The 55483-nt window shown below is 69.3% G+C and carries 53 protein-coding genes (1 of these 53 cut by a window edge); 31 read left to right on the top strand and 22 right to left on the bottom strand.

Features of this window, described 5'->3' with window-relative positions; translation table 11 throughout:
• The 4 genes from QLQ86_RS14885 to QLQ86_RS14870 form a co-directional block, all read left to right on the top strand.
• A protein-coding gene (locus tag QLQ86_RS14885; RefSeq protein WP_282733754.1) for an ABC transporter substrate-binding protein crosses the window boundary here: on the top strand, positions 1–454 show its 3' end. Its footprint begins 611 nt before the window's first position; only the last 454 of its 1065 coding nucleotides appear in the window; its start codon lies beyond the left edge, outside the window; it ends in the stop codon at positions 452–454.
• A gap of 57 nt (positions 455–511) precedes the next feature.
• The gene (locus QLQ86_RS14880) at positions 512–1879 is read left to right on the top strand and encodes a glutamine synthetase family protein (protein ID WP_282817467.1); all 1368 of its coding nucleotides are present in this window, start codon (positions 512–514) and stop codon (positions 1877–1879) included.
• A gap of 54 nt (positions 1880–1933) precedes the next feature.
• Complete coding sequence (locus QLQ86_RS14875; RefSeq protein WP_282817466.1) at positions 1934–3007, top strand: ABC transporter substrate-binding protein; 1074 nt, start codon at positions 1934–1936, stop codon at positions 3005–3007.
• 155 nt (positions 3008–3162) lie between these two features.
• Positions 3163–4455 (top strand): NAD(P)/FAD-dependent oxidoreductase, encoded by a 1293-nt coding sequence (locus tag QLQ86_RS14870; protein ID WP_282817465.1) that lies wholly within the window; start codon positions 3163–3165, stop codon positions 4453–4455.
• 3 nt (positions 4456–4458) lie between these two features.
• On the opposite strand, the gene QLQ86_RS14865 is transcribed toward QLQ86_RS14870, so the two are convergent.
• Positions 4459–6198 carry a formate--tetrahydrofolate ligase gene (locus tag QLQ86_RS14865; protein WP_282817464.1) on the bottom strand — a complete coding sequence of 580 codons (1740 nt, stop codon included), beginning with the start codon at positions 6196–6198 and terminating at the stop codon, positions 4459–4461.
• A gap of 208 nt (positions 6199–6406) precedes the next feature.
• Here QLQ86_RS14865 and QLQ86_RS14860 point away from each other — a divergent pair, with 208 nt between their 5' ends.
• Positions 6407–7432, top strand: coding sequence for a GlxA family transcriptional regulator (locus tag QLQ86_RS14860; protein ID WP_282733759.1), 1026 nt, complete (start codon positions 6407–6409; stop codon positions 7430–7432).
• Between the two features lie 4 nt (positions 7433–7436).
• Here the strand turns inward: QLQ86_RS14860 and QLQ86_RS14855 are convergent, their stop codons facing one another.
• Positions 7437–10004: a GcvT family protein gene (locus QLQ86_RS14855; protein WP_282817463.1), complete on the bottom strand. Its 2568-nt coding sequence runs from the start codon at positions 10002–10004 to the stop codon at positions 7437–7439.
• A gap of 236 nt (positions 10005–10240) precedes the next feature.
• On the opposite strand from QLQ86_RS14855, the gene QLQ86_RS14850 reads away from it, so the two are divergent.
• The 3 genes from QLQ86_RS14850 (at position 10241) to QLQ86_RS14840 (ending at position 13135) form a co-directional block, all read left to right on the top strand.
• A complete protein-coding gene (locus tag QLQ86_RS14850; protein ID WP_282733761.1) occupies positions 10241–11446 on the top strand; it encodes a glycine cleavage T C-terminal barrel domain-containing protein in 1206 nt (401 codons plus the stop codon).
• Between the two features lie 5 nt (positions 11447–11451).
• Entirely contained in the window at positions 11452–12318 is an 867-nt protein-coding gene (locus QLQ86_RS14845; RefSeq protein ID WP_282817462.1) for a methylenetetrahydrofolate reductase, read from the top strand.
• 217 nt (positions 12319–12535) lie between these two features.
• Positions 12536–13135 (top strand): glycine zipper 2TM domain-containing protein, encoded by a 600-nt coding sequence (locus QLQ86_RS14840; RefSeq protein ID WP_282817461.1) that lies wholly within the window; start codon positions 12536–12538, stop codon positions 13133–13135.
• A 111-nt stretch (positions 13136–13246) separates the two neighbouring features.
• On the opposite strand, the gene QLQ86_RS14835 is transcribed toward QLQ86_RS14840, so the two are convergent.
• Together QLQ86_RS14835 and QLQ86_RS14830 are read right to left on the bottom strand one after the other, a co-directional pair.
• On the bottom strand, positions 13247–14734 hold the full coding sequence (locus tag QLQ86_RS14835; protein WP_282817460.1) for a Na+/H+ antiporter NhaC family protein: 1488 nt from the start codon (positions 14732–14734) through the stop codon (positions 13247–13249).
• 45 nt (positions 14735–14779) lie between these two features.
• Positions 14780–16069, bottom strand: coding sequence for an NAD(P)/FAD-dependent oxidoreductase (locus QLQ86_RS14830; RefSeq protein ID WP_282733765.1), 1290 nt, complete (start codon positions 16067–16069; stop codon positions 14780–14782).
• A 146-nt stretch (positions 16070–16215) separates the two neighbouring features.
• Here QLQ86_RS14830 and QLQ86_RS14825 point away from each other — a divergent pair, with 146 nt between their 5' ends.
• Entirely contained in the window at positions 16216–16869 is a 654-nt protein-coding gene (locus tag QLQ86_RS14825) for a GntR family transcriptional regulator (RefSeq protein WP_282733766.1), read from the top strand.
• A 79-nt stretch (positions 16870–16948) separates the two neighbouring features.
• On the opposite strand, the gene QLQ86_RS14820 is transcribed toward QLQ86_RS14825, so the two are convergent.
• Positions 16949–18322 (bottom strand): glutamine synthetase family protein, encoded by a 1374-nt coding sequence (locus QLQ86_RS14820; RefSeq protein ID WP_282817459.1) that lies wholly within the window; start codon positions 18320–18322, stop codon positions 16949–16951.
• A 257-nt stretch (positions 18323–18579) separates the two neighbouring features.
• Between QLQ86_RS14820 and QLQ86_RS14815 the strand changes: the two genes are divergently transcribed.
• The 4 genes from QLQ86_RS14815 (at position 18580) to QLQ86_RS14800 (ending at position 22605) form a co-directional block, all read left to right on the top strand.
• Positions 18580–19347 carry a gamma-glutamyl-gamma-aminobutyrate hydrolase family protein gene (locus tag QLQ86_RS14815; protein ID WP_282817458.1) on the top strand — a complete coding sequence of 256 codons (768 nt, stop codon included), beginning with the start codon at positions 18580–18582 and terminating at the stop codon, positions 19345–19347.
• 28 nt (positions 19348–19375) lie between these two features.
• Positions 19376–20779: an aspartate aminotransferase family protein gene (locus QLQ86_RS14810; protein WP_282733769.1), complete on the top strand. Its 1404-nt coding sequence runs from the start codon at positions 19376–19378 to the stop codon at positions 20777–20779.
• Entirely contained in the window at positions 20776–22284 is a 1509-nt protein-coding gene (locus QLQ86_RS14805) for an aldehyde dehydrogenase (protein ID WP_282817457.1), read from the top strand. Before QLQ86_RS14810 ends, QLQ86_RS14805 begins: the two co-directional genes overlap by 4 nt.
• A 150-nt stretch (positions 22285–22434) precedes the next feature.
• Positions 22435–22605 carry a DUF6435 family protein gene (locus QLQ86_RS14800; protein ID WP_133635937.1) on the top strand — a complete coding sequence of 57 codons (171 nt, stop codon included), beginning with the start codon at positions 22435–22437 and terminating at the stop codon, positions 22603–22605.
• An 8-nt stretch (positions 22606–22613) separates the two neighbouring features.
• On the opposite strand, the gene QLQ86_RS14795 is transcribed toward QLQ86_RS14800, so the two are convergent.
• Genes QLQ86_RS14795 through gatC form a run of 4 tightly spaced genes read right to left on the bottom strand, consistent with a single transcriptional unit; the run spans position 22614 to position 26445 of the window.
• Entirely contained in the window at positions 22614–23165 is a 552-nt protein-coding gene (locus tag QLQ86_RS14795; RefSeq protein WP_282733772.1) for a cupin domain-containing protein, read from the bottom strand.
• Positions 23166–23191: 26 nt separating this feature from the next.
• Positions 23192–24646 carry an Asp-tRNA(Asn)/Glu-tRNA(Gln) amidotransferase subunit GatB gene (gene gatB, locus QLQ86_RS14790; protein WP_282817456.1) on the bottom strand — a complete coding sequence of 485 codons (1455 nt, stop codon included), beginning with the start codon at positions 24644–24646 and terminating at the stop codon, positions 23192–23194.
• Complete coding sequence (gene gatA, locus QLQ86_RS14785) at positions 24646–26106, bottom strand: Asp-tRNA(Asn)/Glu-tRNA(Gln) amidotransferase subunit GatA (protein WP_282817455.1); 1461 nt, start codon at positions 26104–26106, stop codon at positions 24646–24648. Before gatA ends, gatB begins: the two co-directional genes overlap by 1 nt.
• 51 nt (positions 26107–26157) lie before the next feature.
• A complete protein-coding gene (gene gatC, locus QLQ86_RS14780) occupies positions 26158–26445 on the bottom strand; it encodes an Asp-tRNA(Asn)/Glu-tRNA(Gln) amidotransferase subunit GatC (protein ID WP_282733775.1) in 288 nt (95 codons plus the stop codon).
• A 181-nt stretch (positions 26446–26626) separates the two neighbouring features.
• On the opposite strand from gatC, the gene QLQ86_RS14775 reads away from it, so the two are divergent.
• From QLQ86_RS14775 to tldD, 7 genes are read left to right on the top strand one after another with little or no spacing between them, the layout of a single operon-like run.
• Complete coding sequence (locus tag QLQ86_RS14775) at positions 26627–27664, top strand: rod shape-determining protein (protein WP_089846023.1); 1038 nt, start codon at positions 26627–26629, stop codon at positions 27662–27664.
• Positions 27665–27722: 58 nt separating this feature from the next.
• Positions 27723–28595, top strand: coding sequence for a rod shape-determining protein MreC (mreC, locus tag QLQ86_RS14770; RefSeq protein ID WP_407650106.1), 873 nt, complete (start codon positions 27723–27725; stop codon positions 28593–28595).
• Positions 28595–29083: a rod shape-determining protein MreD gene (gene mreD / locus QLQ86_RS14765; RefSeq protein ID WP_282733776.1), complete on the top strand. Its 489-nt coding sequence runs from the start codon at positions 28595–28597 to the stop codon at positions 29081–29083. The genes mreC and mreD overlap by 1 nt, the downstream gene beginning before the upstream one ends.
• 17 nt (positions 29084–29100) lie before the next feature.
• A complete protein-coding gene (locus QLQ86_RS14760) occupies positions 29101–29706 on the top strand; it encodes a Maf family protein (RefSeq protein WP_282733777.1) in 606 nt (201 codons plus the stop codon).
• Between the two features lie 33 nt (positions 29707–29739).
• A complete protein-coding gene (gene rng, locus QLQ86_RS14755; RefSeq protein WP_282733778.1) occupies positions 29740–31203 on the top strand; it encodes a ribonuclease G in 1464 nt (487 codons plus the stop codon).
• Positions 31204–31207: 4 nt separating this feature from the next.
• Positions 31208–35062 carry a YhdP family phospholipid transporter gene (locus QLQ86_RS14750; protein WP_282817454.1) on the top strand — a complete coding sequence of 1285 codons (3855 nt, stop codon included), beginning with the start codon at positions 31208–31210 and terminating at the stop codon, positions 35060–35062.
• A complete protein-coding gene (gene tldD, locus QLQ86_RS14745) occupies positions 35059–36513 on the top strand; it encodes a metalloprotease TldD (RefSeq protein WP_282817453.1) in 1455 nt (484 codons plus the stop codon). Before QLQ86_RS14750 ends, tldD begins: the two co-directional genes overlap by 4 nt.
• 99 nt (positions 36514–36612) lie before the next feature.
• On the opposite strand, the gene yjgA is transcribed toward tldD, so the two are convergent.
• Positions 36613–37119 carry a ribosome biogenesis factor YjgA gene (gene yjgA, locus QLQ86_RS14740; RefSeq protein WP_282733781.1) on the bottom strand — a complete coding sequence of 169 codons (507 nt, stop codon included), beginning with the start codon at positions 37117–37119 and terminating at the stop codon, positions 36613–36615.
• A gap of 120 nt (positions 37120–37239) precedes the next feature.
• On the opposite strand from yjgA, the gene pmbA reads away from it, so the two are divergent.
• The gene (gene pmbA, locus QLQ86_RS14735; RefSeq protein ID WP_282817452.1) at positions 37240–38580 is read left to right on the top strand and encodes a metalloprotease PmbA; all 1341 of its coding nucleotides are present in this window, start codon (positions 37240–37242) and stop codon (positions 38578–38580) included.
• Positions 38581–38585: 5 nt separating this feature from the next.
• Here pmbA and QLQ86_RS14730 read toward each other — a convergent pair whose 3' ends face one another.
• The 11 genes from QLQ86_RS14730 to QLQ86_RS14680 form a co-directional block, all read right to left on the bottom strand.
• Positions 38586–38855, bottom strand: coding sequence for an HPr family phosphocarrier protein (locus tag QLQ86_RS14730; RefSeq protein ID WP_282733783.1), 270 nt, complete (start codon positions 38853–38855; stop codon positions 38586–38588).
• A gap of 3 nt (positions 38856–38858) precedes the next feature.
• Positions 38859–39779, bottom strand: coding sequence for an RNase adapter RapZ (gene rapZ, locus QLQ86_RS14725; protein ID WP_282733784.1), 921 nt, complete (start codon positions 39777–39779; stop codon positions 38859–38861).
• A gap of 48 nt (positions 39780–39827) precedes the next feature.
• Positions 39828–40301, bottom strand: a complete 474-nt coding sequence (gene ptsN, locus QLQ86_RS14720) for a PTS IIA-like nitrogen regulatory protein PtsN (RefSeq protein WP_282733785.1) — start codon at positions 40299–40301, stop codon at positions 39828–39830.
• 7 nt (positions 40302–40308) lie between these two features.
• Positions 40309–40617, bottom strand: a complete 309-nt coding sequence (gene hpf, locus QLQ86_RS14715) for a ribosome hibernation-promoting factor, HPF/YfiA family (RefSeq protein ID WP_250061520.1) — start codon at positions 40615–40617, stop codon at positions 40309–40311.
• A gap of 171 nt (positions 40618–40788) precedes the next feature.
• Positions 40789–42210: an RNA polymerase factor sigma-54 gene (locus QLQ86_RS14710; RefSeq protein ID WP_282733786.1), complete on the bottom strand. Its 1422-nt coding sequence runs from the start codon at positions 42208–42210 to the stop codon at positions 40789–40791.
• A 142-nt stretch (positions 42211–42352) separates the two neighbouring features.
• A complete protein-coding gene (lptB, locus tag QLQ86_RS14705; protein WP_282733787.1) occupies positions 42353–43078 on the bottom strand; it encodes an LPS export ABC transporter ATP-binding protein in 726 nt (241 codons plus the stop codon).
• Entirely contained in the window at positions 43078–43608 is a 531-nt protein-coding gene (gene lptA, locus QLQ86_RS14700; protein WP_282733788.1) for a lipopolysaccharide transport periplasmic protein LptA, read from the bottom strand. The genes lptB and lptA overlap by 1 nt, the downstream gene beginning before the upstream one ends.
• Positions 43605–44189 (bottom strand): LPS export ABC transporter periplasmic protein LptC, encoded by a 585-nt coding sequence (lptC, locus tag QLQ86_RS14695; RefSeq protein ID WP_282733789.1) that lies wholly within the window; start codon positions 44187–44189, stop codon positions 43605–43607. Before lptC ends, lptA begins: the two co-directional genes overlap by 4 nt.
• A 3-nt stretch (positions 44190–44192) precedes the next feature.
• Entirely contained in the window at positions 44193–44750 is a 558-nt protein-coding gene (locus tag QLQ86_RS14690; RefSeq protein ID WP_282733790.1) for a KdsC family phosphatase, read from the bottom strand.
• Positions 44751–44793: 43 nt separating this feature from the next.
• Complete coding sequence (locus tag QLQ86_RS14685) at positions 44794–45789, bottom strand: KpsF/GutQ family sugar-phosphate isomerase (protein ID WP_282733791.1); 996 nt, start codon at positions 45787–45789, stop codon at positions 44794–44796.
• A gap of 41 nt (positions 45790–45830) precedes the next feature.
• Positions 45831–46781, bottom strand: a complete 951-nt coding sequence (locus QLQ86_RS14680; protein WP_282733792.1) for a calcium/sodium antiporter — start codon at positions 46779–46781, stop codon at positions 45831–45833.
• Positions 46782–46917: 136 nt separating this feature from the next.
• Here QLQ86_RS14680 and QLQ86_RS14675 point away from each other — a divergent pair, with 136 nt between their 5' ends.
• The 9 genes from QLQ86_RS14675 to hisD all read left to right on the top strand — a co-directional run bounded on the left by QLQ86_RS14675 (position 46918) and on the right by hisD (position 53734).
• Positions 46918–47730, top strand: a complete 813-nt coding sequence (locus QLQ86_RS14675) for an ABC transporter ATP-binding protein (RefSeq protein ID WP_282733793.1) — start codon at positions 46918–46920, stop codon at positions 47728–47730.
• Complete coding sequence (gene mlaE, locus QLQ86_RS14670; RefSeq protein WP_282733794.1) at positions 47727–48509, top strand: lipid asymmetry maintenance ABC transporter permease subunit MlaE; 783 nt, start codon at positions 47727–47729, stop codon at positions 48507–48509. The genes QLQ86_RS14675 and mlaE overlap by 4 nt, the downstream gene beginning before the upstream one ends.
• A gap of 16 nt (positions 48510–48525) precedes the next feature.
• The gene (gene mlaD, locus QLQ86_RS14665) at positions 48526–48990 is read left to right on the top strand and encodes an outer membrane lipid asymmetry maintenance protein MlaD (RefSeq protein WP_282733795.1); all 465 of its coding nucleotides are present in this window, start codon (positions 48526–48528) and stop codon (positions 48988–48990) included.
• Between the two features lie 5 nt (positions 48991–48995).
• Positions 48996–49646 carry an MlaC/ttg2D family ABC transporter substrate-binding protein gene (locus QLQ86_RS14660; RefSeq protein WP_282733796.1) on the top strand — a complete coding sequence of 217 codons (651 nt, stop codon included), beginning with the start codon at positions 48996–48998 and terminating at the stop codon, positions 49644–49646.
• On the top strand, positions 49643–49981 hold the full coding sequence (locus QLQ86_RS14655; protein ID WP_282733797.1) for an STAS domain-containing protein: 339 nt from the start codon (positions 49643–49645) through the stop codon (positions 49979–49981). The genes QLQ86_RS14660 and QLQ86_RS14655 overlap by 4 nt, the downstream gene beginning before the upstream one ends.
• 137 nt (positions 49982–50118) lie before the next feature.
• Positions 50119–50373 carry a BolA family protein gene (locus QLQ86_RS14650; RefSeq protein WP_133635911.1) on the top strand — a complete coding sequence of 85 codons (255 nt, stop codon included), beginning with the start codon at positions 50119–50121 and terminating at the stop codon, positions 50371–50373.
• A gap of 13 nt (positions 50374–50386) precedes the next feature.
• Positions 50387–51649, top strand: a complete 1263-nt coding sequence (gene murA / locus QLQ86_RS14645) for a UDP-N-acetylglucosamine 1-carboxyvinyltransferase (RefSeq protein WP_282733799.1) — start codon at positions 50387–50389, stop codon at positions 51647–51649.
• Between the two features lie 20 nt (positions 51650–51669).
• Positions 51670–52332: an ATP phosphoribosyltransferase gene (gene hisG, locus QLQ86_RS14640; protein WP_282733800.1), complete on the top strand. Its 663-nt coding sequence runs from the start codon at positions 51670–51672 to the stop codon at positions 52330–52332.
• Positions 52333–52411: 79 nt separating this feature from the next.
• Complete coding sequence (gene hisD / locus QLQ86_RS14635) at positions 52412–53734, top strand: histidinol dehydrogenase (RefSeq protein ID WP_282817451.1); 1323 nt, start codon at positions 52412–52414, stop codon at positions 53732–53734.
• An 85-nt stretch (positions 53735–53819) separates the two neighbouring features.
• Here hisD and QLQ86_RS14630 read toward each other — a convergent pair whose 3' ends face one another.
• A complete protein-coding gene (locus QLQ86_RS14630; RefSeq protein ID WP_282733802.1) occupies positions 53820–55037 on the bottom strand; it encodes a Do family serine endopeptidase in 1218 nt (405 codons plus the stop codon).
• Between the two features lie 103 nt (positions 55038–55140).
• Here QLQ86_RS14630 and QLQ86_RS14625 point away from each other — a divergent pair.
• Positions 55141–55483, top strand: a 343-nt coding sequence (locus QLQ86_RS14625; RefSeq protein ID WP_282817450.1) for a Nif3-like dinuclear metal center hexameric protein, incomplete at its 3' end; no start/stop codon positions are given.

Here is a 55483-nt window from a genome sequence, read left to right as displayed (position 1 = left end):
GCGCGACACCTTCAGCGGCTTCTCCGACGGCACGCCGGCGCTGCAGCAGCTGGCCCGCGGCGTCACCCACGTGGGGCTCTCCTACAACGGCGACTACCTCTTCTTCAAGGACGAGGACCCGGAAACCTTCGAGACCCTGGACTTCATGATCCCCGACGAGGGCGCCGAGATGTGGGTGGATGCGATGCTGATCCCCTCCGAGGCCCCCAACCCCGACATGGCCCACAAGTTCATCGACTTCATCCTCGATGCCGAGGTCGGCGCCCAGCTCTCCAACTACAACTACTACGCCAGCCCCAATGCGGCCGCCGAGCCCCACCTGGACGCGGTGCTGACCGAGCCGCCCGTCCAGCCCAGCGAGGCGGACATGGAGCGACTGCGTTTCACCCCCAGCCTGGAAGGCGACGCCCTGCAGACCTTCCAGCAGCTCTGGTCCGAGGTCCAGTCTCGCTGAGCGCAGGGCCCCCGGCATCGGGCCGGGGGCTCGCCATCCCGAGCAAGGAAATTCCCCATGAGTAACCGACAGGAGCAGCCGCTCCTCAACGACTGGTTCCAGAATCACGGCATCACCGAGGTCGAGTGCCTGGTCAGCGACCTGACCGGCATCCTCAAGGGCAAGATCATGCCCGCCGGCAAGTACCTCAACGGCGGCCGTCCGCGGCTGCCCGACTCGATCTTCATCCAGACCGTCACCGGCGGCTATCCCGACGACGAGGACATCCGCTTCTGGAATCCCGCCGAACGGGACATGGAGCTGGTGCCCGACGCGAACGCCGTCTACCTGGTGCCCTGGGCCGAGGACCCTACGGCGCAGATCATCCATGACTGCTTCTACCTCACCGGCGAGCCGGTGGAGCTGGCACCGCGCTACGTGCTCAAGCGGGTGCTGGAGCTCTACGCCGCCCGCGGCTGGACACCGGTGATCGCCCCGGAGGTGGAATTCTACCTGGTCAAGACCAATACCGACTCCGACTATCCCCTGGAGCCGCCCATCGGCCGCACCGGCCGCCAGGAGAGCAGCCGCCAGTCGTTCTCCATCGATGCGGTCAACGAGTTCGACCCGCTGTTCGAGGAGATGTACGACTACTGCGAGGCCATGAACCTGGACCTCGACACCCTGATCCACGAGGAGGGCGCCGGCCAGATGGAGGTCAACTTCCAGCACGGCGATCCCCTCTGCCTGGCCGACCAGGTGGTGATGTTCAAGCGCACCCTGCGCGAGACCGCGCTGCGCCACGGCATGTATGCCACCTTCATGGCCAAGCCCATGGCCAACGAGCCGGGCAGCTCGATGCACATCCACCAGAGCCTGCTCGACGCCAAGGACGGCCACAACGTCTTCGCCGACGCGGACGGCCGGCCCAGCAAGCTGTTCCACCACTTCCTCGGTGGCCTGCAGCGCTACCTGCCCTCGGTGATGCTGCTGCTGGCGCCCAACGTCAACTCCTATCGCCGGCTGATGCGCACCGAGACCAGCGGTTCGGCACCGATCAACGTGGAGTGGGGGATGGACAACCGCACCGTGGGGCTGCGTGTGCCGGTCTCTCCCCCCGAAGCGACGCGGGTCGAGAACCGCCTGGCGGGTGCGGATGCCAATCCCTACCTGGTGATGGCGGCGTCGCTGGCCTGCGGCTATCTGGGCCTGATGGGACGCCTCGAGCCGCGACCGCCGATGGTGGGGTCCGCCTGGTCCGGCGGCAACAAGCTGCCCGACGACATCGGCCCGGCCCTGGATCTGCTGCACGACTGCCAGCCTCTGGCCGATATCCTCGGCGAGCGCTTCATCCACAGCTACCTGGCGGTCAAGCGCGCCGAGCATCGCGCCTACTTCCAGGTCATCAGCTCCTGGGAACGCGAGCACCTGCTGTTGCGGGTATAGTGCGCTGAGGGGCACCGGCCCCACACCAACGTTATCCATCAGGGAGGGGACGACATGCTGCTGCGACAGTGGGCCCGGCTGGCGGGCCTGGGCCTGATGGCCGTCAGCCTGGCGGCGACGGCCGAGGAGGGCAAGCTCCGACTGTTCAACTGGTCGGACTACATGGACCCGGCGATCATCGACGACTTCGAGACGGAAACGGGCATCGAGGTGGTGCAGAACTACTACAACTCGAACGCCGAGCTCTTCTCCAAGCTCACCGCCGGGGGGGATGCCCAGTACGACCTGATCGTGCCCTCGGACTACTTCGTGCCGCGGCTGATCGACGCCGGCCTGATCCAGCCGCTGGCCGCCGAGGGCGAGGGGCTCGAGGGGCACGACAATATCCTCGCGGAGTTCCGCGCGCCGAGCTACGACCCCGAGGGTGACTACACCGTGCCCTACCTGTGGGGGGTGACAGGGATGGTCTACAACCGCGAGACCTGGCCGGCGCCCGAGCCCAGCTGGGGGCTGCTCTACGACCCCGAGGTCAACGCCGACTATCCCTTCGCGCTGCTCAAGGGCGATGCCCAGTTCACCTTCGGGACCCTCTGCGCCTTCCAGGGCCAGGGCTTCGACTGCGTCGGCGAGAAACCCTGGGTGGCGGCGGCCCGGGGGGTGATCGAGACCCGCCAGCGGGACAACTTCGTCGGCTTCGTGGATGCCACGGCGGCCATCGAGCAGGTGGCCAACGGGGTGATCCATGCCGGCATCGCCTACAACGGCGACCTGGCCGGCAAGCGTGCCGAGGACCCCGAGACCTACGGCAAGCTGGGCTTCTTCATTCCCGAGGAGGGCTCCCAGCGCTGGGTGGACGTCCTGGCGATCCCGGCACGCGCCCCGAACCCGGATGCCGCCAGGGCCTTCATCGAGTACCTGCTGCGCCCAGAGGTGGCCGCCCGACTGGCCGACTACAACTTCTACACCACTCCCAATGAGGCGGCGCTGCCGCTCGTCGATGATGCCCTGCGCGAACCGCCGGTGATGCCGGATGCCGCCGCCCGAGAGCGGCTGCATTTCACCCCCTCGGTGAGCGGCGAGGAGCTTGAGCTGCTCCAGGAGTTGTGGAGCGAGGCACGCAGTCGCTGATCCCGGCACCCCGTGCCCCGGTGCCGCCGGAGGGGGAACCCCCTCCGGCGGCCTTTTTTTCTGGTGATTATCCCATGGCGGTTCATTGCCATTGTCGGGATACTCCGCCTAACATGGGGTGTTGATGTTGAATAAAATTGCCAACAGGGGGTTCCATGTCTGTTCCATTCGAGCGCGATCACGCCGCGTCCTGGTACGCTGCCACCGCCAACGCCGCGCCCGAGCGTGCCGCCCTCGAGGGCGAGGTGGGCTGTGACATCTGTGTGGTGGGGGCGGGGTTTACCGGCATCTCCGCCGCCCTGCACCTGGCCGAGCGCGGCTTCTCGGTGGTGGTGCTGGAGGCGGTAAGGGTCGGCTATGGCGCCTCGGGTCGCAACGGCGGCCAGATCGTCAACAGCTACAGTCGCGACATGGACGTCATCGAGGAGAAGTACGGCGCCGATACTGCCCGCGCCCTGGGCGACATGGCCTTCGAGGGCAACCGCATCATCCGCGAGCGGGTCGAGCGCTACGCCATCGACTGCGACCTCAAGGACGGCAACCTCTTCGCCGCCTGCAACGCCAGGCAGATGCACGGGCTGCGCGAGCACAAGGCGCTCTGGGAGCGCTACGGCTATCGGGAGCTCGAGCTGCTGGAGGGGGAGGCCGTGAAGCGCGAGGTCAACACCGAGCGCTACACCGGCGCCCTGGTGGACCATGGCGGCGGCCACCTGCACCCGCTCAACCTGGTGTTGGGCCAGGCGGCCGCCATCGAGTCGCTGGGCGGGCGCATCTTCGAGTATTCGCCGGTCACCGGCGTGGAGCACGGCGAACCGGTGGTGGTGCGCACCGCCGGCGGCCGCGTGCGGGCCGATCGGGTGGTGATGGCCGGCAATGCCTACCTCAAGGGCGTGCTGCCCGAGATCGAGGGGAAGTCGATGCCCTGTGGCACCCAGATCGTCACCACCGAGCCGCTGGGCGAGGCGCGGGCCCGCGCCCTCATCCCCAACGGCCTGGCGGTGGAGGACTGCAACTACCTGCTGGACTACTTCCGCCTCACCGCCGACAACCGGCTGCTTTATGGCGGTGGCGTCAACTACGGCGGCAGCGACCCGGCCGACATCGCGGGCGTCATTCGGCCCAAGATGCTCACGACCTTCCCGTCGCTCGACGACGTCAAGGTGGACTATGCCTGGAGCGGCACCTTCCTGATGACGCTCAACCGCCTGCCGCAGTTCGGGGTGGTCAACGACAACGTCTACTATGCCCAGGGCTACTCGGGGCACGGCGTCACCTGTACCCACCTGGCCGGGCGGCTGATCGCCGAGGTGATGACGGGCCGCGAGGAACGCTTCGATGCCTTCGCCGGCTTGCCCCACCTGCCGTTTCCCGGCGGCCGCCTGCTGCGGGTGCCGCTGTCGGCCATCGGCGCCTGGTACTACCAGACCCGAGACCGCCTGGGCATCTGAAAGTCAGTAAAGCCCGACAGTGTTGCCCTCGTCGTCGATATCGAGCCGCGTGGCGGCCGGCGAGGCGCCAAACCCGGGCATTGTGCGGATGTCGCCGGCCAGGGCATAGACGAAGCCGGCGCCGGCGGAGAGGCGCACCTCGCGCACCGGCAGTCGCCAGCCGGTCGGGGCACCGAGCCGGCTGGCATCGTGGGAGAGCGACATGTGCGTCTTGGCGATGCACACCGGAAACGTCCCGTATCCCTGGTGCTGCCAGGTCTCCAGTCGCTCGCGGACCCCCGGGGCGAAGTCGACCCCCTCGGCGCCGTAGAGGCGTGTGGCGATGCGCTCGATCTTCTCCGCCAGCGCCATCTCGGCGGGGTAGAGGAAGCGGAAGCCGCTCCCGGCCTCGTCGGCCTCGTCTATCGTCTCGACCAGGGCCTGTGCCAGGCCCAGGGCGCCCTCGCCGCCGTCGCGCACATGGGTGGAGACCTCGGTGCGCACGCCCACCGAGGCGCATAGCTCGCGGATGGCGGCATGCTCGCTGGCATGGTCTCCGGGGAAGGCGTTGATCGCCACCACGGGCGTGAGGCCGTGGGCACGCACGTTGTCGATCTGCTTGAGCAGGTTGGCCCCGCCTTCCCGGACCTCGTCGGGGGACTCCCCCAGCAGCGAGGCGGGCAGCGGCTGGCCGGGCACCACTCGGTGACGGCCGCTGTGGTACTTCAGGGCGCGTACCGTGACCACCAGCACTGCGGCGTCCGGGACGAGGCCCGAGGCCCGGCACTTGATGTTGAAGAAGCGCTCGGCGCCCATGTCGGCACCGAAGCCCGCCTCGGTGACCAGGAAGTCGCCGGCGTGCAGGCCGATGCGGTCGGCGACGATCGATGAGTTGCCGTGGGCGATGTTGCCGAAGGGGCCGGCATGGATCAGCGCCGGGCCATGTTCCAGGGTCTGCAGCAGGTTGGGCTTGAGCGCCTCCTTGAGCAGCACCGTCATGGCGCCGGCGGCGCCGATCTGCTCGGCGGTGACCGGCTCGCCGTCGCGGTCCAGCCCCACGATCAGCCGGCCCAGGCGTCGGCGCAGGTCGGCCAGGGAGTCGGCCAGCGCCAGCACCGCCATCACCTCGGAGGCGGCGGTGATCTCGAAGCCGCCCTGGCGGGGGATCCCGTCGCCGCGTCCGCCGAGGCCCAGGACCAGGTGCCGCAGGGCGCGGTCGTTGAGATCGATGACGCGCTGCCAGCGCACCTCGCGGGGATCCAACTCGGGCTCCAGGCGATGGTGCAGGTGATTGTCGACCATGGCCGCCAGCAGGTTGTGGGCCGCCCCTACCGCATGGATGTCGCCGGTGAGGTGCAGGTTGATGCGCTCCATGGGCAGCACCTGACTGTAGCCGCCGCCGGTGGCGCCCCCCTTCAGGCCCAGGGTGGGGCCCATGGAGGGCTGGCGCAGGGCCACACTGGCGGTGTGGCCGAGGCGCTGCAGGCCCTGCACCAGGCCAATGGCGGTGGTGGTCTTGCCCTCGCCGGTCGGGGTGGGGGTCATCGAGGTGACCACCACGTACCGCCCCCGCGGGCGCTCGGCCAGGGGCATCATGGCCGCCAGGTCGAGCTTGGCGATGCCACGGCCGTAGGGCTCCACCCCCTCGCCGGGCAGGCCCAGGCGGTGGGCGATTTCCTCGATGGGCCAGAGACGCACCGCGCGGGCGATGCTCAGGTTGTCGGCGGGTCGGGACGGGGCCAGTTCGGTCGCTTGGGGGGCCATCAGCGTCTCTCCTCTTGGACGTTGGCGGGTCATGCGTCGCGTTCCGTTCAGTATCGTGCGCCTAGCGCGACGCTTTTGCCTGCCGACGTCAGCGGCCTTGGGCGCAGCGACACCCGGCCCGCCACTCCGGCCTTGCCGACGGTCGAAGGGATGGGCTATCCCTGATGACAACGTCGCCGCGACCGTGCGCCGGCGAGGGGAAGGAGGCATGATGGAGGTTCCCGTACCGGCGAAGGACCACTATGACATCGGCTTCCTGCTGCTGTCCGGGTTCTCGCAGCTCGCCTTCTCCGCGGCGCTGGAGCCGCTGCGCATGGCCAACCATCTGGCCGACCGTGCCCTCTATACCTGGCACCTGGTGAGCCGCGATGGCGCCGCGGTGAAGGCGAGCAGCGGCCTGCCCACGGCGGTGGATCAGGCGCTGGAGCCCATGCTGCAACTCGACCTGCTGCTGGTGTGCGGCGGGGTGGATGTGCAGGCGCACTGCGATCGCGCGACGCTCACCTGGCTCAGGCGCCTGGCCGAACGGCGCATCCCCCTGGGCGCCGTGTGCACCGGGGGCTATGTGCTGGCCCGGGCGGGGCTACTCGACGGCTATCGCTGCACCCTGCACTGGGAGCATATCGGCAGCCTCCACGAGGCGCGACGCTTCCCCGAGGTGACCTTCACCTCCCAGCTCTTCGTCATGGATCGCGACCGCTACACCTGCTCGGGCGGCATCGCCCCCCTGGACATGATGCTCAACCTGATCGGCCGCCAGCAGGGGCTGGCACTGGCCGAGGCGATCGCCGAGGAGTTCATCCACGAGCGCATCCGCGGCGTGGGCGACCGCCAGCGCAGCCCGCTGAGGGTGCGCCTGGGCCACAGCCATCCCAAGCTGGAGGAGGTGGCCACCCTGATGGAGGCCAACCTCCAGGAGCCCTTGGCCCTTGACGAGCTGGCCAGTTATGCCGGCCTGTCGCGGCGCCAGCTGGAGCGCCTCTTCCAGCGCTACGTGGGCTGTTCGCCGCTCAAGTACTACCTTGAGCTGCGCCTGGCTCGGGCGCGTCTGCTGCTGCAGCAGACACGGATGCCGATCACCGAGGTGGCACTGGCCTGCGGCTTCGTCTCGCCGCCCCACTTCACCAAGTGCTACCACGACCACTTCGGCCACTCGCCGAGCGGCGAGCGCAAGCGCCGGCAGCAGCGTCAGGCCGAGCTGGAAACGCCGGACGACCGGGTGCCGGGGAGCTGAGGCCTCAGCCTCGCGGCCGGGCGTTCTCCGGATCATAGAGGGCCCGATAGCCGACGGCCGCCACCCGCATCGGGAAGTGCTCGGCGAAGTACTCCAGCAGCAGGGGTCGCCCCTCCTCGGCGTAGCCAGCGGGCAGGTAGGCCAGGGCGATGTTGCGCCCGAGCGAGGGGCCATAGGCGATGCTGGTCACGTAGGAGCGCCGGCCCAGGGCGTCCACCGGCACCTCGCCGCTCTCGGGGTCGAGCAGCGGCGACTGGCCGACCGGGAAGCGCGGGGTGCCGGCGGCGTCGTGATGCGACTCCATGACCAGGGTGCAGAGCGTGGCCGGCTGGCGCTCGCGGCCTCGCTGTTCCAGGTAGGCCGCCTTGCCGTGGAACTCCGCGGCCTTGACCCTCGGCCGCGCCAGGCCCGCTTCGACGAGGTTGTAGTCGGTGAGCAGGTCGACGTTCTGCAGCCGCAGGCTCTTCTCCAGGCGGCGGCTGTTGGCGTAGGTCTCGATGCCCACCGGCGTCACCCCGGCGTCATACAGTCGGTCCCAGAGCGCCAGGCCGTAGCTGAAGGGCACATAGAGCTCCCAGCCCTGCTCGCCGACATAGGAGATGCGGAAGGCCCACACCGGCAATCCCTGCACGCGGATCTCGCGGGCGGTGGCGAAGGGGAAGCGGGCGTCGTCCAGGCCCTCGGGGTCGTCGGCCAGGGCCTGCAGGGTGCGCCGGGCGTTGGGGCCCCACAGGCCCAGGGTGGCCAGGGCGTCGCTGCGATCCTCCAGGTGCCAGCGGGTCAGCCCGGCCGCCTCGGCGCGGCGGGTGATCCACATCAGGTCGCGGTGGCCGGTGTCGCCGCCGCAGATCACCCGCCAGGCGTCCGTGGCCAGGCGCACGATGGTGAGATCCGAGTGGATGCCGCCGGCGGCATCGAGGAAGTGGGTATAGACCCCCTTGCCGACGGGGGTGTCGCCGCCCACCCGGGCCACCGAGAGCCACTCCAGCAGCGCCTCGGCATCGCGGCCCGAGATGTCGTAGATGGCGAAGTGGGAGAGGTTGATCATGCCCACGTCGTCGGAGAGCGCCAGGTGCTCGGCATTGGACACCCGCCAGAAGTGGCGGGCGTCCCACTCCGCCGGGCGCTCGGGCACGTGCTCGGCATAGCGCTCCAGCAGTGCCTCGTTGGCGGCGTAGCCGTGGGCGCGCTCCCAGCCGGCGGCCTCCATGAAGAAGCCGCCGAGCTCCTTCTCGCGCGGCCAGAAGGGACCGCGGCGCAGGTCGCGGCCGCTCTCGAAGGGTTCGCGGGGGTGCACCGGCGGGTCGTAGATCTTGCGGGCGATCTCCCGGCAGCGGCCCTGGACGTGATGGGGCGTCTTCTGCACCGGGTAGAAGCGCGCGATGTCGATGCCGCAGGGGTCGGGCTCGGCGCGGCCGTGGGTCAGCCAGTCGGCCAGTAGCTTGCCCATGCCGGGGCCGTCCTTGACCCAGACGGCCTCGCAGAACCACAGGCCGCGGGTCTCGGGCGACTCGCCCACCAGGGAGCCGCCGTCCGAGGTGACCGAGAGCAGGCCGTTGAAGGAGTGTTTCTCGTCCCAGCCCAGCTCGCCGAGAACGGGGGCGAGGTCGATGGCCCGCTCGAAGGCCTCGGCCACCTGGTCCAGCTCCAGGTCGCGCATGGAGGGCGAGAGGCGCGCCCGGTCGCGCTCGAGGATGGCGCGAGGGGCCACCAGCCGCGGTTCGCGGGACTCGTAGTAGCCCCACTCCAGCTGGCCGCCCTCGGTGCTGGTCGGGTCGCCGGTATCGCGCATGTAGGCGGAGTTGCCCTGGTCGCGCAGCAGCGGATAGCCGATCTCCTTGCCGGTGCCGGCGAAGGTGTCGAAGGGGCCGAAGAACAGCAGCGGATGCTCCACCGGCATCAGCGGCAGGGCCGCCCCGCCCATGGCGGCGGGGATCGGGCCCCAGATGCCCGAGGTGACGATCACCCGCGGGGTGGCAACGTAGCCCCTGGGCGTCTCGACGCCGCATACCCGGCCGTCCCGGACGTCGATATCCAGCGCCGGGGTCTCGGCGAAGGCGCGCAGCCGGCCGCCCGTCACGGCGCGTTCGATCAGTTCGCCGGCCACCCGCTGGGAGCGCGGGATCACCAGGCCGGCGTCGGGATCCCACATGCCGCCCAGCACCCGGTCGCGGTCGAGCAGCGGGAAGCGTGCCACCACCTCGTCGGCGTCCACCATGCGCACGTTGGTGCCGAACGCCTTGCCCGAGGCGACCTTGCGCTGGAGCTCGGCCAGCCGCGCCTCGTCGCCGACCCGGGCGATCTCCAGGCCGCCGACCTTGTGGTAGTGGCCGAGCGCCTCGTAGAAGCGCTGGCTATAGGTGGTCGTGTAGCAGGAGAGCCGGTCGTGGGAGATCATGAAGCAGAAGTCGGAGGCGTGAGCAGTGGAGCCGATGTCCGACGGGATGGCGGATTTCTCGAGGCCCACCAGGTTCGTCCAGCCCTGCTCGATCAGGTGATGAGCCACCGAGGCGCCGACGATGCCGCCCAGGCCGATGATCACCGCGTCTGCCTGTGAGGGGAGTGCCGCCATGATCGTCCTCCTCAGTCCGAGGGTTTCCCCGCAGGATAAGGCAGGCCCCGAGAGGCACGCTGTCCCGCGGCGACGCCCCCTTGCCTGGCGGCGACAGGCCGCGGCCGGCCCTGTCGCCCACGCCAAAGAGCTCGACGCCCACAGCGAGATGGGCGGTCGGCCCAGGGGCTAGTGTCGAAGTCAAGGGCGGCCGGCGGGCGTCGGTCCCCGCCACAGCGACACTCGAGGAGGCGGTCATGTCCCAGGCCATCGAGAGCATCCAGAGCACTCAGAACACCCCATCGGCGCCGGAGATCCTGCTCTATCCGCGCATCCGCAAGTCACCGTTCTTCTACGCCTCGCGGCGGCACGGGGTGCGCAAGTACAGCGTCTACAACCACCACTACCATCCACGCCTCTACACCGACCCGGTTGACGAGTACTGGGCCCTGGTGCAGGGCGTGACCCTGTGGGACGTCGGCGTCGAGCGCCAGATCGAGATCAGCGGGCCCGACGCCTTCGCCTTCACCCAGCGGCTGGTCCCCCGCGACATGCGCCACTGCCAGGTGGGGCAGTGCAAGTACGTCTTTGTCACCGCTCCCGACGGCGGCATCCTCAACGACCCGGTGTTGCTGCGCATCGAGGAGAACCGCTTCTGGCTCTCGCTGGCCGACAGCGACATCCTGCTGTGGTGCCGGGGGCTGGCGGTCAATGCCGGGCTCGACGTGACCCTCCAGGAAGTGGACGTGGCGCCGGTGCAGGTCCAGGGACCGAAGGCCAAGGCGGTGATGGTGGACCTGTTCGGCGAGGCGGTGCTGGGCATGCCCTACTACCACCTGATGGAGGCCGAGCTCGACGGCATGTCGGTGGTGATCTCGCGCACCGGCTACTCCGGCGAGATCGGCTACGAGATCTACCTGCGCGAGGCCAGTCGCTTCGGCGAGGCGCTCTGGCAGCGGGTCTTCGAGGCCGGCCGGCCCCACGGCATGCAGGTGATCGGCCCCTGCCACATCCGCCGCATCGAGGGCGGCATCCTCGCCTTCGGCTGCGATATCTGGTACGACACCAACCCCTTCGAGGTGGGCATGGGCTACGACTGGATGGTCGATCTGCGCGGCGACGACGACTTCATCGGCCGTGCCGCCCTGGAGCGCATCAAGGCCGAGGGGGTGACACGCAAGCTGGTGGGGGTGGAGATCGACGGCCCCAGCGTGGGCTACTTCACCGACGGCTCGATGATCGATGTCTTCCCCGTGTTCGATGCAGACGGCGAGCGTATCGGCAAGGTGACCTCAGCCACCCGCTCGCCGCGCCAGGAGCGAAACATCGGCTACGCCATGGTGCCGGTCGAATACGCCGAGTTGGGCACGGCGCTACGCATCGAGGCCAATACCGGCCTGCAGGAAGCCAGGGTGGTGGAGAAGCCCTTTCACGATCCCTCCAAGGAAATTCCCAAGGGGTGAGGACGATGACGGCGACCCGCTACGAGCTGCTACCCATCGCGGGCATGCAGGAGGCGGCCCGGGACCTGCCGCATGGCGCCATGGTCACCGTGACCTGCTCGCCGCGCCACGGCCTCGAGCGCACCCTGGAGGCCAGCGAGTGGCTGGTCGGGATGGGCGTTCGGGTGGTGCCGCACCTCGCCGCCCGGCTGGTGCGCGACCGCGCCCACCTGGAGCAGTTGCTGAGACGTCTCGCAGCGCTGGGCATCGACGATGCCTTCGTGGTGGGCGGGGATGCCGAACGCCCGGTGGGGGCCTATCCCCACGGCCGGGCGCTGCTCGAGGCCATGACCGGGCTTGAGCTGCGGCCGGCGCGTCTCGGCGTGCCCGCCTATCCGGAGGGGCATCACCGCATCGAGGCGACGGCACTGCAGCGCGACCTCGAGGCCAAGGCGGCGCTGGCCGACTACGCCGTCACCCAGCTGTGCTTCGAGGCGACGCCGCTGCTGGCCTGGCGTGAGCGGCAGCAGCGGCTCGGCCTGCCCCTGCCGTTCCATGCCGGCATCCCCGGAGTGATGGAGCCCAGGCGACTGCTGGCCATCGCCCTGCGCCTGGGCCTAGGGCCTTCGGTGCGCGCCCTACGCGGCCAGTCGGGCTGGCTGGCACGACTGCTGAGGCCCTCGTCCTACTGCCCCGATGCCCTGCTGGAGGGGCTTGGACCGGGCCTGGGCGATCCCGCTGCCGGTTTCGCCGGCCTGCACGTCTTTACCTTCAACCGGGTCGCGGCTACCCGCGGCTGGCTGGAGGCGCGTCAGGATCTGATGCCCGAGCGGCCAGCGAGAGATGAAGCGAATGCCCACCTCGTCACCTCCGCCGGCGAGCCCCTGGCCTGACCGCCGCGACTGTCTCCATCAGACGACGCGTAGGGAGAGAATGTGGAAGCCGGCTCCTTCGTCACTCCGACAGGGCGCATCGTCCTATACTGGGCCGCGTGGGATGGCGCCGGACTGCGCTACCCCTCTCATCGCCCCAAGCCGTCATGAGTCACGCACGCCTGGAGTCCGATGGTGTTTCAGCAAGTGGCGTCCCGCGCCCTTCAGGAGGTGAAAGATGAGCAAGTCGATCGTGGTGGGTTCCACCCTGGCCGTGCTGGGGCTGGGCGGTCTGGCCTTCGGGGCCTGGCAGATCCAGGACCAGCAGCGCGGCCCCGAGTACGCCGAGATCACCAACGTCGAGACCCTGACGCGCACCGTGGAGACCCCACGCGAGGTGTGCGAGGACGTGGTCGTGCAGTCGCAGCCGGAGGCACCGTCGGGACAGGGCGCCAGCCGTGATCCCCACCGCGTGGTAGGCACCGCCGCCGGGGCCATCGTCGGCGGCCTGCTCGGCAACCAGGTCGGCGGCGGCAGCGGCAAGAAGATCGCCACGGTGGCCGGTGCCATCGGCGGCGGCCTGGCCGGCCGGGAGGTCCAGGAGCGCGTTGAGGCGCGCCAGCATGCCCAGGCGGCACAGTCCCAGCCGCGCACCACCACCCGCCAGGAGTGCCGTACCGTGGTCGACACCCGTCAGGAGACCGAGGGCTACGAGGTCACCTGGCGCCACGGCGAGATGGTCGAGACCAGCCGCCTGGACAGCCCGCCCGAGGGCGACCGGGTACTGCTCGAGGAGGGGCAGCCGCAGTGGAATGCCGTCTCCTCGCAAGGTGGCTGAGCGAGCTTCATCGCGTCATGAAAGACAGCGCCCCGGCCAGTGATGGCCGGGGCGCTGTCGTTGGGGGCAGGTGTCTCGGACGTGTCGCCGGTCAAGGCGAGACCTCGTCGTTCACAGGTAGCCCAGTACCAGGTAGGCGCCGGCGGCCAGGATGCCCGCCAGTGCCGCATAGGGCAGCTGGGTGAAGGCATGCTGGAAGGGAGTGCACCCGCTGGCCTGGGAGGTCAGCACCGTGGCATCCGAATAGAAGCAGGCGTGGCTGCCGAAGGTGCTGGCCGACAGGGTGGCCCCGATCACCAGCGTCATGTCGGCGCCCAGGTTGTGCCCCAGGGTGGCGACGATGGGCAGGATGATCACGAACACGCCCCAGTTCGAGCCGGTGGCGAAGGAGACGAAGCCCATGATGCTGAAGATGATGAAGGGCAACAGCTCGGCGGAGATCAGCGGTTCCACGGTGGTGATGATGTACTCGTTGAGGCCCAGTGCCGTATTGACCTCATTGAACAGGAAGGCCGCCACCAGCACCGCCAGGGCATCGATCATCGACTTGAAGCCCTCGACGATATTGTCGAAGGTCTCGCTGGCGGACAGCTTCTTCAGGGCGATGAAGGTCACGATCATCCCGGCCAGGGTGATGAAGATGCCCATCAGGAAATCCAGGTCGAACCACCAGGTGAAGAAGGCCAGGGAGGCCATGGGCAGCAGGAAGGACCAGACGCTTCCCTTGTGACTGGCATCCGCCTCGAGGTGGCCAATGTCCTCGTCGATGTGCTCGGCCCCCGCGGGCACGCATTGCCCGTGTCGTTCGGCGCGACGTTCCGCCGTTTTCATCGGCCCGATCAGCGGGATCTTGCCGTAGATGACCAGCGGCACCATGGCCACGGCAATCCACGGGTAGAACATGAAGGGGATGGCCTGGATATAGGTCATCACGCCCTGGCCGTCCGCGGCGACGCCGTTCTTCTCGATCAGGGCGCCGAAGAATACCGCCCAGGTGGAAATGGGGATCAGGACGCTGATCGGTGCCGCGGTGGAGTCGATGACGTAGGCCAGCATCTCGCGCGATGTCTTGAAGTGGTCCGTGATCCTGCGCATCGAGGTGCCCACGGCCAGCGAGTTGAGGTAGTCGTCGACGAACAGCACGATCCCCATGAACCAGCAGCCCATCAGGGCGCGGGGCTTGTCGGTCGTGTAGCGCATCATGGCCCGGGCGAAGGCCTGGGACGAGCCCGATTTCAGCAGCAGGGCGATGATGCTGCCCATCAGGCCGCAGACCATAATGACCCAGGCGACATCCTCGTCAGTCATCACGCTCATCAGGCTCTCGGAGAGGCTGCTCAGCGCATTCGTGGGATCCATCATCAGGGTACCGGCGAAGGCACCGAACACCAGCGGTTCAAGCGCACGCCTGGACAACAGCGCAAGCAGCAGAACGAGTCCCGTCGGGACCAGGATCAACGGCCCGTCGATGGCGTCGGCACCGCTGGTGCCGACCACGGCGCTGACGACGGCGGCCAATGCGATAGCGAGCAATATCATGACCATCCAGCGGTGCCACGGGCGGGCGCCCTGCTTGATCAGCTTGTCGTTGGCTTCCATGGAGACCTCCTCGATCTTGTCATTGTGTGAGGGTGGTAGGGTGGGTCAGCGCAGGCGTTCCAGCAGCTGGTAGTACCACATGCCGGCGGCCAGCAGGGTGTTGCCGAGACGGTCGCTGAACGGGACTCGCCAGTGACGGACATTGGCGAAGGCATCGAACTCCCGCCTGCTGCCATCGACCGCCTCGGCAAGGATCTCGCCGACGAGGTGCGAGGTGGCGATGCCGTGCCCGGAGTAGCCCTGGGCGTAGTAGACGTGGGGGGAGAGCTTGCCGAGCATCGGCACGCGGTTGATCACGATTCCGGCGAGTCCCTGCCACTGGAAGTCGAGCGCCACGCCCTCGAGCTGTGGGAAGGTATGCTCCAGCCGCGGGCGCAGCTCGGCGGCGATGTCGGCTGACGTCCTGCCCGAGTAGTTGGCGCCGCCACCGAAGAGCAGCCGCCGGTCGGCGGTGAGGCGGTAATAGTCCAGCACGAAGCGGGTATCGTAGACGGCCAGGTCCTGGGGGTTGATCGCGATGGCGGTGGCCTCGTCCAGCGGGGCGGTCGTGACGATGCCGAGCGAGGCGGGGAAGAGCCTGCCGCCGAGCCGCCGGCGCTCGAGGTGGTGGTAGGCGTTGCCGGCCAGGATCACGCTATCGGCCTCGACGCGGCCATGCTCGCCGATGACGGCCGGGGATTCACCGTGCACCACCTCCACGACGGGTGACGCTTCGAAGATCCTGGCCCCCAGGCTTGCTGCCGCCCGGGCCTCGCCGAGGCAGAGGTTCAGGGGATGCAGATGCATGTTGTAGTCGTTGCGGAGGGCGCCGTGGTAGAGCCGCGTGCCGAGCACGTCTTCGACCCCTGCCTTGTCCAGCCAATGGACATGTTCGCCGATCCAGTGGGACTGGGAGGCCTCGTAGTCCCGCCGCAGTGCCTTCAGATGGCTTGGCTGGTAGGCCGCCTGGAGATGCCCGTGCTTGAGGTCGCAGGGAATGGCGTATTTCTCGACACGTTCGCGAATGATGCGCTGGCCGCGCCAGCGCAGGTCCCAGACGAAATCGGCAGCCTCATCGCCGAGGGTGCGCCGCATTTGGCGGCGCATGACATCCTCGCCGGACAGGCTGCCGGTGACCTGGCCGCCGTTGCGTCCACTGGCCCCCCAGCCGATCTTGTTCGCCTCGATCACCGCCACCCGATAGCCCCGCTCGCTCAGCTCGACGGCCGTGGCCACGCCCGTGAAGCCGCCACCCACGATGGCGACGTCGACCCGGTGATGGCCCTCGAGGACGGGGTAATCGGACTCCCTGATGACGGACGCGGAGTAGTAGGAAGGGGGGCGCGATTGGGTCATGAAAATGCTCGCTGCAAGATGTGATCACATACGTGTGATCACACTAGCAGGGCCTTGCGAGAGTGGCAACCCGGTGCGGGGCGGAGCCGCAGTGGCGCCAGTTTGGGGTATGCTGGCGGGGTGTATGACGACGACATGGCAAGCCGATGGAGCAACAGACACAGGGCGAAGGGTTCTCGCCGGATACCGCCGCCACCCGGCTGCATCGGGAGCTGCGGACGAGGCTTTGCGAGGGGGATTTTGCGCCGGGAGACCTGATCTCGATACGCCGTATCGCCACCGAGTACGGTACCAGCGCGATGCCCGCCCGTGAGGCCGTGCGCTGGCTGGTGACGGAGGGGGCACTGGTCTTCTCCGACAGCCGCAAGATCCGGGTCCCCGAACTGAACCGCGAGCGCTTTCACGAGGTGCTGTTTGCGCGCAAGAGCCTCGAGACCGAAGTCTCCCGCCAGGCCTTCCCCCGGCTGACCGCCGCGGACCTGGTTGAGCTCGAGGGCATCGATGCCCGGATCAATGCGGCCATCGAGGCCGGCGATATGCAGGCGTACATGCGTGGCAACCATCGCTTCCACTTCCTGATCTATCGACGCAGCCGCTCCCGGGTGCTGCTGCCCCTGGTCGAGCTCCTCTGGCTGCAGTACGGGCCCAGCATGCGACAGATCGGCACTCGCTGGGGCGCATCACGCATCGCCGATGACCATCATCGCGACGTGACCCATGCCCTGTCCCGGGGCGACAGGGAGGGCTTCTGCAACGCCATTGCCGCCGATATCGAACAGGGAATGCGCCTGCTCGAGTAGGCCTGCCGCGTCGCGCGATCGGTGTCGTGACGGCGCGACAACGCTCTGCCGGCGCCCATGGAGTCCCGGGCGCCCGAGGTCACACGTGGCGCAGGTACCAGTCGTACTCGAGCTTGCTGACGGCCTGCATGGCCTGGTCCCGCTCGGCTCGGCGGTTGGCCAGGAAGACCGCGAGGAAGTCCGCGCCCAGCGCCTCGGCCAGGGGCTCGCTCTGCTCCAGCAGGTCCAGGGCCTGGCACCAGCTGTTGGTCAGGCTGGGCGCGGCCTGGTCATAGGCGTTGCCGGTGATGGCCGGCGGCGGCGTCAGCCGCTGCTGCAGCCCGTGGTCGATGGCGCCGAGCAGGGTCGCCAGCAGCAGGTAGGGGTTGACGTCGGCGCCGGCCACCCGGTGCTCGATGCGCCGCGCCGCGTTGGGTCCCGAGGGGATGCGCAGCGCCACCGAGCGGTTGTCGTAGCCCCAGGTCGGGGCCATCGGCACATAGAGCCCGGGCTGGAAGCGGCGGAAGGAGTTGAGGTTGGGGGCGAAGAGCGCCATGGAGGCCGGCATCAGCTCGAGCAGCCCGGCCACGGCGTGCTGCATCAGCGGCGTGCCGAGCGGGGCGTCGTCCTCGGCCGCGAAGACGTTGTTCCCGGCTTCGTCGAGCAGGCTGATATGGACGTGGGTGCCGTTGCCGGCTTCCTGGCCATAGGGCTTGGCCATGAAGGTGGCCTCGAAACCATGGTGCAGGGCCACGCCCTTGATCAGGCGCTTGAGCAGCACCGCGCTGTCGCAGGCCGCCAGGGCATCATCGCAGTGGATCAGGTTGATCTCGAACTGTCCCGGGGCGCACTCCTTGAGGGCGGTGTCCAGCGGCAGCCGCTGGGTCCGGGCGGCGGCATGGATCTCCTCGAGCAGCTCGGCATACTCGTCGAGCTCGTTGATCGAATAGAGCTGGCTCTGGGCGGCGCGCTCGCCGGTCGCCGGCGAGCAGGGCGGCTGGACCATGCCCAGGGCGTCCCGGCGGCGGTCGACGAGGCTGAACTCCATCTCCACGGCCACCACCGGCGTCAGCCCGTCGCGACGGAAGCGCTCCAGCACCCGGGCGAGCACCTGGCGGGGGTCGGCGAAGAAGGGCGCCCCGTCGGCCTCGGTCATGGTCATCAGCAGCTGCGCCTGGCGGGCCTCGCGTAGCCAGGGGCTCGGCATCAGGCTGCCCGCCACTGGGCGGCAGACCCGGTCGCTGTCGCCGATCGAGAGGCCCAGGCCCGTGGCCTCGATGGTATTGCCCAGGATATCCAGGGCGAAAACCGAGGCCGGCAGGTTGACCCCGTCACGGAAGGCCTTCTCGAGGTTGTCGCGGGGGATGCGCTTGCCGCGCAGCACGCCGTTCAGGTCGCTGATCAGCAGGTCGACGCTGTCCACGTCGGGATGGCGGTCGAGGAAGTCGCGGGCTTCATCGGCAGGGGAGGACATGGGGCCACCTATCGGCTTGGGGTCATTGTTCGATGGCTGTCATCTTTGAAGCACACACTCATGTTGTCAAATCTTTTACGTATTTCGCCAGGCGTCGGCGACCTTTCGGACGTTTCCATGTCAATTTTATCCTATTATTACAGTCACCTGATGGATATCTATGGTGACGGGGTGTCGATGGGGGTTGGCAAGGTTAATCAACGGATATATGTTGAGCAAAGCATAACAATCATCACGCGTGTTTCGAGGAGACCGCCATGCGCACCCGACCCCTGGTAGGCGTGATCGCCTGCCGGCGCGAGGTGGAAGGCCACCCCGCGCACATGGTCACCGACAAGTACCTCTCCACCCTGCGCGACTATGGCCTGGCGCCGGTGATCCTGCCGGTGTGGGAGGACGCGGTGGAGAGCGAGCTGCTGGCGTCGCTCGACGGCCTTCTGCTCACCGGCAGCTACACCAACGTCGAGCCGCAGCGTTACGGTGCCGAACGGGCCCCGGAGAACACCCGGGATGACCCCCATCGCGATGCCGCGGCGCTGGGCTGGATTCCCGCCGCCCTGGACCTGGGGCTTCCGCTGCTGGGCATCTGCCGCGGCTTCCAGGAGCTCAACGTGGCCTTCGGCGGCACCCTGCACCAGGCGGTGCAGCGGGTGCCGGGTATGCTCGACCACCGTGAGCCGGAAGGCGACCGCGAGGCGAAGTATGCCCCGAGCCACGACATCTCGCTGGTGCCCGGCGGGCGGCTCGCCGCGCTCCATCCCGAGCCGGCGTCCCGGGTCAACTCCCTGCACCAGCAGGGCATCGCCGAGCTGGGGCCGGGGCTCGTCGCCGAGGCCCTGGCCCAGGACGGGCTCGTCGAGGCGATCTCGGTCGCGGGTGCACCGGGTTTCACCCTGGCGGTGCAGTGGCACCCCGAATGGAAGCCCCGCGAGCACCCGCTCTATGACGCCCTGTTCCGGGCCTTCGCCGCGGCCTGCCAGGCCCATCGCGGTGCCCGCATCCCGTCACCCGCCGTCGACGCCTGAGGCCATCGCCTCGACCCGGAGAGCCATCATGTCCCATTCGCTTCAGGCACTGGACCGTGCCCACCACCTGCACCCCTTCACCGACTTCAAGGCATTGGGCGAGGAGGGCAGCCGCATCATCGAACGCGCCGAGGGGGTCTACATCCACGACGCCGAGGGCAATCGGCTCCTCGACGGCATGGCGGGCCTGTGGTGCGTCAACCTGGGCTACGGGCGCGTGGAGTTGGTGACGGCCGCCACCGAGCAGATGCGCCGGCTGCCCTACTACAACAACTTCTTCAAGACCACGCACCCACCGGCGGTGAGGCTCGCCGAGAAGCTCTGCGCCCTGGCGCCGGCACACCTCAACCACGTCTTCTTCACCGGCTCCGGCTCCGAGGCCAACGACACCGTGCTGCGCATGGTGCGCCGCTACTGGACACTCAAGGGCAAGCCGGAGAAGCATTGGGTGATCGGCCGCGAGAACGGCTACCACGGCTCCACCGTCGCCGGCATGAGCCTGGGTGGCATGGCGCCGATGCACGACCAGGGCGGCCCCTGCGTGCCGGGCATCACCCATGTGCGTCAGCCCTACTGGTTTGGAGAGGGGCGGTTCGGCGATGTGCGCGATCAGGATCCCGAGGCCTTCGGTCGCCAGTGCGCCGCGGCCATCGAGGAGAAGATCCTGGAGCTCGGCGAGGAGACCGTCGCGGCCTTCATCGCCGAGCCGGTGCAGGGCGCCGGCGGCGCCATCATGCCGCCGGCGAGTTACTGGCCGGCGGTCAAGGAGGTTCTCTCGCGCTACGACATCCTGCTGGTGGTGGACGAGGTGATCTGCGGCTTCGGCCGCCTGGGCGAGTGGTTCGGCAGCGTTCACTATGATCTCGCCCCCGACCTGATGCCCATCGCCAAGGGGCTCTCCTCCGGCTACCTGCCCATCGGCGGGGTGCTGGTCGGCGATCGGGTCGCCGACACCCTGATCCAGGAGGGTGGCGAGTTCTTCCACGGCTTCACCTACTCCGGCCACCCGGTGTGCGCCGCGGTGGCGCTGAAGAACCTGGAGCTCATGGAGGCCGAAGGCGTGGTCGAGCGGGTCCGCGACGAGCTGGGGCCCTACCTGGCGCGCCGCTGGGCCACGCTCGCCGACCATCCCCTCGTCGGCGAGGCCCGCTCGCTGGGGCTGATGGGGGCCCTGGAGCTCATCGACCCGGCCAGCGGCGAGCGCTTCGACAAGGCCCTCGCCGCTGGCAACCTGTGCCGCGACATCAGCTTCCGCCGTGGCCTGGTGATGCGCTCGGTGGGTGATACGATGATCATCGCCCCGCCCCTGGTGATCACCCGCGAGCAGATCGATGACCTGGTGACCCTGGCCCGCGAGGCGCTGGACGAGACCGCCCGGTGCCTGGTGCCGAGGGCCGCCGACGAACCGCAACCCGAGGAGAGACCCGCATGAGCCGTCCCGTACCCCCCAAGACGCTGGCAGACTGGCAGGCCCTGGCCGATGCCGTGACGCCGGGCCTGGAGGCCCGCGCCTTTATCGACGACACCTTCGTCGAGGCCGTCAGCGGCGAGACCTTCGAGACCCTCAATCCCGCCACCGGCGAGCGCCTGGCCCGGGTCGCCAGCTGCGACGCCGCCGACGCCGAGCTGGCCGTGGGCCATGCCCGGGCGGCCTTCGACGGCGGCGCTTGGTCGCGCCTGGCGCCGGGGCGGCGCAAGAAGGTGCTGCTGCGCCTGGCCGACCTGATGGAGGCCAACAAGCACGAGCTGGCGCTGCTCGACACCCTGGACATGGGCAAGCCGGTGGGCAGCTCGCTGGGCGACATGGCCGGGGCCATCGGCTGCATCCGCTACCAGGCGGAGTGCATCGACAAGCTCTACGGCGAGGTGGCCCCTACCGGGGAGGAGACCCTGGCGCTGGTACTGCGCGAGCCGCTGGGCGTGGTGGCCTCCATCGTGCCCTGGAACTTCCCGCTGATGATGACCGCCTGGAAGATCGCCCCGGCGCTGGCCGCCGGCAACAGTGTCATCTTGAAGCCCTCGGAGAAGTCACCGCTCTCGGCGCTGCGCCTGGCCCAGCTGGCCCGTGAGGCGGGGCTGCCCCGCGGCGTCTTCCAGGTGCTGCCGGGCTTCGGCCACACCGTCGGCAAGGCGCTGGCGCTCTCCATGCAGGTCGACTGCCTGGCCTTCACCGGCTCCACCGGGGTGGGCAAGCAGCTGATGCAGTATGCCGGCCAGTCCAACCTCAAGCGCCTCTACCTGGAGTGCGGCGGCAAGAGCCCCAATCTGGTCTTCGCCGACTGCAGGGACCTGGACAGGGTCGCCCGTCATGCCGCCGAGGCGATCTTCCACAACCAGGGCGAGGTGTGCATCGCCGGTTCCCGCCTGCTGGTGGAGAACTCGATCCGCGAGGCCTTCGTCGAGAAGGTGCTGGCCGCCGCCGAGACGATGCAGCCCGGCGACCCGCTCGACCCCGAGAGCTTCATGGGGGCGATCGTCGACGAGGCCCAGTACCGCCGGATCCTCGACTACATCCGCCGCGGAGTGGAGGAGGGCGCCCGGTTGCGTACCGGGGGCCAGGCGCTGGAGGGCAAGGGGCTGTTCATCCCTCCCACGGTGTTCGACGGCGTGACCCCGGCGATGGCCATCGGCCGCGAGGAGGTCTTCGGCCCGGTGCTCTCGGTGTTCGGCTTCGACAGCGAGGAGGAGGCCATCGCCCTGGCCAACGACAGCGACTTCGGCCTGGCCGCGGGCCTGTGGAGCCAGGATATCGACCGCATCATGCGTGTGACGCGTCGGCTGGCCTCGGGCCAGGTGTTCGTCAACAACTGGGCCGGCGGGGACCAGACCATGCCCTTCGGCGGGGTCAAGCAGTCCGGCAACGGCCGCGACAAGTCCCACCACTCCCTGGAGGAGTACTCCGACCTCAAGAGCGTCTGGATGTCGCTCGCCACCTGACCCGCGCTCCACTGTATGAAAGCGTAGAGGCCGGCACCCGAGTGCCGGCCTTGTCTTTGTACTGATAATAATAACTGTACAGCTTGTGCATAGCCTTTTACCTCCGGGGCGAGTAGCCTGTAAGGACATTCCCCGGCAGGAGACAGCGCCATGTTCGGACTCTTCAAGAGCGACCCGTCGAAGAAGCTGCAGAAGGCCTACGAGCAGAAGCTCGAGCAGGCCATGCTGGCCGCCCGCAACGGCGACATGCGCGCCAACGCCTCCCTGACCGAGGAGGCGGAGGCATTGCGCGAGGAGATCGAGAAGCTCAAGTCGTCCTGAGGGACGGGTCAGAAGGTCCGCGCCGGGGTCGCGCAGCTGACCAGGCGGCAGGGCTCGCGGCCGGGGTTGCGGAAGCGGTGGGGGACGTTGGTCTCGAAGTAGTAGGCCTCGCCGGGGCCCAGCACCCGGGCGTCGGCGCCGATGGTGATCTCGATCTCGCCCTCCAGCACCACGCCGGCCTCCTCGCCCTGGTGGGCGATCATCTCGCGGCCGGTGTCGGCCCCGGGCGGATAGGTCTCGATCATGAAGGCCAGGGCGCGATCGCGGCGGTCGGCCCCCACCAGCTTGTAGATGACGTCGCCGGAGCCCACGTCGGCCAGCTCCTCGGCCGAGTAGAACACCCGTCGGCCGTTCTCCAGGTCCATGGTGAAGAAGTCCCCGACGCTCATGGGAATGGCGTCGAGGATCTTCTTCAGCGAACTGACCGAGGGGCTCACCTTGCCCTGCTCGATCAGCGACAGGCTGGAGTGGGTGACCCCGCAGCGCTTGGCCAGCTCGCGCTGGGAAATGCCCTTCAGGGTGCGCAGGGCGCGCAGTCGTGCACCGACATCATCCGACATCCGGTTCTCCTTCCCTCAGCGCGGGATCAGCACAGCGCGTCGAGCTTCTCTTTCAGCAGGGCATTCACCTGCTGGGGGTTGGCGGTGCCCCGCGAGGCCTTCATCACCTGGCCGACGAAGTAGCCGATCATCTTGCCGCGCTTGTCGGGCTCGGCATCCCGGTATTGCGCCACCTGGGCGGGGCTGTCCGCGATCACCTGGTCGATCATCGCCTCGATGGCGCCGGTATCGGTGACCTGCTTGAGCCCCTTGGCCTCGATCACCTCGTCGGCACTGTCGCCCTCGCCGTTCCACAGTGCCTGGAAGACCTGTTTTGCGGCCTTGCCGTTGATGGTGTCATCCATCACCCGACTGACCAGCTCGCCGAGCTGGATCGCCGAGACCGGGCTGTCCTGGATCGGCAGGCCCTCGCGGTTCAGGGCGCCGGAGAGCTCGCCCTGTACCCAGTTGGCGGCCAGCTTGGCATCGCCACACACCTCCTTGACCGCCTCGAAGTACTCGGCCATCTCGCGGCTCGCCGAGAGCACCCCGGCGTCGTAGGCGGAGAGGCCCAGCGCCTCCTGGAAGCGGGCGCGCTTGTCGGCGGGCAGCTCCGGCAGGTTGTCGCGCAGGTGGTCGACGTAGGCCCGGTCGAGCTCCACCGGCAGCAGGTCGGGGCAGGGAAAGTAGCGGTAGTCGTTGGCCTGCTCCTTGGTGCGCATGCTGCGGGTCTCGTCACGCTCGGGGTCGAACAGGCGGGTCTCCTGGACCACCTCGCCGCCGTCCTCGAGCAGCTCGATCTGGCGCTCCACCTCGAAGGCGATGGCGCGCTCGACGAAGCGGAAGGAGTTGACGTTCTTGATCTCGGCGCGGGTGCCGAAGCTCGCCTGCCCCCTGGGACGCACCGAGACGTTGACGTCGCAGCGCATCGAGCCCTCGGCCATGTTGCCGTCTGAGATCCCGAGATACGTCACGATGGAGTGGATGGCCTTGAGGTAGGCCGCGGCCTCCTTGGCCGAGCGCATGTCCGGCTCGGAGACGATTTCCAGCAGCGGGGTACCGGCGCGGTTGAGGTCGATGCCGGTCATGCCGTGGAAGTCCTCGTGCAGCGACTTGCCGGCATCCTCCTCCAGGTGCGCATGGTGCACGCGGATGCGCTTGGTCTCGCCGTCCTCCAGGGTGATCTCCACCTCGCCTGGGCCGACGATAGGATGATACATCTGGCTGGTCTGGTAGCCCTTGGGCAAGTCGGGGTAGAAGTAGTTCTTGCGGTCGAACACCGAGACCTCGGGAATCTCGGCGTGGATCCCCAGCCCGAACTGCACGGCCATGGCCACCGCGGCCTCGTTGAGCACCGGCAGCACGCCGGGGAGCCCAAGGTCCACGGCGCACGCCTGGCTGTTGGGCTCGGCGCCGAAGGCGGTGGAGGCGCCGGAGAAGATCTTCGACTTGGTGGCGAGCTGGACGTGGACCTCCAGCCCGATCACGGTTTCCCATTGCATCAGAGGGTCTCCTCGGCAAGCGCGGGGCGACGCAGGTGCCAGTCGGTGGCCTGCTGGAACTGGTGGGCGACGTTGAGCAGTCGCGCCTCGGCGAAGTGGGTGCCCAGTATCTGCAGGCCTACCGGGCGATGGCCCACGAAGCCGGCCGGCACGCTGATGCCGGGGATGCCCGCCAGGTTGATGGCGATGGTGTAGATGTCCTGCAGGTACATCGAGACCGGGTCCTTCCTGGCGCCCAGGTCGAAGGCCGGGGTCGGCGAGGCAGGCCCCATCAGCACATCGACCTCGTCGAAGGCGTCGAGAAAGTCCTGGCGGATCAGCCGGCGCACCTGCTGTGCCTTCTTGTAATAGGCATCGAAGAAGCCCTCGGAGAGGGTGTGGGTGCCCATCAGGATGCGTCGCTTGACCTCCTCGCCGAAGCCCTCGGCTCGCGAGCGCTTGTAGAGGTCGGTGAGGTCGGCGGGGGCGTCGCAGCGGTGGCCGAAGCGCACCCCGTCGTAGCGCGACAGGTTGGAGGAGGCCTCCGCCGGGGCGATGACGTAGTAGGCCGGGATGGCGTAGTGGGTGTGCGGCAGACTGACCTCGCGCACCGTGGCGCCCAGCGACTCGTAAACGCGGATCGCCTCGCGCACGGCCCCCTCCACCTCGGGGTCGAGCCCGTCTCCGAAGTACTCCCGAGGCAGGCCGATCTTCAGCCCCGCCAGGGGGGCGTCGAGCTCCTCGGTGTAGTCGGGCACCCCGCGGGCCACGCTGGTGGAGTCGCGCAGGTCATGGCCGGCGATGGCGCCGAGCAGTCGGGCGCAGTCCTCGGCGGTGCGGGCCATGGGGCCGGCCTGGTCGAGGCTCGAGGCGTAGGCGATGATGCCGTAGCGCGAGACCCGCCCATAGGTGGGCTTCAAGCCGGTGATGCCGCAGAAGGCGGCCGGCTGGCGGATCGAGCCGCCGGTGTCGGTGCCCATGGCGGCGGGCACCAGGCCGGCGGCCACGGCGGCGGCGCTGCCGCCGGAGCTGCCGCCCGGCACGGCGTCCCGGTCCCAGGGGTTCCGCACCGGGCCGAAGAAGCTGTTCTCGTTGGAGGAGCCCATGGCGAACTCGTCCATGTTGGTCTTGCCCAGGCTCACGGTGCCGGCGGCCCTGAGCTTCTCGACCACGGTGGCGTCATAGGGGGCGATGAAGTTGTCGAGCATCCGTGAGCCGGCACTGGTCTTGACGCCCTGGGTGCAGAAGATGTCCTTGAGCGCCAGGGGCACGCCGGTCAGCGGGCCCGCGTCGCCGGCGGCGCGCGTGGCATCGGCCCGGTCGGCGGCGGCCAGGGCCTGCTCGGCGGTCACCGAAATGAAGCTGTTGAGGTCGCCGTCGAGGCGGTCGATGCGCGCGAGCAGTGCCTGGGTGAGCTCGCGGCTGGAGAACTCGCCGGCGGCGAGGCCGGCGGCGAGTTCCGTCAGAGTCTTGTCATGCATGGGCCCTGGGCTCCGTGATGGCTTGCCGGAAACGGATGGGAGTGGCGCGGGTCATTCGACGACCCGCGGGACCAGGTAGAGGCCCTGTTCCACCGCCGGGGCACAGCGCTGGAAGCGGTCGCGCTGGTCGGTCTCGGTGACCTCGTCGGCGCGCAGCCGCTGGGTGGTCTCCAGGGGGTGAGCCAGCGGGTCGACCCCCTCGGTGTCCAGGGTCTGGAGCTGGTCGACCATCGCCAGGATGCGTCCCAGGTCGTCCAGGTAGTGGGCGGCCTCGTCGTCGTCCAGGCCGAGCCGGGCCAGGTGGGCGGCCCTGAGAACGTCTGCGTGTTCAAGCGCCATGATCGGATGTCCTCGACAGGCAGTGGGGTCTGGGAAATGACCGCAGAAGGTACCACATCCGCCGCCTCGCTGGCAGGTCCGGGAATGCCGCGCGCCGCGGGACTTTGCTTGCTGCCGGTAGGCCGCGGTGATACCGTTTGCGTCCGCACAGGGTTCCCGGACTGCACTAGGTAACGACTCCATGTTCAAACGCTTGAGGGGGCTGTTTTCCAGCGATCTATCGATCGATCTGGGGACGGCCAATACGCTGATTTATGTCCGCGGTCGCGGCATCGTGCTCGATGAGCCATCGGTCGTGGCGATTCGCCAGTCCGGCAACATGCGCAGCGTGGCCGCGGTGGGGGCCGACGCCAAGCGCATGCTGGGTCGGACCCCCGGCAACATCACCGCCATCCGCCCGATGAAGGATGGCGTGATCGCCGACTTCACCGTCACCGAGCAGATGCTGCAGTACTTCATCCGCAAGGTGCACCAGAGCACTTTCCTGACGCCGAGCCCCCGCGTGCTGGTCTGCGTGCCCTGCATGTCGACCCAGGTCGAGCGCCGGGCCATCAAGGAGTCCGCCGAGGGCGCCGGGGCCCGCGAGGTGTTCCTGATCGAGGAGCCCATGGCGGCCGCCATCGGTGCCGGCTTGCCGGTGGAGGAGGCCCAGGGCTCGATGGTCGTCGACATCGGTGGCGGCACCAGCGAGATCGCCATCATCTCGCTCAACGGCGTGGTCTACTCGGAATCCATCCGCGTCGGCGGTGACCGCTTCGACGAGGCGATCATCGCCTACGTGCGCCGCCACTACGGCAGCCTGATCGGCGAGGCCACCGCCGAGCGCATCAAGGAGGAGATCGGCTGCGCCTATCCGGGCGGCGAGCTGCGCGAGATCGACGTGCGCGGCCGCAACCTGGCCGAGGGCATCCCGCGCAGCTTCACCCTCAACTCCCACGAGATCCTCGACGCCCTCCAGGAGACCCTCGGCTCCATCGTCGCCGCGGTGAAGAGCGCCCTCGAGCAGTCGCCGCCCGAGCTCGCCTCGGACATCGCCGAGCGCGGCCTGGTGCTGACCGGCGGCGGGGCGCTGCTGCGCGACCTCGACAAGCTGATCGCCGAGGAGACCGGGCTACCGGTGATCGTCGCCGAGGACCCACTGACCTGCGTGGCCCGCGGCGGTGGCAAGGCCCTGGAGATGATCGACCAGCACACCTTCGAGCTGCTGTCCAGCGACTGACTCGGGGGGACGCCCTATCAAGCCGCTGTTCTCGCATGGACCGCTGCCGGGCTATCGCATGCTGCTGTGCGTGATCCTGGCCTCGGCGCTGATGTTCGCCGATACGCGCTTCACCCGCATGGAGCCCGTGCGGGCCCAGCTCTCCACCCTGGTGGCGCCCATCCAGTGGCTGGTCAGCCTGCCCAGTGACGTCCTCAACTGGGCCTCGCTGGCACTCTCCGACCAGCGGGCCCTGGTGGACGAGAATCGTCGCCTGCGCGAGCAGATCCTGACGCTGTCCCACCGCGTGCAGCGCATGGCGAGCCTGACCGCCGAGAACGTGAGGCTGCGGGAACTGCTCGCGGCCACCCGCCAGCGTGACATGCCCTACATCACCGCCGAGCTGCTGTCGCTGGACCCCGATCCCTTCACCCACCAGATGGTGATCGACCGCGGTCGCCGGGATGGCGTCTACGTCGGCCAGCCGGTGCTGGATGCCTCGGGACTGGTCGGCCAGATCACCGCCACCTCGGCCTATTCCAGTCGGGTGCTGCTGCTGGCCGATGCGAGCCATGCCCTGCCGGTGCAGGTCAATCGCAACGGGTTGCGCTTCGTCCTCCAGGGGGCGGGCAGCTACGATGCCCTCAACGTCACGCATGTGCCCGACACGGCCGATATCCGCGAGGGCGACCTGCTGACCACCTCGGGGCTGGGCGGGCGCTTCCCGCCGGGCTACCCGGTGGCCAGGGTATCGGAGGTGGTCCACGACCCGGGCCAGCCCTTCGCCCGGGTCACCGCCGCGCCGGTGGCCCAGCTTCAGCGCTCGCGGCACTTCCTGCTGCTGTTTCCGCCCGACCCGCCCGCCGCGCCCCCCGAAGGCGAACTGGCTGCCCCGGCCCTCGAGGCGGCCCGTCGCATCGGCACGGCGGCGTCCGACGAGGAGACGCCCTGATGGCCACATCCCCGCCTGCCAACTTGCTGTGGATCTGGGTGACCCTGCTGCTGGCCCTGTGCCTGCAGGTGATGCCGCTGGCCGATGGCTGGCAGGTGTGGCGTCCCGACTGGCTGGGCCTGATGCTGATCTACTGGTGCATGCGCGAGCCGCTGCGGGTCGGTGTCTTCCACGGCTTCGTGCTGGGCCTGCTGGTGGATCTCATCGAGGGTGCGCCGCTGGGACAGAATGCCCTGCTGCTGTCGCTGCTGGCCTTCCTCTGCGCCCTGGTCTATGCGCGCTTCCGGGCCTATTCGCTGGTCCAGCAGGCGGTGCTGATCTTCGTACTGCTGGGCATGGTCCAGCTGGCCGAGCAGTGGCTAAGAACCCTCTTCGGGCCCGCCTCGATGCACCTCTCCTTCCTGCTCTCCGCGCTGATCGGGGCGGTGCTCTGGCCCTGGCTGACCACCCTGTTCGAGGCGCTGGGACGCCGCCTCGCCCGCGACTGACCCGCCCCGGAGCCGTCATGACCCCTGATCCCGAGCTGTGCCTGGCCTCTGCCTCGCCACGCCGCCGCGACCTGCTCGCCGCGATCGGCGTGGCGGTGGAGGTGCGTCCCGTGGATATCGACGAGACGCCGAGATCCGGCGAGGCGGCGCACGACTATGTGCTCCGCCTGGCCCGCGAGAAGGCGCTGGCCGGTGCCCGCTTATCCGCGCTCCCCGCCCTGGGATCGGATACCGCCGTGGTGTGTGATGGCGCGATCCTCGGCAAACCGGCGGGGCACGAGCAGGCCGCGGCCATGCTGCGAGGGCTTTCCGGTCGTGCCCACGAGGTGCTCACCGGGGTAGCGGTCACGGGCCCCGCCGGGCTGCTGGCGGCCTGCGTGACCACCCGCGTCTTCCTGCGCCCGATCAGCGATGCGGAGCTTGCCGCCTACTGGGCCACCGGGGAACCGGCGGACAAGGCCGGCGGCTATGCCATCCAGGGCCTGGCGGCGGTGTTCGTCGAGCACATCGAGGGCAGCCACTCGGCGGTGGTGGGGCTGCCGCTCTTCGAGACCGCCGAGCTGCTGGCCCGGCAGGGCGTGCCGCTCTGGAACGGGGCGCTGCCGATCGGGCCTATGTCATAATGGCCGCAGACTTTTCTGGACAAGGATTTCCGCATGAGCGGTGAAGTACTCATCAACCTGACGCCGATGGAAACCCGTGTCGCCGTGGTGGAGAACGGCGTGCTGCAGGAGGCCTTCATCGAGCGGGCCCGGCGCCGCGGCATCGTCGGCAACATCTACAAGGGCAAGGTGGTACGCGTGCTGCCGGGCATGCAGGCCGCCTTCGTCGACATCGGCCTCGACCGCGCCGCCTTCATCCACGCCCACGAGGTGATGCCCCCCGGTACGCCGGCCGACGAGCAGGTCTCCATCGCCCAGCTGCTCCACGAGGGCCAGGCCCTGGTGGTGCAGGTGACCAAGGACCCGATCGGTTCCAAGGGGGCGCGGCTGACCACCCACCTCTCGGTGCCCTCGCGCTACCTGGTCTACATGCCCGATTCCCCCCACCACGGGGTCTCACAGCGCATCGAGGACGAGATGGAGCGCGAGCGGCTGCGCGGTCTGGTCGAGGCGGCCGGTGCCGACCAGCAGCTGGAGGTGACCGGCGGCTTCATCGTGCGCACCGCCGCCGAGGGCGTCGGCGTCGAGGAGCTCGCCGCCGACATGCACTTCCTGCTGCGCCTGTGGCGGCGGGTCAGCGAGCGCAAGGTGACCGCGCCGGCCCCCAGCGTGGTCTACGACGACCTGCCGCTGTTCATGCGCACCCTGCGTGACGTGATGCGCGACGACATCGAGAAGGTGCGCATCGACTCCCGGGAAAACTACGTGAAGTTGATCGAGTTTGCCCAGGAGTTCATGCCCGCGGCGGTGGAGCGCATCGAGCACTATGCCGGCGAGCGGCCGATCTTCGATCTGTTCAGCGTCGAGGACGAGATCCAGAAGGCGCTGGGGCGCAAGGTACAGCTCAAGTCGGGCGGGTATCTCGTCATCGATCCCACCGAGGCGATGACCACCATCGACGTCAACACCGGCGGCTACGTGGGCCATCGAAACCTCGAGGAGACGATCTTCAAGACCAACCTCGAGGCCGCCACCGCCATCGCCCGCCAGCTGCGGCTGCGCAACCTCGGCGGCATCATCATCATCGACTTCATCGACATGGACGACCCGGAGCACCAGCGCCAGGTGCTGCGCATGCTCGAGAAGTCGCTGGAACGCGATCACGCCAAGACCAAGTGCACCGGCGTCACCGAACTGGGCCTCGTCCAGCTGACCCGCAAGCGCACCCGGGAGAGCCTGGAGCAGACGCTGTGCGAGCCCTGTCCGACCTGCGCGGGGCGCGGCACCCTCAAGACCCCGGAATCGGTCTGCTACGAGATCTTCCGCGAGATCCTGCGCGAGGACCGGGCCTACAGCGCCGAGACCTATGCCGTGCTGGCCTCCCAGGCGGTGGTGGATCGCCTGCTCGACGAGGAGTCCGCCGCGGTGGCCGACCTGGAGGAGTTCATCGGCAAGCCGATCCGCTTCCAGGTGGAGACCCACTACTCCCAGGAGCAGTACGACATCGTGCTGATGTGAGCCCATGTCCCTGACCCGCCTCGTCGCTCGCTGGCTATTGACCCTGGTGGCGCTGTTGCTGGCGCTGCTGGCGGTGCTGGTCCTGGTGCTGCGCCTGCTGCCGGTGCTGCTCGAGACGCAGGCCCCGCGACTGGAGCGCATGCTCTCAGCGCGCTTCAATGCGGTGGTGGAGCTGGACGAGCTGACGGCCGGCCTGCAACGCTATGACCCGCACCTGGCGATCGACGGCCTGCAGATCCGCTCCCGGGAAGGGCTGGGACATGTCCCGCTGCTCGAGGTGGAGCAGGCACAGTTGCACCTGGACAGCCTCGGCAGCCTGGCCGCCGGCGTGCCCCTGGTGGCCGATGCCCGGGTGCAGGGCGTGACCGTGCACCTCTACCAGGACCAGGCCGGACGCTGGCACTGGCCGGCCCCCGCGGAGCTTCCCCCCGAACTGGTCCCCGAGACCACCTTCGACCTCGAGCGCCTCGACTTCTGGGTCGGCATGCTGCTGCGCCAGAGCGCCTGGGTCGAGGAGGTCAGCCTGGTGCTGCATGGGCGCAAGAAGCGTGCCGTGCTCAAGGCGCCCCGATTGGTGATGACGGGGGATGCGCGCCGTACCCACCTGGAGGGCGAGGTGCTGGTGGAAGGGCAGCGGGAGCAGGCCATCCGGGCGGTGATGGAACTGGTCCCCGGGCCGTCCGGGCTGCGCGACTTCAGCGCGGCCCTGCAGGCCGAGATGCGGCTCGACAGCCTGCTGGGGCTGTCCGAGGTGCTGGGCTATGGCGATGCCCTGCGCCTGGAGGCCGCCAGCGGCGAGGCGCGTCTCTGGGGCCGCTGGCATGCCGGCCGCCTGGCCGACCTGCGCCTCGACGTCGAGGCCCCCCTGCTGGCGCTGGCCCAGCCCGAGTCCACCGACGACGAGGCGTCATCCCCTGCCATCGTGCTCAATCGGGTGTCGGCCCGGGGCCAGTGGCTGCGCGAGGCGTCGGGCTGGCAGGCCTGGCTCGAGGGCGATGCGCGCAGTGCCGACTGGGCCCGTCCCGAGGGGGATGGCGACGCAGCGGCCACGGGGCCGGCCGTGCCTCGCTACTGGCATGCCCGCAGCCGTGACGATGGCTGGTGGCTCAACACCAGCGAGTTCGACCTCGGCGCCCTGGCCGCCTGGCGCGACCGGCTGCCGCTGCCCGAGGCCCTGGCACGGGTGATCGACAGCCTGGACCCGCGCGGACGGGTCAGCGGCCTGGGACTGGGCCGGGAGGGCGGCGACTGGGTCGCTCGGGCGTCTGCCAGCGAGGTGGCGGTGTCCCCCTGGCAGCAAGCTCCCGGGGGCGGCCCCCTGGATGTCTGGGTGACCTCGCGGGACCTCAGGGGCCACGTCGAGTTCGCCGGGCGCGACAGCCAGCTGCACTTTCCGCGAGTGTTCGGCCCACCGATGGCACTCTCCCGCGCCAGCGGCGTGATCGACTGGGCCTACGATGGCCCCCGCAGCTTCGTCAGCGGGCGCGAGCTCGAGGTCGACTGGAACGGGGCCCGGGTCGAGGGAGGCTTCGGGCTCTCGGTGGGGGGTGGCCAGCGCGGCGGCTTCGGTCTCCAGCTCGACCTGCACGACGTGGACGCCATCGAGACCCCCCTTGTCGATTGGCTGCCGGTGGGCGTGCTGGGGCCGGAGCTCACCGACTGGCTGGTCGACGGGGTCGCCGGCCGGGTGCCCGAAGGCTCGCTGCGCCTCCATGTGCCCTTGAGTCGTGAGGGCGTGAAGGTCGAGCCGGTCCTGCAACTGGCCCTGGAGGTGGAGGAGGGGCGCCTCTCCTTCGCGCCCGGCTGGCCGGCCCTCGAGGGGGTCGGCGGTCGGCTGCGGATGGCCGACGGGACCCTGACGGCGGAAGTGGACCGCGCCGAGAGCCTGGGGGTCGAGGCGCGCGGCGGCGAGGTCCGCCTGGCGGACGAGCGGCTCGAGGTGAGCGGCGGGCTCGATGCCTCCGCCGAGGCGCTGCGCCGCTACCTGCTGGCGCTGCCCGTGGAGGGCATGGCGGCAGTGGAGGAGTGGCAGGGCGAGGGCCGGGCGTCCGGTACCCTGGACCTGGCCCTGACCCTGGGCGAGCCCGGCTCCCTGGAACTGGACATCGCCACCGAGGCGGACTTTGCCAGGCTGGTCCATGACCCCCTGGAGCTGACGTTCCGTGACCTCCAGGGGCCCCTCGCCTGGCATCAGCGCGGCGAGGAGGGCGGCCTGGAGGGGCGCCTGGCCGGGCGGCTGCTGGGCGGGCCCGTGAGCAGCGATATCGACACCCTGGCCGGCGGGCTCGACCTGGCCGGCACGGCCGAGGCCCAGGCCATCGCCGAGTGGAGCGGCATGTCGGGCCTCGGCGGCCTGATCGAGGGCCAGCTGCCCTGGCAGGGCCGCCTGGCGATCGGCGACGAGGGCGCCTCGCTGCGCCTCGACAGTGGCCTGGAGGGGCTGGCCATCGCCCTGCCGGACCCGCTGGGCAAGCGCCGCGAGGCACGCCTGCCCCTGCGGCTGACCTTCGACCTGACCGGGGGGCGCCTGGATGGCCGCCTGGGCGATCGGCTGGGTCTGCGCTGGCGCGAGCTCGACGATGGCGCCTCCGGGCAAGGGCAGGCATGGCTGGGGCGGCAGCCGGACGCCTGGCCCCGGGGGCCCGGCTGGCGCGTCGAGGCCTACCAGCCGCGCCTGCCGGTGGCCGACTGGGCCCGGGCCCTGTCGCCGCTGGTCGCCCGGGGCGGCCGCGGTCAGGGAGATAGTGCCGCCCCGGCAGTCCTCTCGTCGCTGGTCTTCGAGACCGATTGCCTGCAAGTGCAGTCACGCTGCCTGGGGTCGCTGGTCGTGGAGGGCGGTGCGCGCAGCGGGGGCTGGGAGCTGGACCTGGACGGTAGCCTGGCCACCGGCCACTTGTCGTATCGACCCGCCCTCGAAGCCCCCCTGGATATCGTGCTGGAGCGATTGTTGCTGGACGCCCTGGTGCCGCCGGACAGCGGCAGTGGCCAGCTGCTGGACGAACTCGATGTGCCGCCCGAGGCGACCCCCTTGCCGGAGGGCCTGGAGGCCGTGCCCGACGGGCGGCTGCGGGTCGCCGAGATCGCCTGGCAGGGTCAGCGCCTCGGCCCCTTCAACGGACGCTGGCGGTCGGCGGCCGACCGGCTGGTGGTCGATCCCCTGGGCCTGACGCTGGGGGAGATCAGCGCCCATGGCAACCTGGTGTGGGAGGCGAGCGGGGCCGGGGACAGCCTGACCCGGGCGCGGCTCGACCTGGACGGCCGGGACCTCGGCACTGCCCTGGCGGTGCTGGGCCAGCCGGTCGCCGTGCGCAGCGCCGAGACCCGGGTGACGAGCCAACTGGCCTGGCCGGGGGCCCCCTGGCAGTTTGCCCTGGCACGCTCCCGCGGCAGTCTCGAGATGGCGCTTCGCGATGGGCGTTTCGTCAACATCGAGTCGCCCTCCGCGCGGGTCGTCGGCCTGCTCAACGTCGACAACCTGCTGCGCCGGCTGAGGCTCGACTTCTCCGATGTCACCGGCCAGGGAACCGCCTTCGATCGTGTCACCGGTGCCGCTACCCTGTATGGTGGAGTGCTGGAAACCCGCGGTCCGGTGGAGATCGAGGGGCCGGCGACCCGCTTCACCCTGGACGGCAGCGTCGACCTGGCGCGTCGGGAACTCGACCAGCGCCTGGCCGTCACAGTGCCGGTGAGCAGCAATCTCCCGCTGGCGGCGGTACTGGCCGGCGCCCCGGTGGTCGGCGGTGCCCTGTTCCTCGCCGACAAGCTGTTCGGAGAAGCCATCGACCGCGTGACCCGAATCCACTACCGCGTGCAGGGCCCCTGGACCTCACCGCGGATCTCTCTGGAAAGTGCCGAATGACATCACAGACTCACGCCATGCTCGACGAGGCCAGCGCTGTCCTGCTGACGCCCGGCGGCCTCGACCTCGCGGCCCTGGATGACGGGCTCGGCCACGCCATGGGCCCGGGCATCGACTATGCCGACCTCTATTTCCAGCGCAGCTGGCACGAGGGCTGGGTGCTCGAGGACGGCGAGGTCAAGGAAGCCAGCTACAACATCGACGGTGGCGTCGGGGTGCGCGCCCTGGCCGGCGAGAAGACCGGCTTTGCCTACTCCAACCAGATCACCGCCGATGCCCTGGCCGAGACCGGACGCACCGCCGCCGGCATCGTGCGCCGCGGCGAGCGGCTGGCGGTGGCGCCGGGCGTGGCCATGGCCAGCCAGGCCCGCTATGCTGGCGTCGACCCGCTCACCGGCCTCTCTGCCGAGGACAAGATCGCCATGCTCAAGCTCGCCGACCGGGTGGCCCGGGCGGCGGACCCCTCGGTATCCCAGGTGAGCGCCTCGCTCACGGGGGTCCACGAGGTCGTGCTGGTGCGTGCCAGCGACGGCACCCTGGCGGCGGACATCCGCCCGCTGGTGCGCTTCAACGTCAGCGTGATCGCGGTGCGCAACGGGCGCCGCGAGCGGGGCAGCGCCGGCGGTGGCGGCCGCTTCGCGATGGTGCGGCTGCGCGACGATAACGTCGCCGAGCGCTATGCCAGGGAAGCGGTGAGGCAGGCACTGGTCAACCTGGAGGCCGTCGAGGCGCCGGCCGGCCAGATGCCGGTGGTACTGGCCCCAGGCTGGCCGGGCATCCTGCTCCACGAAGCGGTGGGCCATGGGTTGGAGGGTGACTTCAATCGCAAGGGCAGCTCGGCCTTCGCCGGGCGAATCGGCCAGCAGGTCGCCTCGCGCGGCGTCACCGTGGTCGACGATGCCACCCTGGTCGACCGGCGCGGCTCGCTCTCCGTCGACGACGAAGGGACCCCGGGCCAGAGCACCACCCTGATCGAGGACGGCATCCTGACCGGCTACATGCAGGACAAGCTCAATGCCCGGCTGATGGGCATGGCGCCGACCGGCAACGCACGGCGCGAGTCCTTCGCCCACCTGCCGATGCCGCGCATGACCAACACCTACATGCGCGCCGGCAGCGACGCCCCCGCGGATATCCTGAAGAGCGTGTCGCGGGGCCTCTATGCGGTGAGCTTCGGCGGCGGCCAGGTGGACATCACCTCCGGCAAGTTTGTCTTCTCGGCCAGCGAAGCCTACCTGATCGAGGACGGCAGGATCACCGCGCCGGTGAAGGGGGCGACCCTGATCGGCAACGGCCCCGAGGCCATGGGCCGAGTCTCGATGATCGGCCACGACATGGAACTCGACACCGGTATCGGCGTCTGCGGCAAGGAGGGGCAGGGCGTGCCGGTGGGCGTGGGCCAGCCCACGCTGAAGCTCGACGAGCTGACCGTGGGCGGCACCCAGTCATAAGCGGGAAGCTTGAAGCCGGAAGCTGGAAGGTTCCAGAGCCGTCAAGGCTCGGTATCTGCCGGCTTCCAGCCGCAAGCAGCGCTCTTCCGGCTTCCGGCTCTAGAGGCCCGCGGTGTCGCGGATCAGCCGGAACAGCCGGCGGGCGTTGGTTGGCGGTTTCCCCTGGTCCCGCTCGCGGCGGGCATTGCGGATCAGCTGGCGCAGGGCCTGGCGGTCGACCGCGGGAAACTCGCTGACGAAGGCCTCCACGGCCTCGTCGCCTTCGGCGACCAGCCGGTCGCGCCACGCCTCCAGGCGGTGGAAGGCATGGTCACGACGCAGCGTCTCGTTCTCGATCTCGTCGAACACCGCCTGGATGCCGTCGAGGTCCTCGCCGCGCATCAGCTTGCCGACGTACTGCATGTGGCGCCGGCGGGCCTCGCGGGCCTTGATGCGCCCCGTCTCCTCGATGGCTCGCAGCAGGTCGTCGGAGAGCGGGAAGCGGGCGCGCTGGGCATCGCTCATGGCGATGATCTGTTCGCCGAGCTGCTGCAGGGCCTGCATCTCGCGCTTGAGCTGGGACTTGCTGGGCCGCTCGTCGGCCGGGGAGAGGTCATCCTGGGTCATGCTGGTTCCACGTCAGTCGGGATCGAATTGCGCACCAGTATATCAGCCCGCGGCACGGGGCTGGACAATGCACCATCGACAGGGCCGGCCCGATGGCCGGCCGAGTGAGGAGAGACGTTCATGACACAGGCTTTCGATGCCGCCGCGCAGCAGACCCTGCTGGAGAGTCGCGCCCGGATGGCCCTGGACCTGGCCCGTGGGCTGGGGGCCGATGCCTGCGAGGTGGGGGCCAGCGTCGACCAGGGCGTCGGCGTCAGTGTCCGCGAGGGCGAGGTGGAGACGGTCGAGCTGTCCCGGGACCAGGGGATCGCCGTGACCGTCTATGTGGGGCAGCGCAAGGGCAGCGCCTCCTCCAGCGACGCCGGCGAGGCCTCGGTGCGTGCCGTGGTCGAGAAGGCCCTGGCGATCGCCCGTCACACCGGCGAGGATCCGGCCTCGGGCCTGGCCGACGCGCGACTGATGGCCACCGAGCTGCCCGACCTCGACGTCCACCATCCCTGGCCGCTCTCCATCGATGAGGCCACCGATCTGGCGCTGCGCTGCGAGTCGGCCGGTCGGGTCATGGCGGGCATCAAGAGCTCCGACGGGGCCAGCCTCTCCAGCGGCGAGGGAGTGCACGCCTACGCCAACAGCCATGGTTTCCTGGGTAGCCAATGCGGCAGCCGCCACTCGCTCTCCTGCATGCTGATTGCCGAGGACGAGAACGGCATGCAGCGGGACTACGACTACACCAGCGCCCGTGCACCCGGTGACCTGGCCGCTGCCGAGGCGGTGGGCGAGAGTGCCGCGCGCCGCACCTTGCGGCGACTCGGTGCCCGGCGACCGGCCACCGGGCGGATGCCGGTGCTCTTCGATCCGACCCTCGCCGCTGGCCTGGTCGGCCACCTGATGGGGGCAATTGCCGGGGGCGCCCTCTATCGAGAGGCCTCCTTTCTGTGCGACCGACTGAACACCCCTCTCTTCCCGGAGTGGTTCAGCCTCGGCGAGCGGCCCATGGAAGTCGGCGCCATGGCGAGCTCGCCGTTCGACGGCGACGGGGTGCAGACCCGCGACAATGTCTTCGTTCGCGACGGTCGCCTGGCCAGCTACATGCTCTCGGCCTACAGTGCCCGGCGGCTGGGCCTCGAGACCACCGGCAATGCCGGGGGCGCGCGCAACCTGCGCATCACCGCGCCGCTGGAGAGCCGCGAGGCACTGCTCGCCCGCATGGGCCGCGGCGTGCTGGTCACCGAGCTGATGGGGCAGGGGGTCAACGGCGTGACCGGCGACTACTCCCGTGGCGCCGCCGGCTTCTGGGTCGAGGACGGCGAGATCCGGCATCCGGTGGAGGAGTTCACCATCGCCGGTAACCTGGAAACGATGTTCCAGGGCCTCGTCGGCGTCGGGGATGATACCGATACCCGTGGCAGCATCCATACCGGCAGCTGGCTGGTCGACGAGTTGATGGTGGCGGGGGGCTGACGGCCTCAGCCGTCCTCGTCGAAGCGGGCCTCGAAGAGCCGCGTGATCGCCTCGAGGGCCGCCTCGGCGTCCTCCCCTTCGGTGCAGACCTCGAGCTCGGTGCCGCAGGGGGCGGCCAGGATCAGCAGCGACATGATGTTGCCGGCGTCGGCCTGCTGGTCACCGCGGCACACGGTGACCCGGGCGTCGAAGGGCTGGCAGCACTGCACCAGCTTGGTAGCGGCGCGGGCATGCAGGCCGCGCCGATTGGTCAGGGTCAGCTTGCGACTCGGCACGCGTCAGGTTCCTTCCTGGGCGGGGTTGTCCTCGGCCATCTCCTGGCCGGCGGGGAGGGTGATCTGCACCCCCAGTTCACGATGGCGTAGCCGCACCCCGTCGTGCCGGTTCGCCAGCCGGTCGGCCAGGCGTTCGGCCAGGTAGACCGAGCGGTGCTGGCCGCCGGTGCAGCCGATGGCCACGGTGAGGTAGCTGCGCTGACTGGCCTGGTAGTGTGGCAGCCAGCGCTCCACCCAGGCGAGGATGTCGTCGAGCATCTCGGCAACGATCGGGTAGCCGTCGAGGAAGGCGATGATGCTGGGATCGCGTCCCGTGGCATCGCGCAGCGCCGGATCCCAGTAGGGGTTGGGCAGGCAGCGGGCATCGAAGACGATGTCCGCGTCCAGTGGCACCCCGCGCTTGAAGCCGAAGGATTCCACGGTCAGGGTCATCCGCTCGGCCCGGTGGCCGGCGACCTGATCGGTGATGCGCCCCCGGAGCTCGTGCACCGAGAGCCGCGTGGTGTCGATCACCAGGTCGGCGAGGTCGCGGATCTCGGAGAGAGACTGCTCCTCGGTATCGATCGCCTCGGCGAGGGTCATGTCGCTGCCGCGGGTCAGGGGGTGTCGGCGGCGGGTATGGGAGTAGCGCTCGAGGAGAATGCGCGCGTCGGTGGTCAGGTAGACCACCTGGCAGTCGACCCGGCGGCCACGCAGTTCCTCGAGCAGCTCGGGAAAGCGCTCGAGGGCGGCGGGCAGGTTGCGGGCATCGATGCTGACGGCGATCGAGGAGCGCAGCGAGCGGTCATCCTGCAGTTCATCGACGAGCGCACCGAGCAGCATGGCCGGCAGGTTGTCGATGGCGTAGTAGCCCAGGTCTTCCAGCGCCTGCAGCGCGATCGACTTGCCGGAGCCTGACCGGCCACTGATGATCACAAGCTGCATGCGGGTCTCCTGGTCGTGGGATGGCCGGGCAGGCCCGAGGGGGAAGGATCAGCCGGCCGGGGCCTGTCGTCGGATCGCCTCCGTGAGGCGCTCATGGAGTTCGCGCTGGCTGGTGCTGTGACGCAGCCGGGCACGGGTATCGGCATCGTTCATCACCCCGGCGACCTGGCCGAGCAGGGCCAGATGAGCCTCGTCGGCTTCCTCCGGCACCAGCAGCACGAACACCAGGTCGACCGGCTCGCCGTCGATGGCGTCGAAGTCCACCGGCTCCGCCAGCTTGAGGAAACCGGCGATGGGGGCCTTGCAGTGAGGGTTGCGGGCATGGGGAATGGCGACCCCGTTGCCGATACCGGTACTGCCCAGTCGCTCGCGCCCGATCAGACGGCTGAAGACCTCCTGACTGTCGAGACTCGGGGTGTTCTGGGCGATGAAGGTGCTGAAGAACTCCAGCACCCGTTTCTTGCTCCCCCCCGGCACATCGAAGAGGGTGCGCTCGGGGGGCAGGATGGCGTCCAGTGTCATGACGAAATCAGCGGGCGCCAGCGCCCTGGGCGCGGGCCTGGGCCTTTTCCTTGTGCTTGACCAGCTGGCGGTCGAGCTTGTCGGCCAGGGCATCTATGGCGGCATACATGTCGTTCTCCATGGCCTCGGCATGGAGATCGGCACCGGCAGCATGCAGGGTGCAGGCCGCCTGCTGGCGCTCCTTCTCCACGGAGAGGGTGACCTGCACGTTGGTGATGTTGTCGTAGTGGCGCTCCACGCGGGCGAGCTTTTCTTGCACATAGTCACGCAGGGCGTCGGTCAGTTCCACATGATGGCCGGTGATGTTGACTTGCATGACACGCTCCTTGCTCTGTCGGGTTATGGGTCGATTGTAACCCTTTTTGCTGTCCTGCATACCCCCTCGGACGAGGGGATTCGAGAGGCGCATGACCGGCGTCATTTCAACCGCTTGCGTCCGTGTGGGAGGAAGAAGTCCGGGGGCCGCGGGAGCGCCAGCGAGAGGCCTTCAACGCAGCCGCTTGCGTTCGCTGGAGGAGGGGATGCCCATCGCTTCGCGGTACTTCGCGACGGTGCGTCGCGCGACGCTGATGCCGGCCTCATCGAGCAGGGTGACCAACTTGCTGTCGGAGAGGGGCTTGCGAGGGGGCTCGTCCTGGATCAGCTTGCGGATGCGTGCCCGGATGGCGGTGCTGGAGTGGGCGTCGCCCTCGCCGCTGCCCCCCACCTGGCTGGAGAAGAAGTACTTGAGCTCGAACATCCCGCGCGGCGTGTGGATGAACTTCTGGGTGGTGACCCGCGAGATGGTCGACTCGTGCATCTCCACGACCTGGGCGATGTCGGCCAGGATCAGCGGTTTCATCGCCTCCTCGCCGTGCTCCAGGAAGTCGAGCTGGCGCACCATGATCTCGCGGCCCACCCGCAGCAGGGTGTCGTTGCGGCTGGACAGGCTCTTCATCAGCCAGCGCGCCTCCTGCAGGTGGTCCTTGAGGAACTGGTTGTCCTCGCTCTTGTCCGCCCGTCGTATCAGGGCGGCATAGTCGGGCTGGATGCGCAGCCGCGGCATCGCCTCCGGGTTGAGTTCCACCTGCCAGCCATCGCGGGTGTGGCGGGCGATGAGGTCGGGGATGACATAGGCGCCGTCACTGTCGGTGAAGCCGCTGCCGGGGCGCGGGTCCAGCGAACGCACCAGCTCGATCACCGTGTCCAGGGCGTCGTCGTCGAGGCCGAGCCGTCGCTTGAGCAGGCGGCGGTCGTCGCCGGCGAGCGCCTCGAGGAACTGGCGGACCAGGCGGCGGGCCTGCGGCAACAGCGGGGTGTCGTCGGGCAGGGTGGCCAGCTGCAGCATCAGGCACTCGCGCAGGTCCCGGGCGAAGACCCCCGTGGGCTCGAACTGCTGCAGGCGCAACAGCACCTGCTCGACCTCGCGGGTCTTGAGGCCCTCGAGGCCCTGCGCTCGGAGGCCGTCGCGGATCTCCTCCAGGGGCTGGGTCAGGTAGCCGTCGCCGTTGACGCCGTCGATCAGGCTCTCGGCGATGCGTTGCTGGCGTGCGTCAAGGTCGGTCATGGCCAGCTGCCAGGCCAGGTGCCCCTGGAGGCTCTGGCCCGAGGCCTGGCGCTCGAAGTCCGGGCCCTCGCCACTGCCGCCGGCGGGCGCGGTGCCGAGGTCCTGGTAGGTGTCGGACCAGTCGCTGTCGGTGCTGAGCTCGTCGGGGATCTCGCTGGCCCACTCCTCGTCGGGCGCTTCGCTCACCGCCTGCTCGCCGAAGTCATCCTCGACCTCCAGCATGGGGTTGGACTCCAGTGCTTGCTGGATCTCCTGGCGCAGGTCCAGGGTCGAGAGCTGCAGCAGCGCGATGGCCTGCTGCAGTTGGGGGGTCATGGTCAGCTGGGTGCCGACGCGCAGCTGCAGGGACGCCTTCATGGCCATGAGAGGAGTGCCCTCGACTCGCCGAAAACCCCAACCCTAGCCGCTGGTCGGGAGGCTTGCAAGCACAAAATCTGCAACAATCGTGCCATCCGCAATCTTCATGCCGTCGCGGAATAACGACAAGCATATCAGTTGATTGCGGTCAGAGACGAAAGTCCTCGCCCAGGTAGACCTCGCGGACCCGCTGGTTGGCGAGGATCGCCTCGGCATCGCCCTCGGCGATGATGCGCCCATCGCCGACGATGTAGGCGGTGTCGCAGATGTCGAGGGTCTCCCGGACGTTGTGGTCGGTGATCAGTACGCCGATGTCGCGGGCCTTGAGCTGGCGGATGATGCCCTTGATCTCGCCCACCGAGATGGGGTCGACCCCGGCGAAGGGCTCGTCGAGCAGGATGAAGGCGGGTTCCGTTGCCAAGGCCCTGGCGATCTCGACCCTCCGGCGCTCCCCCCCGGAGAGGCTCATCCCGAGGTTGTCGCGGATATGCGTCACGTGGAAGTCCTCGAGCAGCTGCTCGAGCCGGGCCCGGCGCCCGGCGCGGTCGAGGTCCTTGCGGGTCTCGAGGATCGCCATGATGTTGTCGGCGACCGACAGCTTGCGGAAGATCGAGGCCTCCTGGGGCAGGTAGCCGATGCCGGCCCGTGCCCGCTCGTGCATGGCCGCCGTGGAGAGGTCGAGGTCGTCGATATGGACTTCCCCGGCGTCGGCGCGCACCAGTCCGACGATCATGTAGAACGAGGTGGTCTTGCCGGCGCCGTTGGGGCCGAGCAGCCCGACGATCCGGCCCTGCTCGATGGAGAGGCTGATGTCTTGCACCACCCGGCGGCGCTTGTAGCTCTTGGCCAGGTGGAGGGCGCTCAGGGTCTTCATCACTGGCCGTCCTGCTGCTCGGGTTCCAGCGTCATGCGCACGCGCTGGCGGTCATCGACGCCCTCGGCATCCGAGCGGGCCTGGACCACCCGACGGTCGAGGAAGTATTCCAGGTAGCCGCCGTCGAAGGTGTCGCTGCCCTGGTGCAGCTCGGCCCGGTCGATCAGCTCGATCCGCCGCTCGGCGACGTGGTAGATGATGGTGCGCCCCCAGCCGCGGACCAGGGGCTCGTCCGGGGCGGGCTGTTGCTCGATGTAGGCGCGTTCGCCGGTGGCGGTGGCGCGGGTGAGCTGGCCCTGGTCGTTGCGCTGGATCTCCACCCGGGCGCCGGTCAGCTGCATGCTGCCCTGGCGGATGTCCACGTCGCCGGTGTAGACGGCGGTGCCGGCACGGTCGTCGAGGTCGAGGCGGTCGGCCTCCACCTCGATCGGGGCACTGGCATCGCCCTCCAGGGCCAGGGCCGGGGTACTGCCCAGCAGCAGGCCGATGACGCCGAGGGTCAGCAGGGGGGCGAAGGGGGGACGCGTCATGACTCGGGGTCCTCGCGGGTGTCGGGTGGATGGTGGCCGCGCACATTGTCGGTCAGCCGGGCACGGTTGTCATGGATCCAGGCGTCGAAGCGCTCGCCACGCATCCGCTGGGGTGGCTGGCGCAGCAGGGCCGGGGTGTCGCTCCAGGCATGGCCGCTGTCGGCGTCGAAGTGGAGCACCTCGGTGTCGAGCTGCCAGCGCTCGGCGGGGGCCAGGAGGCGCGCGTCGCCGGAGAGGGTCAGCGGGTTGCCGCCGGCGCCCAGGGTGCCGCGGTCGCCACTGGCCAGCCAGACACGACCCGAGTCGTCCAGCAGGCGTCCTCGTGGCCGCTCCAGGCGAGTGACGTCGTCATGCGGGGTGTGGGTCAGGCGCGGCGTGTCGAGCCGCTGGTGGGGGTGTCCCCGGGCATCGAAACGGGTCAGCCGGGCGTCCTCCAGGTAGTAGTCCGGCTCGCCGGCCTCGTCCCCCGGCACGGGGCCGGGGAGCGGGGCATCGCGCAGGTCGAGCAGTGCCAGTCCGCCGCCCAGGGCGAGCAGCAGCAGGAACAGGCCGGTGCGAAAGCCGGGGCGCGGCAGGCGCATGGCTCAGGTCGTGCCGTGCAGGTAGGTGTCGAGCACCGCATCCCAGTGGCCCTGGGCCTGGAGCAGGGTGTCGCAGATCTCGCGCACGGCGCCATGGCCGCCCTCAGACTCGGTGACCCAGTCGGCATGCTTGCGGATATAGGCCGGCGCGCCGGGCACGCTGATGCCGACCCCGGCGCGCCGGATGGGCGCCACGTCGGGCATGTCGTCACCGCAGTAGGCGACCTGCTCGAGCTCCAGGCCCAGGCGGCTACAGAGCTCGCGCAGCACGGTGAGCTTCTTCTCGGCTCCCTGGAAGACATGCTTGACGCCCAGCGCGGCGGCGCGCCGGCTGACCATCGGCGAATCGCGTCCGGTGATGAAGGCCACCACGATGCCGGCCCGTTGCGCCAGCTTGATGCCATGGCCATCGTGGGTGTGGAAGGCCTTGATCTCGACGCCATCGGCCTGGAAGTAGAGGCGACCGTCGGTGAGCACGCCGTCCACGTCCAGGGCGAGCAGGCGGACGCGGCGCAGGCGATCGACGAGTTGGCTGTCGAGCAGGGGGGAATCGAGGCTCATGGTGTCTCCAGCAGTCGGGGGGGCGAGGTGGGCGTACAGGGCGTCAGATGACGCCGCTGGCGAGCAGGTCATGCATGTGCAGGGCGCCGACCGGGTGGCCGTCGGCATCGACCACGGCCAGCGCCGAGATGCGGTTGTCCTCCATGATGCGCACCGCCTCGGCGGCCAGGGTGTCGGGGGCGACCCGCTTGCCGGGGCGGGTCATGACATCGTCGACGAGCAGGCCGGAGAGGTCGCTGTGCTGGTCGAGGGTACGGCGCAGGTCGCCGTCGGTGTAGACCCCGGCCAGGCGACCGTCGGCGTCGACCACGCAGGTGAAGCCCAGCCCCTGGCGGGTGATCTCCAGCAGGGCATCTCGCAGCGGGCTGCCCAGGGCGATGCTGGGCAGCCGGGGCCCCTCGTGCATCAGGTCGGCGACCCGCAGCAGCAGGCGCTTGCCGAGGCTGCCGCCGGGATGGGAGAGGGCGAACTCCTCGGCGGTGAAGCCGCGCGACTCGAGCAGCGCCACGGCCAGGGCGTCGCCGAGCGCCAGGGCGGCGGTGGTGGACGAGGTCGGGGCCAGGTCCAGCGGGCAGGCCTCGCGCTCGACCCCGGCATCCAGGTGGGCCTCGGCGTGTCGCGCCAGGGTCGAGCCCGGTCGGCCGGTCATGCTGATCAGCGGCGTGCCCATGCGCTTGAGCAGGGGCAGCAGGGCGGTGACCTCGGCGGTCTCGCCGGAATTGGAGAGGGCCAGCACCACATCGCCGGGGGTGATCATGCCCAGGTCGCCATGGCTGGCCTCGCCGGGATGCACGAAGAAGGCCGGGGTGCCGGTGCTGGCCAGGGTGGCGGCGATCTTGCCGGCGACATGGCCCGACTTGCCCATGCCGGTGACCACCACGCGTCCGCGACAGGCGAGGATCAGCTCGCAGGCGTGGTCGAAGGCGTCGTCGAGGCGTCCTGCCAGGGCGGCGATGGCCTGCTGTTCCAGTTCCAGGGTGCGGCGGGCACTCTCGCGCAGGAGGGATGTGCCGGCGGCTGAGGGAGCATCATTGGTCATGGCGGTGATTGTTGCCCGTTGTGGGGTTTCACTCAAGGGGATCAGCCGACGGCGGAGGAACCGGCGCTGCCGAGCCAGGCCAGGTAGCCGGCATAGCCGAGCACCAGCAGGCCCCCCGGCAGGCGCCCCAGGTGGCCGTGGCGGTTCCACAGCAGCAGCGCCCCCAGGGCCAGGGTCAGCAGCAGCATCACCGGGTAGTCGCGACCGGCCGCGGCGGGGTCCGTGGCGCCCGGGGCCAGCAGCGCCGGCACCGGAAGCACGGTCAGCATGTTGAAGAGGTTGGAGCCGATGACGTTGCCGATGGCCAGGTCGTGGTGGCGCTTGAGCGCGCTGGCCACGCAGGCCGCCAGTTCCGGCAGGCTGGTGCCGATGGCCACCACGGTCAGCCCGATCACCAGTTCGCTGACGCCGAGTCCCCGAGCCAGTTCGCTGGCACCCCACACCAGGGCGCGGGAGCTGGCCACCATGATCACCAGGGTGGCCACCAGCCAGCCCAGGGCCTGGCCCAGCGGCATGCCGGGAACCTCGCCGGCACTCTCGTCGTCGGGGGTGTCCGCGCGGAACAGCCACCACAGGCTGAAGGCCAGCAGCACCAGCAGCAGCAGGCCGTCGAGCCGGTCGAGGTGGCCGTTGGCCAGGGCGTAGCCGGCCAGGCCGGTGGCGCCGAGCAGCAGCGGCAGCTCGCGACGCACCATGGAGAAGCGCACCGGGATCGGCACCACCAGCGCCGTCACGCCCAGCACCAGGGCGATGTTGGCGATGTTGGAGCCCAGCGCGTTGCCGATGGCGAGGTCCGGCACGCCATCCAGCGAGGCCATCACCGAGACCACGATCTCCGGTGCCGAGGTGCCCAGCGAGACAACGGTCATCCCCACCAGCAGGGTGCTCATGCCGGCCTGCCAGGCGGTGGCCGCGGCCGCGCCGACGAAACGGTCGGCACTCCACAGCAGGCCGACGAAGCCGAGCATGACGATCAGCAGGGGGAGGAGCATGGCGCGGTCCGGGACGGTGTGTGGAGGGCGCACATTGAACATGCCGAACCCTGGGGGTGCAAGACGCGAGGACGCTGGCGCCGCGGGGCATGGTTAGGATACGATGTTCGATAATATTTTCGAGGATGGTGAAGCGATGACGGACTCCCCCTTCGTGGAAGTGGAGAGCCTGCACTTCTCGCGCGGCGAGATGGACATCTTCAGCGGCGTCGACCTGGTCATCCCCCGCGGCAGGATCACGGCCATCATGGGCCCCAGCGGTACCGGCAAGACCACCCTGCTCAAGATGATCGGCGGCCAGCTGACTCCCGATGCGGGGCGGGTGCGCATCGATGGCCAGGATGTCCATGCGCTGTCGCGCAAGGCGCTGTTCGTGTTGCGCCGGCGCATGGGAATGCTGTTCCAGAGCGGGGCGCTGTTTTCCGACCTCGATGTCTACGAGAACGTGGCCTTCCCGCTGCGGGTGCATACCGACCTGCCCGAGGCGATGATCCGTGACGTGGTGCTGATGAAGCTGCAGGCCGTCGGGCTGCGCGGGGCCCGGGAGCTGATGCCCTCGGAGCTCTCCGGCGGCATGGCGCGCCGGGTGGCGCTTGCGCGCGCCATCGCCCTGGACCCGGAGCTGATCCTCTACGACGAGCCCTTCGCGGGGCAGGACCCCATCTCCATGGGCGTGCTGGTGCAGCTGATCAAGCGTCTCAATGAGGCCCTGGGGCTGACGGCGGTGGTGGTCTCCCATGACATCAAGGAGACCCTGTCCATCGCCGACTATGTCTACGTCATCGCCGATGGCCAGGTGATGGCCCATGGCACGCCGGCGAGCCTCGACGCGGACCTCGACCCCCGGGTCAGCCAGTTCATGCATGGCGAGCCCGACGGGCCGGTGCCTTTTCATTACCCGGCGATGGATTTCCATGCCGATATCCTGGGCAGCGGGGGACCGCGATGATCGACCGGATCCGACACCTGGGACGGCGTGGCTGCGACCTGATGGAATCGCTGGGCCGGGCCGGGATCTTCCTCGGCCAGTCGGTGGTGGGGATGCCGTCCCGCGAGGGCCTCTACCTCTGGGTGCGGCAGATGCACTTCGTCGGCGTGATGTCGCTGGCCATCGTGCTGGTCTCGGGGCTGTTCATCGGCATGGTGCTGGCCCTGCAGGGCTACACGATTCTGGTCGACTTCGGGGCCGAGCAGGCGCTGGGGCAGATGGTGGCCCTCTCGCTGCTGCGCGAGCTGGGGCCGGTGGTGGCGGCGCTGCTGTTCGCCGGCCGCGCCGGCTCTGCCCTGACCGCCGAGATCGGCCTGATGAAGGCCACCGAGCAGCTGACCAGCATGGAGATGATCGGCGTCGATCCGCTGCGTCGCATCGTGGCCCCGCGACTCTGGGCCGGCTTCGTCGCCCTGCCGTTGCTGACCATCGGTTTCAGCGTGGTGGGCATATGGGGCGGCCAGCTGGTCGGCGTCGACTGGCTCGGCGTCTTCGAGGGCTCCTACTGGGGCAACATGCAGGCCAGCGTCGAGTTCATCGACGACGTGGGCAACGGCCTGATCAAGAGCCTGGTGTTCGCCCTGGTGGTGACCTGGATCGCGGTGTTCCAGGGCTATGACCTGATCCCCACCTCGGAAGGCATCTCGCGTGCCACCACCCGGACGGTGGTCTATTCCTCTCTGGCGGTACTGGGCCTGGATTTCGTGCTCACCGCCCTGATGTTCGGAGAGCTTTCCTGATGTTCGGAGCAAACGGATGAAGCGCAGCAAGACGATGGAGCTCGGGGTCGGCCTGTTCATGCTGGCCGGTATTCTGGGCCTGGTGTTCCTGGGGCTGAAGGTCAGTGGCCTGAGCCTGACCCTGCCCAGCGAGACCTTCCGACTGGAAGCCAACTTCGCCAACATCGGCGGCCTCAAGCCGCGGGCGCGGGTCACCATGGCCGGTGTCACCGTGGGGCGGGTCGAGGCCATCGAGCTGGACACCGACTGGTACGATGCGCGGGTGGTGATGGAGCTCGATGGCCAGCTGGAAGGCCAGCTGCCCGAGGACAGCACCGCCGCCATCCTCACCGCGGGTCTGCTGGGGGAGCAGTATATCGGGATCTCGGTCGGCGGGGCGCCCGAGGCCCTCGCCGACGGCGATACCCTGCGTGATACCCAATCTGCCCTGGTGCTGGAGGAACTTATCCAGCAGTTCGTGTCCAGCATGGTCAAGGAGTGAACGAGATGAAGATATTGAACCTTCGCGTGCTTTTCGCCGGGCTCGGCCTGCTGCTGATGGCGCTGCCGCTGATGGCTGCCGAGCCCGACCAGCGTCCCGAGCAGATGATCCGCGCCAGCATCGACGAGCTGATGACACGCATCGAGGGGCGCGAGGACTACTTCGCCGACAACCTCGGCGAGCTCGAGGCGATCGTCGACGACAGCCTCGAGGACGTGGCCGACTTCCGCTACATCGGGGCCAGCGTGATGGGGCGCTACTTCGGTAACGCCACGCCGCAGCAGCGGTCCCGCTTCGTCGATACCTTTCGCAAGACGTTGATCGATACCTACACCAAGGGGCTGGTCACCTTCGACTATCGCGAGATCCGGGTGCTCGACAACCAGCAGGCCTCGCGCTACGAGGACCAGGCCAGCGTGGCCATGGAGGTGGTGGCCAACGACGGCACCGTCTATCCCGTCAGCTATTCGCTGCGCCTCTCCGGGGACCAGTGGAAGGTGGTCAATGTGATCGTCAACGGCATCAACCTGGGGCTGACCTTCCGTAACCAGTTCGACCAGGCGATGCGCGACCACAATCGCGACTACGATGCGGTCATCGACGGCTGGTCGCCCGAACTCGCCGTCGAGGAGTTGGAGGAGGGCGGCGACGCATGAGCGTGCTGCTGGAGCAGCGCAGTTCCTGCCTGGCCTCCGTCGACGGCGGGCTGGCGGTGACCGGTGAGGTCGGCTTCGAGGTGGCCTCGGCGATGGCCGAGGCCGGCAGTGCCTGGCTGGCCGACCGGCCGGCCGGCAGCGAGGTGGTCTTCGACCTGAGCGGCGTCGGCCGGGTCAGCAGCGCCGCGCTCAGCGTGCTGCTGGAGTGGACCCGCCAGGCCCGCGATGCCGGTGTCGAGGTGGCCGCCGTGCGGCTCTCGGCCCCCCTCGAACGCCTGACCCGGGTCGCCGGGCTCGACACCCTGTTGCCCCTCGCCGAGCCGGTCGCCGCCTGAGCCTGCCTCCCTCCCCATCGCCAAGCGCGGTGCTTTTCTTTACCATGTCGTGCCATGAGATCCCCGCTGCCGGGGCCACGTCGTGGACCCGGCAGCGTGTCCCCGACGAATCGACGAACCACAGGAGTGCCGGTGCCATGCAACCGAGCGAAGTGAAGGCGCTGCTCGAGAGCCGACTCGACGGCTGCGAGTTCCATATCCAGGGCGAAGGCTGCAACTTCCAGGTGGTGGCCGTGGGTGAGGTCTTCGAGGGGCTCTCGCCGGTCAAGCGCCAGCAGATGATCTACGGTGCCCTGTCCGAGGAGATCGCCTCCGGCGCCCTGCATGCGGTGAGCATCAAGACCTACACCCCGCAGCAGTGGCAGGCCGCCACCGACAACCAGGGGGCCTGAGGGTCGACCTTTCATGGACAAGCTGATCATTACCGGCAACGGCCCCGTCGACGGTGAGGTCTGGGCCAGCGGTGCCAAGAATGCCGCCCTGCCGATCCTCTGCGCGACCCTGCTGGCCGACGAGCCGGTGACCATCGGCAATCTGCCGCACCTCCAGGACATCACCACCACCCTCGAGCTGCTCGGTCACATGGGCGTCGAGCCCGTGATGGGCGATAGGATGTGCATCCAGCTCGACGGCTCCCAGGTCACCGACTGTCACGCGCCCTACGAGCTGGTCAAGAAGATGCGCGCCTCGATCCTGGTGCTCGGTCCGCTGCTGGCCCACTTCGGCCATGCGGACGTCTCGCTGCCCGGCGGCTGTGCCATCGGCTCGCGCCCGGTGGACCTGCACATCCGCGGCCTCGAGGCCATGGGGGCCGAGATCAGCGTCGAGGCCGGCTACATCCGGGCACGGGTCGATGGTCGGCTGCACGGTGCCACCATCTTCTTCGATACCGTCACCGTGACCGGCACCGAGAACCTGCTGATGGCGGCAACCCTGGCGGACGGCACCACGGTGCTGGAGAACGCCGCCCGGGAACCCGAGGTGGTCGACCTGGCCGAGTGCCTGAACAAGATGGGCGCCAGGATCCGCGGCCAGGGCACTGACACCATCGTCGTCGAGGGCGTCGAGCGGCTGCACGGCGCCTACCATGACGTCATGCCCGATCGCATCGAGACCGGCACCTTCCTGGTGGCGGCGGCGCTCTCCCGGGGGCGGGTGCGGGTGCGCAACACCCGCGCCGACATCCTGGATGCGGTGCTGGCCAAGCTCGAGGAGGCGGGGGCCACCATCACCACCGGCGAGGGCTGGATCGAGCTCGACATGCGGGGCAGGCGGCCGAAGGCGGTCAACGTGCGCACCGCGCCGTATCCGGCCTTCCCCACCGACATGCAGGCCCAGTTCGTGGCGATGAACGCGGTGGCCGAGGGCACCGCCCGGGTGGTGGAGACCATCTTCGAGAACCGCTTCATGCACGTGCAGGAGCTCAATCGCATGGGGGCCGACATCGCGCTGGAAGGCAACACCGCGGTGATCACCGGGGTCGAGACCCTCTCCGGAGCACCGGTGATGGCCACCGACCTGCGTGCCTCCGCCTCGCTGGTGATCGCGGCGATGATGGCCGAGGGCGAGACCCTGGTCGACCGGATCTACCATATTGACCGCGGCTACGAGTGCATCGAGGAAAAACTGCAGCTGCTGGGCGCGCGCATCAGGCGCATCCCCGGCTGAGTCGACCAACAGGCGAGACCATGAGCAAGCAACTGATTCTGGCCCTCTCCAAGGGCCGCATTCTCGACGAGACCCTGCCGCTGCTGGCCGATGCCGGCATCGCCCCGGTGGAGGACCTGGGCAAGAGCCGCAAGCTGCTGTTCGATACCAACCTGCCGGACGTCAAGCTGGTGGTGATCCGGGCCACGGACGTGCCGACCTATGTGCAGCTCGGGGCGGCGGATCTCGGCGTGGCCGGCAAGGACGTGCTGCTCGAGCACGGCGTCGAGGGTCTCTACGAGCCCCTCGACCTGGAGATCGCCCGCTGCAGGCTGATGACCGCCGGCATCACCGGGGCCGAGCCGGCCCGGGCCCGGCGGCGGGTGGCCACCAAGTTCGTCAACGTGGCGCGCCGCTACTACGCCGAGCAGGGGATCCAGGCCGAGGTGATCAAGCTCTACGGTGCCATGGAACTGGCCCCGCTGATGAACCTTGCCGACGAGATCGTCGACATCGTCGATACCGGCAACACCCTGCGGGCCAACGGCATGGAGCCGCGGGAGCTGATCGCCCCGATCAGCACCCGGCTGGTGGTCAACAAGGCGGCCATGACCATGAAGCACGACCGCCTGAAACCGCTCATCGCGCGCCTGCGCGAGGCGGTGGCCGTGCGTCGCGATAGCCTCGCCGTGTCGGCCCCATAGCCAGGCCTGCCTTGCCCGCGGCCAGGCGCCGCGGCAGTCTCACAGACGACGAATCCCGTTTCGAGAGGAAGCCACTGCCATGAGCCAAACCCCCACCGACGGCGTCGACATCGCGCGGCTGTCCACCTCGCAGGCCGACTTCGATCGCCACCTGGCCGACCTGCTGGCCTGGGAGGGGGTCTCCGATGCCGCGGTCCAGCAGCGCGTCGACGAGATCCTCGCCGCCGTCAAGGCCCGGGGCGATGCCGCGCTGGTCGAGTACTCGAACCGCTTCGACCGGCTCGCCGTGACGTCCATGGCCGAGCTGACCCTGAGCGAGGGACGGCTGCGCCAGGCCTTCGAGGGTCTGCCGGCGGAGCAGCGCGAGGCCCTGTCGAGCGCCGCCGAGCGCATCCGCGCCTATCACGAGCGCCAGAAACCGGCCTCCTGGCACTACACCGAGGCCGACGGTACCGTGCTGGGCCAGCAGGTCACGCCCCTGGATCGCGCGGGCATCTACGTGCCGGGTGGCAAGGCGGCCTATCCCTCCTCGGTGCTGATGAACGCCATTCCCGCCCATGTGGCCGGCGTGCGCGAGATCGTCATGGTGGTGCCGACCCCCGATGGCATCCTCAACGAGCTGGTACTGGCCGCCGCCTACCTCGCCGGCGTCGACCATGTCTTCACCATCGGCGGTGCCCAGGCGGTGGCGGCCCTGGCCTTCGGCACCGAGACGGTGCCACGGGTGGACAAGGTCGTCGGTCCGGGGAACATCTACGTGGCCACCGCCAAGCGGGCGGTGTTCGGCCAGGTGGGGATCGACATGATCGCCGGTCCCTCGGAGATCCTGGTGGTCTCGGACGGCGGAACCGACCCGGACTGGCTGGCCATGGACCTCTTCTCCCAGGCTGAGCACGACGAGGATGCCCAGGCGGTGCTGGTGAGTTGGGACCTCGCGCACCTGCAGGCGGTGGAGGCGTCGATTGCGCGGCTGCTGCCGACCCTGGAGCGTGCCCCCATCGTGCGCGAGTCGCTGGCCCGTCGCGGCGCACTGATCCACTGCCGGGATCGTGACGAGGCGGTAGGGCTGATCAATCGCATCGCCCCTGAGCACCTGGAGCTCTCGGTGGCCAATCCCGAGGGCTGGCTGCCCCAGGTGCGCCATGCCGGGGCCATCTTCATGGGACGCTATACCGCCGAGGCGCTGGGTGACTACTGCGCCGGCCCCAACCACGTGCTGCCCACCTCGGGGACGGCGCGCTTCTCCTCGCCGCTGGGGGTCTACGACTTCCAGAAGCGCTCCTCGATCATCCACTGCTCGGCGGAAGGCGCCGGGGAACTCGGCAAGATCGCCTCCACGTTGGCGCGAGGCGAGTCGCTCACCGCCCACGCCCGCTCGGCCGAGTATCGTCTCAAGGCGTGACGCCCCGGTGAGCGGGGTGATGCATGGCATGCCGCATGACAGCAGAGGGCCCCGCCGACCGGCGGGGCCCTCGTCGTCGGGGGCGTCACTCCCCGTCGGGGCGGCGCGACTCCGGGGTCGGGCGCTCGCCGAGCTCGATCGTCACCTCCCGGCGCTCGCCGCCACGCACCACCGTCAGCGGCAGGCGGGTACCGGGTGCCACCGCGGCGATGTCGCTCATGGTGCGTCGAGGGTCGAGCACCGGCTTGCCGTCGACCTCCAGCAGCACGTCGCCGGGCTGCAGGCCCGCACGATCGGCGGGGCCGTCCGGCACCACGCCGGCGATGATCACCCCGGTCGGTGCCTGCAGGCCGAAGGAGGCGGCCAGCTCCTGGTTGAGCTCCTGGGCCTCGATGCCCATCCAGCCGCGGATGACGCGCCCACGGGTGACCAGCTCCTCGAGGATGTTGCGGGCCAGGTTGGCGGGGATCGCGAAGCCGATGCCCTGGGAGCCGCCGGAGCGCGAGAAGATGGCGGTGTTGATGCCGACCAGGGCGCCCTCGGCGTTGACCAGCGCCCCTCCCGAGTTGCCGGGGTTGATGGCGGCATCGGTCTGGATGAAATCCTCGTAGGCATTGAGCCCGAGGTGGCTGCGCCCGGTGGCGCTGATGATGCCCATGGTCACCGTCTGGCCCACGCCGAAGGGGTTGCCGATGGCCAGCGAGACGTCGCCCACGGCGACCCGGGTGGTGTCGGTCAGCTCGATCACCGGCAGCGATTCCAGGTCGATGCGCAGCACGGCAAGGTCGCTCTCGGGGTCGGTGCCGATTACCTCGGCCAGGGTCTCGCGACCGTCGCGCAGGGCGACCTGGATCTGGTCGGCCCCGCGGATCACGTGGTGGTTGGTCAGCACGTAGCCATCGTCACTGACGATGACCCCGGAGCCGAGGCTGGAGAGCATGCGCTGGCGGCTCGGCAACTCGTCACCGAAGAACTGGCGGAAGAAGGGGTCCGACATCAGCGGGTGCTCCTCCCGCTCGACCACCCGGGTGGAGTAGATGTTGACGACCGCCGGCGCGGCCCGCTCCACCGCCTGTGCATAGCTGGCCGGCCCCTGCCGGCGCGTGAGGGGCTCGGCCTGGCGCACCTCCGGGGCCTCGCGTGAGCTGGCCTCGTCGTCTGACTGCACCAGTGCCGGCGTGGCGGGAGCCGTCGGCGGGGGGGGCGGCCGGCCGATCAGCTGGGGGAAGGCATTGAGCAGCACGATGGCCGCCAGCACACCGATCAGGACGGGCCAGAGGTAGGGGAGCAGGGAGCGTCTCATGCAGCGGGGGTCCTTGTCGGCGGTGCCTGGTCGCGGGGTATCCTCCCGCTGGTTACACTGTGCGGATTGTAACATTGCCAACGCGACCGCGCCCGGAGGCTGCATGACGAATCGTGACGACCTGGTCGCCACCTGCGACCGACTGCTGCAACCCGAATGCTTCAGGGACTACACCGTGAACGGCCTGCAGGTGGCCGGCAGCGAGCGTGTCACCCGGGTCATGACCGGGGTGACCGCCTGCCAGGCGCTGCTCGACGAGGCCGTGGCCTGGCAGGCCGACCTCGTGCTGGTGCATCACGGCTACTTCTGGAAGAACGAGCCGGTCACCATCACCGGCATCAAGCGCCGGCGCCTGGCGACGCTGCTGGCCCACGACATCAACCTGCTGGCCTATCACCTGCCGCTGGATGCCCACCCCGAGCTCGGCAACAACGCCGAGCTCGGCC

The sequence above is a fragment of the Halomonas rhizosphaerae genome, assembly GCF_030012485.1.
GTDB classification, from domain to species: domain Bacteria; phylum Pseudomonadota; class Gammaproteobacteria; order Pseudomonadales; family Halomonadaceae; genus Halomonas; species Halomonas rhizosphaerae.
Note: the sequence above shows the minus strand (reverse complement) of the source record. Positions and strands in the feature narration are given on the sequence as shown.

Coding starts and splice junctions, on each gene's coding strand:
- QLQ86_RS14845 (WP_282817462.1), top strand. CDS start 11,452: ATGACGGCGACCCGCTACGAGCTGCTACCCATCGCGGGCATGCAGGAG.
- QLQ86_RS14870 (WP_282817465.1), top strand. CDS start 3,163: ATGTCTGTTCCATTCGAGCGCGATCACGCCGCGTCCTGGTACGCTGCC.
- QLQ86_RS14660 (WP_282733796.1), top strand. CDS start 48,996: ATGAAGATATTGAACCTTCGCGTGCTTTTCGCCGGGCTCGGCCTGCTG.
- QLQ86_RS14775 (WP_089846023.1), top strand. CDS start 26,627: ATGTTCAAACGCTTGAGGGGGCTGTTTTCCAGCGATCTATCGATCGAT.
- lptA (WP_282733788.1), bottom strand. CDS start 43,608: ATGACGCGTCCCCCCTTCGCCCCCCTGCTGACCCTCGGCGTCATCGGC.
- yjgA (WP_282733781.1), bottom strand. CDS start 37,119: ATGACCCAGGATGACCTCTCCCCGGCCGACGAGCGGCCCAGCAAGTCC.
- QLQ86_RS14850 (WP_282733761.1), top strand. CDS start 10,241: ATGTCCCAGGCCATCGAGAGCATCCAGAGCACTCAGAACACCCCATCG.
- pmbA (WP_282817452.1), top strand. CDS start 37,240: ATGACACAGGCTTTCGATGCCGCCGCGCAGCAGACCCTGCTGGAGAGT.
- QLQ86_RS14680 (WP_282733792.1), bottom strand. CDS start 46,781: ATGCTCCTCCCCCTGCTGATCGTCATGCTCGGCTTCGTCGGCCTGCTG.
- hisG (WP_282733800.1), top strand. CDS start 51,670: ATGAGCAAGCAACTGATTCTGGCCCTCTCCAAGGGCCGCATTCTCGAC.
- QLQ86_RS14710 (WP_282733786.1), bottom strand. CDS start 42,210: ATGGCCATGAAGGCGTCCCTGCAGCTGCGCGTCGGCACCCAGCTGACC.
- QLQ86_RS14800 (WP_133635937.1), top strand. CDS start 22,435: ATGTTCGGACTCTTCAAGAGCGACCCGTCGAAGAAGCTGCAGAAGGCC.
- gatC (WP_282733775.1), bottom strand. CDS start 26,445: ATGGCGCTTGAACACGCAGACGTTCTCAGGGCCGCCCACCTGGCCCGG.
- QLQ86_RS14855 (WP_282817463.1), bottom strand. CDS start 10,004: ATGGCGGCACTCCCCTCACAGGCAGACGCGGTGATCATCGGCCTGGGC.
- gatA (WP_282817455.1), bottom strand. CDS start 26,106: ATGCATGACAAGACTCTGACGGAACTCGCCGCCGGCCTCGCCGCCGGC.
- QLQ86_RS14840 (WP_282817461.1), top strand. CDS start 12,536: ATGAGCAAGTCGATCGTGGTGGGTTCCACCCTGGCCGTGCTGGGGCTG.
- QLQ86_RS14880 (WP_282817467.1), top strand. CDS start 512: ATGAGTAACCGACAGGAGCAGCCGCTCCTCAACGACTGGTTCCAGAAT.
- mreC (WP_407650106.1), top strand. CDS start 27,723: ATGCTGCTGTGCGTGATCCTGGCCTCGGCGCTGATGTTCGCCGATACG.
- QLQ86_RS14825 (WP_282733766.1), top strand. CDS start 16,216: ATGGAGCAACAGACACAGGGCGAAGGGTTCTCGCCGGATACCGCCGCC.
- QLQ86_RS14675 (WP_282733793.1), top strand. CDS start 46,918: ATGACGGACTCCCCCTTCGTGGAAGTGGAGAGCCTGCACTTCTCGCGC.
- QLQ86_RS14650 (WP_133635911.1), top strand. CDS start 50,119: ATGCAACCGAGCGAAGTGAAGGCGCTGCTCGAGAGCCGACTCGACGGC.
- murA (WP_282733799.1), top strand. CDS start 50,387: ATGGACAAGCTGATCATTACCGGCAACGGCCCCGTCGACGGTGAGGTC.
- QLQ86_RS14750 (WP_282817454.1), top strand. CDS start 31,208: ATGTCCCTGACCCGCCTCGTCGCTCGCTGGCTATTGACCCTGGTGGCG.
- rapZ (WP_282733784.1), bottom strand. CDS start 39,779: ATGCAGCTTGTGATCATCAGTGGCCGGTCAGGCTCCGGCAAGTCGATC.
- QLQ86_RS14655 (WP_282733797.1), top strand. CDS start 49,643: ATGAGCGTGCTGCTGGAGCAGCGCAGTTCCTGCCTGGCCTCCGTCGAC.
- QLQ86_RS14875 (WP_282817466.1), top strand. CDS start 1,934: ATGCTGCTGCGACAGTGGGCCCGGCTGGCGGGCCTGGGCCTGATGGCC.
- hisD (WP_282817451.1), top strand. CDS start 52,412: ATGAGCCAAACCCCCACCGACGGCGTCGACATCGCGCGGCTGTCCACC.
- gatB (WP_282817456.1), bottom strand. CDS start 24,646: ATGCAATGGGAAACCGTGATCGGGCTGGAGGTCCACGTCCAGCTCGCC.
- tldD (WP_282817453.1), top strand. CDS start 35,059: ATGACATCACAGACTCACGCCATGCTCGACGAGGCCAGCGCTGTCCTG.
- QLQ86_RS14815 (WP_282817458.1), top strand. CDS start 18,580: ATGCGCACCCGACCCCTGGTAGGCGTGATCGCCTGCCGGCGCGAGGTG.
- mlaD (WP_282733795.1), top strand. CDS start 48,526: ATGAAGCGCAGCAAGACGATGGAGCTCGGGGTCGGCCTGTTCATGCTG.
- QLQ86_RS14690 (WP_282733790.1), bottom strand. CDS start 44,750: ATGAGCCTCGATTCCCCCCTGCTCGACAGCCAACTCGTCGATCGCCTG.
- QLQ86_RS14860 (WP_282733759.1), top strand. CDS start 6,407: ATGATGGAGGTTCCCGTACCGGCGAAGGACCACTATGACATCGGCTTC.
- QLQ86_RS14820 (WP_282817459.1), bottom strand. CDS start 18,322: ATGTCCTCCCCTGCCGATGAAGCCCGCGACTTCCTCGACCGCCATCCC.
- mlaE (WP_282733794.1), top strand. CDS start 47,727: ATGATCGACCGGATCCGACACCTGGGACGGCGTGGCTGCGACCTGATG.
- hpf (WP_250061520.1), bottom strand. CDS start 40,617: ATGCAAGTCAACATCACCGGCCATCATGTGGAACTGACCGACGCCCTG.
- QLQ86_RS14685 (WP_282733791.1), bottom strand. CDS start 45,789: ATGACCAATGATGCTCCCTCAGCCGCCGGCACATCCCTCCTGCGCGAG.
- ptsN (WP_282733785.1), bottom strand. CDS start 40,301: ATGACACTGGACGCCATCCTGCCCCCCGAGCGCACCCTCTTCGATGTG.
- QLQ86_RS14865 (WP_282817464.1), bottom strand. CDS start 6,198: ATGGCCCCCCAAGCGACCGAACTGGCCCCGTCCCGACCCGCCGACAAC.
- rng (WP_282733778.1), top strand. CDS start 29,740: ATGAGCGGTGAAGTACTCATCAACCTGACGCCGATGGAAACCCGTGTC.
- QLQ86_RS14760 (WP_282733777.1), top strand. CDS start 29,101: ATGACCCCTGATCCCGAGCTGTGCCTGGCCTCTGCCTCGCCACGCCGC.
- QLQ86_RS14630 (WP_282733802.1), bottom strand. CDS start 55,037: ATGAGACGCTCCCTGCTCCCCTACCTCTGGCCCGTCCTGATCGGTGTG.
- QLQ86_RS14830 (WP_282733765.1), bottom strand. CDS start 16,069: ATGACCCAATCGCGCCCCCCTTCCTACTACTCCGCGTCCGTCATCAGG.
- QLQ86_RS14810 (WP_282733769.1), top strand. CDS start 19,376: ATGTCCCATTCGCTTCAGGCACTGGACCGTGCCCACCACCTGCACCCC.
- lptB (WP_282733787.1), bottom strand. CDS start 43,078: ATGAAGACCCTGAGCGCCCTCCACCTGGCCAAGAGCTACAAGCGCCGC.
- QLQ86_RS14835 (WP_282817460.1), bottom strand. CDS start 14,734: ATGGAAGCCAACGACAAGCTGATCAAGCAGGGCGCCCGCCCGTGGCAC.
- lptC (WP_282733789.1), bottom strand. CDS start 44,189: ATGCGCCTGCCGCGCCCCGGCTTTCGCACCGGCCTGTTCCTGCTGCTG.
- mreD (WP_282733776.1), top strand. CDS start 28,595: ATGGCCACATCCCCGCCTGCCAACTTGCTGTGGATCTGGGTGACCCTG.
- QLQ86_RS14795 (WP_282733772.1), bottom strand. CDS start 23,165: ATGTCGGATGATGTCGGTGCACGACTGCGCGCCCTGCGCACCCTGAAG.
- QLQ86_RS14805 (WP_282817457.1), top strand. CDS start 20,776: ATGAGCCGTCCCGTACCCCCCAAGACGCTGGCAGACTGGCAGGCCCTG.